Annotated in this window: 44 protein-coding genes and 1 tRNA gene; 5 read left to right on the forward strand and 40 right to left on the reverse strand. The window is 35.9% G+C overall.

All coding sequences use genetic code 11. The annotated features are described in order from the left end of the window. From IJ535_RS07045 to IJ535_RS07065, 5 genes are all read right to left on the reverse strand, one after another. A partial coding sequence (locus tag IJ535_RS07045; RefSeq protein WP_294300564.1) for an acyl-CoA dehydrogenase family protein occupies nucleotides 1–257 on the reverse strand: 257 nt, incomplete at its 3' end. Between the two features lie 192 nt (nucleotides 258–449). Then, nucleotides 450–1322: a 3-hydroxyacyl-CoA dehydrogenase family protein gene (locus IJ535_RS07050; protein ID WP_294294084.1), complete on the reverse strand. Its 873-nt coding sequence runs from the start codon at nucleotides 1320–1322 to the stop codon at nucleotides 450–452. 326 nt (nucleotides 1323–1648) lie between these two features. Further along, complete coding sequence (locus IJ535_RS07055; RefSeq protein WP_294300567.1) at nucleotides 1649–2851, reverse strand: acetyl-CoA C-acetyltransferase; 1203 nt, start codon at nucleotides 2849–2851, stop codon at nucleotides 1649–1651. 481 nt (nucleotides 2852–3332) lie between these two features. Further along, nucleotides 3333–4046, reverse strand: coding sequence for a class B sortase (locus IJ535_RS07060; RefSeq protein ID WP_294300570.1), 714 nt, complete (start codon nucleotides 4044–4046; stop codon nucleotides 3333–3335). Between the two features lie 102 nt (nucleotides 4047–4148). Continuing rightward, nucleotides 4149–6152 (reverse strand): HAD family hydrolase, encoded by a 2004-nt coding sequence (locus tag IJ535_RS07065; protein WP_294300572.1) that lies wholly within the window; start codon nucleotides 6150–6152, stop codon nucleotides 4149–4151. 88 nt (nucleotides 6153–6240) lie between these two features. Between IJ535_RS07065 and IJ535_RS07070 the strand changes: the two genes are divergently transcribed. Then, nucleotides 6241–6564 carry a hypothetical protein gene (locus IJ535_RS07070; protein WP_294300575.1) on the forward strand — a complete coding sequence of 108 codons (324 nt, stop codon included), beginning with the start codon at nucleotides 6241–6243 and terminating at the stop codon, nucleotides 6562–6564. A 55-nt stretch (nucleotides 6565–6619) separates the two neighbouring features. Here IJ535_RS07070 and IJ535_RS07075 read toward each other — a convergent pair whose 3' ends face one another. The 23 genes from IJ535_RS07075 to IJ535_RS07185 all read right to left on the reverse strand — a co-directional run bounded on the left by IJ535_RS07075 (nucleotide 6620) and on the right by IJ535_RS07185 (nucleotide 28643). Continuing rightward, nucleotides 6620–7381, reverse strand: coding sequence for a hypothetical protein (locus IJ535_RS07075; RefSeq protein WP_294300579.1), 762 nt, complete (start codon nucleotides 7379–7381; stop codon nucleotides 6620–6622). A gap of 11 nt (nucleotides 7382–7392) precedes the next feature. Then, nucleotides 7393–8169, reverse strand: coding sequence for an ABC transporter permease (locus tag IJ535_RS07080; protein WP_294300583.1), 777 nt, complete (start codon nucleotides 8167–8169; stop codon nucleotides 7393–7395). 12 nt (nucleotides 8170–8181) lie between these two features. Beyond that, a complete protein-coding gene (locus IJ535_RS07085; RefSeq protein WP_294300585.1) occupies nucleotides 8182–8889 on the reverse strand; it encodes an IspD/TarI family cytidylyltransferase in 708 nt (235 codons plus the stop codon). Next, nucleotides 8886–9617 (reverse strand): phosphocholine cytidylyltransferase family protein, encoded by a 732-nt coding sequence (locus tag IJ535_RS07090; protein WP_294294107.1) that lies wholly within the window; start codon nucleotides 9615–9617, stop codon nucleotides 8886–8888. The genes IJ535_RS07085 and IJ535_RS07090 overlap by 4 nt, the downstream gene beginning before the upstream one ends. Nucleotides 9618–9620: 3 nt before the next feature. Beyond that, nucleotides 9621–10541 carry a phosphotransferase gene (locus IJ535_RS07095; RefSeq protein WP_294300588.1) on the reverse strand — a complete coding sequence of 307 codons (921 nt, stop codon included), beginning with the start codon at nucleotides 10539–10541 and terminating at the stop codon, nucleotides 9621–9623. Nucleotides 10542–10555: 14 nt separating this feature from the next. After that, complete coding sequence (cysC, locus tag IJ535_RS07100; protein ID WP_294294113.1) at nucleotides 10556–11083, reverse strand: adenylyl-sulfate kinase; 528 nt, start codon at nucleotides 11081–11083, stop codon at nucleotides 10556–10558. A 113-nt stretch (nucleotides 11084–11196) separates the two neighbouring features. Continuing rightward, nucleotides 11197–11511, reverse strand: a complete 315-nt coding sequence (locus IJ535_RS07105; protein WP_294294116.1) for a type II toxin-antitoxin system RelE/ParE family toxin — start codon at nucleotides 11509–11511, stop codon at nucleotides 11197–11199. Beyond that, the gene (locus tag IJ535_RS07110; protein WP_294300593.1) at nucleotides 11508–11750 is read right to left on the reverse strand and encodes a hypothetical protein; all 243 of its coding nucleotides are present in this window, start codon (nucleotides 11748–11750) and stop codon (nucleotides 11508–11510) included. Before IJ535_RS07110 ends, IJ535_RS07105 begins: the two co-directional genes overlap by 4 nt. A gap of 149 nt (nucleotides 11751–11899) precedes the next feature. Then, the gene (locus IJ535_RS07115) at nucleotides 11900–13627 is read right to left on the reverse strand and encodes a hypothetical protein (RefSeq protein ID WP_294300596.1); all 1728 of its coding nucleotides are present in this window, start codon (nucleotides 13625–13627) and stop codon (nucleotides 11900–11902) included. A gap of 198 nt (nucleotides 13628–13825) precedes the next feature. Next, nucleotides 13826–14194, reverse strand: coding sequence for a nucleotidyltransferase domain-containing protein (locus IJ535_RS07120; protein WP_294300599.1), 369 nt, complete (start codon nucleotides 14192–14194; stop codon nucleotides 13826–13828). 78 nt (nucleotides 14195–14272) lie between these two features. Then, the gene (locus IJ535_RS07125; RefSeq protein ID WP_294300601.1) at nucleotides 14273–16909 is read right to left on the reverse strand and encodes a glycosyltransferase; all 2637 of its coding nucleotides are present in this window, start codon (nucleotides 16907–16909) and stop codon (nucleotides 14273–14275) included. 9 nt (nucleotides 16910–16918) lie between these two features. After that, a complete protein-coding gene (locus IJ535_RS07130) occupies nucleotides 16919–17935 on the reverse strand; it encodes a glycosyltransferase (RefSeq protein WP_294300604.1) in 1017 nt (338 codons plus the stop codon). 301 nt (nucleotides 17936–18236) lie between these two features. After that, nucleotides 18237–18392 (reverse strand): hypothetical protein, encoded by a 156-nt coding sequence (locus tag IJ535_RS07135; RefSeq protein ID WP_294300606.1) that lies wholly within the window; start codon nucleotides 18390–18392, stop codon nucleotides 18237–18239. 224 nt (nucleotides 18393–18616) lie between these two features. Beyond that, complete coding sequence (locus tag IJ535_RS07140; protein WP_294300609.1) at nucleotides 18617–19579, reverse strand: ATP-binding protein; 963 nt, start codon at nucleotides 19577–19579, stop codon at nucleotides 18617–18619. 8 nt (nucleotides 19580–19587) lie between these two features. Continuing rightward, on the reverse strand, nucleotides 19588–20037 hold the full coding sequence (locus IJ535_RS07145; RefSeq protein ID WP_294300612.1) for a DUF4869 domain-containing protein: 450 nt from the start codon (nucleotides 20035–20037) through the stop codon (nucleotides 19588–19590). A 96-nt stretch (nucleotides 20038–20133) separates the two neighbouring features. After that, entirely contained in the window at nucleotides 20134–20895 is a 762-nt protein-coding gene (locus IJ535_RS07150; protein WP_294300614.1) for an ABC transporter permease, read from the reverse strand. A 4-nt stretch (nucleotides 20896–20899) separates the two neighbouring features. After that, complete coding sequence (locus IJ535_RS14140) at nucleotides 20900–22600, reverse strand: ATP-binding cassette domain-containing protein (RefSeq protein WP_330619531.1); 1701 nt, start codon at nucleotides 22598–22600, stop codon at nucleotides 20900–20902. Then, nucleotides 22575–23921, reverse strand: coding sequence for a hypothetical protein (locus IJ535_RS07160; RefSeq protein WP_294300616.1), 1347 nt, complete (start codon nucleotides 23919–23921; stop codon nucleotides 22575–22577). The genes IJ535_RS14140 and IJ535_RS07160 overlap by 26 nt, the downstream gene beginning before the upstream one ends. After that, a complete protein-coding gene (locus IJ535_RS07165) occupies nucleotides 23815–24738 on the reverse strand; it encodes a glycosyltransferase family 2 protein (protein ID WP_294300619.1) in 924 nt (307 codons plus the stop codon). Before IJ535_RS07165 ends, IJ535_RS07160 begins: the two co-directional genes overlap by 107 nt. Next, nucleotides 24723–25877: a glycosyltransferase family 4 protein gene (locus tag IJ535_RS07170; protein WP_294300621.1), complete on the reverse strand. Its 1155-nt coding sequence runs from the start codon at nucleotides 25875–25877 to the stop codon at nucleotides 24723–24725. The genes IJ535_RS07165 and IJ535_RS07170 overlap by 16 nt, the downstream gene beginning before the upstream one ends. Before the next feature lie 126 nt (nucleotides 25878–26003). Further along, complete coding sequence (locus tag IJ535_RS07175) at nucleotides 26004–26675, reverse strand: hypothetical protein (protein ID WP_294300623.1); 672 nt, start codon at nucleotides 26673–26675, stop codon at nucleotides 26004–26006. Nucleotides 26676–26747: 72 nt separating this feature from the next. Then, the gene (locus IJ535_RS07180; protein WP_294300626.1) at nucleotides 26748–27824 is read right to left on the reverse strand and encodes an LCP family protein; all 1077 of its coding nucleotides are present in this window, start codon (nucleotides 27822–27824) and stop codon (nucleotides 26748–26750) included. A gap of 15 nt (nucleotides 27825–27839) precedes the next feature. After that, a complete protein-coding gene (locus IJ535_RS07185) occupies nucleotides 27840–28643 on the reverse strand; it encodes a class B sortase (protein WP_294300629.1) in 804 nt (267 codons plus the stop codon). A gap of 187 nt (nucleotides 28644–28830) precedes the next feature. Between IJ535_RS07185 and IJ535_RS07190 the strand changes: the two genes are divergently transcribed. After that, nucleotides 28831–29160 carry a helix-turn-helix domain-containing protein gene (locus IJ535_RS07190; RefSeq protein ID WP_294300632.1) on the forward strand — a complete coding sequence of 110 codons (330 nt, stop codon included), beginning with the start codon at nucleotides 28831–28833 and terminating at the stop codon, nucleotides 29158–29160. Between the two features lie 62 nt (nucleotides 29161–29222). On the opposite strand, the gene deoD is transcribed toward IJ535_RS07190, so the two are convergent. From deoD to thyA, 6 genes are all read right to left on the reverse strand, one after another. Beyond that, on the reverse strand, nucleotides 29223–29939 hold the full coding sequence (gene deoD, locus IJ535_RS07195; protein ID WP_294295360.1) for a purine-nucleoside phosphorylase: 717 nt from the start codon (nucleotides 29937–29939) through the stop codon (nucleotides 29223–29225). Nucleotides 29940–30018: 79 nt separating this feature from the next. Then, nucleotides 30019–31242, reverse strand: a complete 1224-nt coding sequence (locus tag IJ535_RS07200; protein WP_294300670.1) for a cell wall hydrolase — start codon at nucleotides 31240–31242, stop codon at nucleotides 30019–30021. Nucleotides 31243–31252: 10 nt separating this feature from the next. Further along, nucleotides 31253–31762, reverse strand: coding sequence for an acetolactate synthase small subunit (gene ilvN, locus IJ535_RS07205; RefSeq protein WP_294295356.1), 510 nt, complete (start codon nucleotides 31760–31762; stop codon nucleotides 31253–31255). A 5-nt stretch (nucleotides 31763–31767) separates the two neighbouring features. Continuing rightward, nucleotides 31768–33459, reverse strand: a complete 1692-nt coding sequence (ilvB, locus tag IJ535_RS07210) for a biosynthetic-type acetolactate synthase large subunit (RefSeq protein ID WP_294300673.1) — start codon at nucleotides 33457–33459, stop codon at nucleotides 31768–31770. 22 nt (nucleotides 33460–33481) lie between these two features. Continuing rightward, a complete protein-coding gene (locus tag IJ535_RS07215) occupies nucleotides 33482–33967 on the reverse strand; it encodes a dihydrofolate reductase (protein WP_294300674.1) in 486 nt (161 codons plus the stop codon). Between the two features lie 24 nt (nucleotides 33968–33991). Then, entirely contained in the window at nucleotides 33992–34843 is an 852-nt protein-coding gene (gene thyA / locus IJ535_RS07220; protein ID WP_294300676.1) for a thymidylate synthase, read from the reverse strand. A 237-nt stretch (nucleotides 34844–35080) separates the two neighbouring features. Between thyA and IJ535_RS07225 the strand changes: the two genes are divergently transcribed. Continuing rightward, a complete protein-coding gene (locus tag IJ535_RS07225) occupies nucleotides 35081–35326 on the forward strand; it encodes a hypothetical protein (RefSeq protein ID WP_294300678.1) in 246 nt (81 codons plus the stop codon). Between the two features lie 139 nt (nucleotides 35327–35465). Beyond that, nucleotides 35466–35624 (forward strand): hypothetical protein, encoded by a 159-nt coding sequence (locus IJ535_RS07230; RefSeq protein WP_294295345.1) that lies wholly within the window; start codon nucleotides 35466–35468, stop codon nucleotides 35622–35624. Nucleotides 35625–35691: 67 nt separating this feature from the next. Here the strand turns inward: IJ535_RS07230 and IJ535_RS07235 are convergent, their stop codons facing one another. Beyond that, nucleotides 35692–37059 carry an MFS transporter gene (locus tag IJ535_RS07235; protein ID WP_294300680.1) on the reverse strand — a complete coding sequence of 456 codons (1368 nt, stop codon included), beginning with the start codon at nucleotides 37057–37059 and terminating at the stop codon, nucleotides 35692–35694. A gap of 183 nt (nucleotides 37060–37242) precedes the next feature. Between IJ535_RS07235 and IJ535_RS07240 the strand changes: the two genes are divergently transcribed. After that, nucleotides 37243–37806: a helix-turn-helix domain-containing protein gene (locus tag IJ535_RS07240; protein WP_294300682.1), complete on the forward strand. Its 564-nt coding sequence runs from the start codon at nucleotides 37243–37245 to the stop codon at nucleotides 37804–37806. 413 nt (nucleotides 37807–38219) lie between these two features. Here the strand turns inward: IJ535_RS07240 and IJ535_RS07245 are convergent, their stop codons facing one another. From IJ535_RS07245 to IJ535_RS07265, 5 genes are all read right to left on the reverse strand, one after another. Further along, on the reverse strand, nucleotides 38220–39161 hold the full coding sequence (locus IJ535_RS07245) for an Abi family protein (protein ID WP_294300684.1): 942 nt from the start codon (nucleotides 39159–39161) through the stop codon (nucleotides 38220–38222). A 495-nt stretch (nucleotides 39162–39656) separates the two neighbouring features. Further along, complete coding sequence (locus tag IJ535_RS07250; RefSeq protein ID WP_294300688.1) at nucleotides 39657–40109, reverse strand: hypothetical protein; 453 nt, start codon at nucleotides 40107–40109, stop codon at nucleotides 39657–39659. A 15-nt stretch (nucleotides 40110–40124) separates the two neighbouring features. Then, nucleotides 40125–40691 (reverse strand): GNAT family N-acetyltransferase, encoded by a 567-nt coding sequence (locus tag IJ535_RS07255; protein ID WP_294300691.1) that lies wholly within the window; start codon nucleotides 40689–40691, stop codon nucleotides 40125–40127. A gap of 110 nt (nucleotides 40692–40801) precedes the next feature. Next, nucleotides 40802–41374 (reverse strand): DUF6434 domain-containing protein, encoded by a 573-nt coding sequence (locus IJ535_RS07260; RefSeq protein ID WP_294300698.1) that lies wholly within the window; start codon nucleotides 41372–41374, stop codon nucleotides 40802–40804. A 1091-nt stretch (nucleotides 41375–42465) separates the two neighbouring features. After that, a tRNA-Gly gene (locus IJ535_RS07265) sits at nucleotides 42466–42538 on the reverse strand. Nucleotides 42539–42596: the final 58 nt, after the last annotated feature.

Genomic DNA, 42596 nt, shown 5'->3' on the forward strand with positions numbered 1-42596 from the left:
ATAACACCTGTTGTACCGCAAACCTTTGAAAGCTCCTCTACGCACATGATGTATGTAAGAACATCACATCCCTGTCCGCCATACTCCTTTGGTACTGGAATACCCATGAAACCGTATTTCATCATCTTCTCTACGTTTTCACGTGGGAACTGTTCTGTCTCGTCAATTTCCTGAGCCACTGGCTTAACTTCATTCTGAGCGAAATCTCTGAATAACTGTCTAGCCATCTCATGCTTTTTATCTAATGTAAAATCCATGATCTGAATCTCCTTAATTTATTGATGTCACATTGCACTCTATGTTTACATGCTCCCGCAGGCCATCTCCCATACTTTCACTCCGGTGCAGTAGCTCCTCGCTCGGTATGGGGCCCTCCTGCTCGCGCTTGCCAAGGTTGAGAACAATGTGACTTATAATTTACATAAAGCCTTATATGGCTTATTTACGATTTACTGAGCATCTACTGCTGTCTTTGTGCGGTCTGCGTTGTATACGTAGAATCCCTTACCAGACTTAACACCAAGGTTACCACCACGAACCATCTTACGAAGAAGTGGGCAAGCACGATACTTGCTGTCACCTGTTTCGTTGTAAAGAACGTCCATGATTGCAAGGCAGATATCAAGACCGATGAAATCGCCAAGCTCAAGTGGTCCCATTGGGTGGTTAGCACCAAGCTTCATAGCAGCATCGATACCAGCGATATCAGAAACACCTTCCATCTTGATGAAAGCAGCTTCGTTAATCATTGGGATAAGGATACGGTTTACTACGAAACCAGCAGCCTCGTTAACCTGTACAGGAGTCTTACCGATTTCCTCAGAAATCTTCTTAATCTTCTCTACAGTCTCAACTGGTGTGTTAACACCTGCGATAACTTCAACAAGCTTCATTCTGTCAGCTGGGTTGAAGAAGTGCATACCGATCATTGGACGTGTAAGTCCGTTACCAATCTCTGTGATTGAAAGAGATGATGTGTTAGAAGCGAAGATGCAGTCAGCCTTTGCAATCTTGTCAAGCTCTGCAAATGTTGTCTTCTTAACTTCCATGTTCTCGAAAGCTGCCTCAACGATGAGGTCGCAATCTGCACAAAGATCTTCCTTAAGACCTGGTGTAATCTTAGCAAGGATAGCATCTACTGTAGCCTGCTCCATCTTGCCTTTCTCAACAAGTCTTGCATAACCCTTAGCAATCTTGTCCTTTCCACCTTCTGCCCACTCCTGCTTAATATCGCAGAGTGCTACTTCATAACCGTCAACCATTGCAAAAGCTTTTGCAATACCCTGGCCCATTGTACCAGCGCCAATTACGCCTACTTTCATTTTTATTCCTCCTGAATAATTTAGTCCGTGACAATTCCTCTATTCTTACATGCTCCCGCAGGCCATCTCCCATACTTTCGCTCCGGTGCGGTAGCTCCTCACTCGGTATGGTGCCCTCCTGCTCGCGCTTGCCTAGACTGAGAAATTGTCACTCACTTAATATTTATAATTTATAGAATAATTAAACTCTAAAACGTAGCCTTATGCTTCGTATTTCTCTGGGTTAAATTGTGGCCAAGGAAAGCCACAATTTAATCTGCTTTCAGCAGACAACTCATTTTGTGCTCCACACAAAATAAGTTGCCATTTACGAAAAGCATGAAGCTTTATGCTTCATACTTTTCTACGATAGTAGCGCAACCCATACCGCCACCGATGCAAAGAGTAGCAAGACCCTTCTTGTACTCTGGGTTGTGAATCATGTCGTAAAGTAATGTTACAAGGATACGAGCACCTGAAGCTCCAACTGGGTGACCAAGAGCGATAGCACCACCGTTTGGATTAAGCTTGTTAAGGTCGAAGCCAAGCTCCTTACCAACTGCTACTGACTGAGCAGCGAATGCTTCGTTTGCTTCGTAAACGTCAAGATCTTCGATTGTAAGACCAGCCTTAGCAAGAGCCTTCTTTGTTGCAGGAACAGGACCAACACCCATGATTTCTGGAGCGCATCCGCCAAGTGCACCAGCTACCCATGTAGCAAGTGGCTTAACACCAAGTTCCTTAGCCTTCTCCTCAGACATAACAACAAGTGCAGCTGCACCATCGTTGATACCTGAAGCATTACCAGCTGTAACAACTCCGTCTGGATAAAGAGCCTTAAGCTTAGCAAGACCTTCCATTGTTGTACCAGGTCTTGGGCCTTCATCTGTATCGAAAATAACTGTTTCTTTCTTCTTCTTGATTTCTACAGGAACGATTTCATCCTTGAATGCACCAGCTTCGATAGCCTTGCAAGCCTTGTTCTGAGAATTAACTGCGAACTCATCAAGCTCTTCTCTTGTAAGCTTCCACTGCTCAGCTACGTTATCAGCTGTCTTAATCATGTGGTAATCATTGTATGCATCCCAAAGAGCATCCTTAACCATTGTATCTACTAAAGCGCCCTGGCTGTTTGATGGCCATGTCATTCTGTAACCATAACGTCCGTTAGGAAGAGCGAATGGTGCAAGAGACATGTTCTCCATACCACCTGCTACAACAACATCAGCATCACCAGCGATGATCATCTGAGCTGCCTGGTTTACACAGTTAAGACCTGAACCGCAAACAACGTTTGTAGTAACTGCTGTTGTCTCATTTGGAAGACCAGCCTTGATAGCTGCCTGACGTGCAACGTTCTGTCCTAAACCTGCCTGGATAACGCAACCCATGTATACATGCTCTACGTCCTCTGGCTTGATTCCAGCTCTCTTAACTGCTTCCTTAATAACGATTGCACCAAGCTCTGGTGCAGGAATTGTGCTGAGTGATCCGCCCATTGTACCAATGGCTGTTCTACATGCACTAGCAATAACTACTTTTTTTCCCATGTTTTCTTTCTCCTTTTTCTAAGAAATACTTTTTGTTTCGACACTGTATTCCCTTTTTGGGGTTTCGTCATATTTAACAAATAAGGAAGTTCAAATCTGTTAATTTTTTAACGAGCCACCTCAAAAAAAAAGACTTTCCAATGCCGCCGATGGCTAAATTCTAACACAACCACATGTATAATTCAATTAAAGATTTTGTCAGCATTTATGTATATCGATAAGTTTTCTGAATTTTTGCATCCAATTTGCTCAATTCACACACTCCGCTCGTTAAAAAATTATCAAAAAACCTTGATTTTTCGTTGGCAAGGAAACCAAATCTATCAAGGACAGTTTCTCAATTGTGTCTTTTTAGGTGACAATTTGCATAAAATTCGCAATTTCGATATACCGTATTTACGCCTTAAACAGAAAAAGTTCTAGAGCCTTCGCCCTAGAACCCTACCGTCGTAAACCTATAACAATAAAAATTGCCACCCTTTTAATAATTATAGGTTGCAAATCCTGTTTGTTTTGCAATCACTAAAAAGCGATATCTACTGTCATTAATACAAGTTGAAAGTGTTACCAGTTTATCTTCTGCTGTCACCTGAACACCAGGCCTTACATGCTCTACACTTGATTTGGCATATCCTGATAAAGACATATTTATGAAGCTCTGCTTTCCAGCATCTGTATATGAAGGAAATGCAGATAAAATCAGCGCATTTGAATACTTAACTGTAGAATATATTTGGTAAGTATATACTCCTTCTGGTGTATAGATGTACATATCCTGATTCTGATTAAAGAAATCAGCATTATCAAAGCTATGCAGACTTCCAAAAGCTGACTTATTTTTCATGTTATGTCCGTATATTACTGTGTTAAAATCAGCAAAAGTTTTTGTATTGATTTTATTAGTATAAATAGCTCCTGGATATCCCTTACTACCATCAACATTTTTCATCAGGTAATAATCATCTTTAGCATTCTGAACTATTGGATAATTCACCTGTGTATTAGGAATATATATCCACGCATAAATATCAGGATTATATTCCTGTAATGCTGCAAAATCCACCTGATTATTGGCGTTGACAAGTGATAAGGTCTTGGTTTTAGCAGACGCTTCGCTACTACCTATTGGGGATATAAAAGTCCCTACAATGAAAAATAGTGCACATATTACACTAATAGCTCTTTTATGTCTCATAACTGCCCTCCTAACAAATATAATAGTTGTAATAACTATTATATATCATAGTTATTGTGGCAGCTATATCTATCAGTTAATTACATAAAAAGTTCATTATTATCACTCAACTCCAATTGTGAGGCTAAAATTTTTGTAGATATCTTTTAAATATTTCTCATTGTTGGAAGCAGCTAAAGCCATAGGAGCATATGCATCTCTTCCGCTGATATTAAACATATATGAATAATCTTTAAATCTCTTTTTGTAATCTGCAACAAAAGTAATGATACCATCCCATATGTCCTTTATGCCTTCTGGATTTGGTTCCGCTTTACCATAATATGGTTCAATATCTCCTGTAGCAGATACTTTAAAGCCTTTAAAAGATGGACTTGGAGATGATGTAAGCAACTCAAAAAACAGATTATATCCTAGATTTGGATTGTGTTTCTTCCATAAATCTCTGTTATCCATAGATGAATACAAATAGGACACCAGACTTTTATCAAGTATAAAAGTCTCACTCATATCAGGCTCAGAATTAAATACAGTATTGGTACCTGCGACGACACCTGTTAGTCTACAATCTATATTCCATTCCTTCTCAAATAGTGTCTTTAAAGCTACAAATCCACTACCTGCCCACCCTATATCTATGACAACTGCATTTGTTGAATCCCCAACAATTCTTCTATAATATTTACCAGCTAATTCAGTTTCCTTAGAATATATAGTAAGTATCTTAGCCCAATTTTTCTCTATAAAATCTTCGAATGTGTTGATATTGTCCGATGTTAAAAGATCATCCTTATCTAATTCAGATATTAGCTCTCCTAGCTCCATCTCTTTTAATATCTGAGAAAACGACTTTTTCTGCCCGATTTTGTGACGAACTAGCTTCCTAATGTAATCGTACTTCATATATTTAGCCGACCATTTAGCTGCCGCAATTCTTGATATTAACACATATTCTGTATTCTCATTTGAATATAGAAAATCATAAGCCTTCTTTAATATTTGCCCATCGCGGGACAAAAACAGAAGTTTATCGACAGAATTTTGCCTACAATACTCATGTATAAAATGGCAGTATCCAACTACAAATAATCCTCCATAAATAAAGCCATATTCTTGGTTCAAATTTAGTTTAGATATACCAGAATATAATCTATTGTTAATCACACCACGGTAAGCCCCACCTATAATTGGAGAAATATCATAAGAGCGATAAAGCAATGAGTTCCTATTAATATTGGAATAAAGATATGCATTAATTCCCGCTCTCCTAGCCTGAGTATAATCGCTATTCTCATTGTCTCCCACATGAATAATCTTAACATTCGGACCATAATTCTTCTTTTGATCCTCAATCATCTTAGCAAACAGCGTCCCCGTATATTTTGACTCTTGATATTCACAGGAAATGTATAAATCTTCATAACCACAGTAATTGCATTTTTCCAATATTTCCTGCATGACTCGAACCGGTAGATACATATCAGACGTAATTACTATGTGCTTACCAACACTCACTAGCCTTTCATATATTTGTTGCATATATCGGTTTGGATAGCATAATGATAGTTCCGTCTCTACCTCTGTTTTATAACCGTACTCTGCATTGATACCAGTCTTGATTTCTACTTCCTGCCATATTTCCTTTAGGTTCACTTCATAAGAACCATAATGCTTATACTTCTTATTTCTTGCTGCCACTTCGCACTCTATACGAATTCTCTTAAAATCAAGATATCCTAATTTTTCTCCAATTATATAGAACAAGTCTGTAGGCTCTGAAAATGGTCTAAATATCAATGTATCAAAAATATCAAATGATATCACATCATATTTCATTAGCTCACCTAACAGCTCTTCAATAGATGGGAGCTTCATCAATTGGGATTCTGGGATGCCTATTGATAACTTTTTACTTTCATATAAACTGCTTGGCTTATAATTTTCCAACCATTTGAACTGCAATATATAATAAGCAAAATTGAGCCAAAGTAAATATAGCCAGGATAATATTTTCCTAACACCCATTGTTCCATCATGGTATGAATGATATCGTTCTTTAATTCCTGGCTTTCTATTTACAAAAAAATTGTAGATGTTTAATTTCATGTTATTAAGCCCCCTGATGTAGTCAATGTTTTTTTCTAAATATACGTAATTATCTGCATTTCATAGCTATCCTATAACCGAAACAGAGTTGACAGAATTTGTCGACGGCATTATATTAATCTTAAAAGAAGCGCTTGATGATGGGCGTCTCACAGAACGCGAATATGAAGACTATATCGAACTTATTGATAAGTCTGCAAAACGCGTATTTAGTCGCTACAAAAATTTCAGAGAGCAGGTGATTTCTATGACAAAATCTTTAATAACTTTACCAAGTGAAAGATATGAGATTTATGAGAAACAATTGGCTGAGAAGGATATGCAGCTTTCCCAAAAAGATGCCATCTTGTCACAGCAAGAAGCTGAAATAGCGGCCCTTAAAAGACAGCTCGCAGAGGTTACAAACAAGTAACTTTCTTGGTTCCACCATTTGGTGGGACCTTTTTAGTTTCAAGAAAACATTGCCTTTATGTAAGGTATATTTTCTTCAATCCTTCTTCAAACATATCCACTGCTCTTTTTCCATTGTACCTATCCATTGATTTCCACCAAGTGTATGGGTACCCTGGATGCGATGTATATATCACCCTAGAATCCTCCACATATCTTCCATTTCCATGCTTATATGCTTCAGTCGCCGATACACTAGTAAACACTATGCACTTAGGATGCAGCGCTTCTATGACTTTGTCCACAATACTAACTGATTTAGCTTCCAATGTATTCCATGACATATAAGCATCATCTATGCTTCCAGTCTTGATTGCAGATTTGCACATGGATTCCCAAATATTCATGGCATTGTAGATTGCAGGCATCTGATAGAAATTCATGAAGGCAAAATATCTGTAGAGCTGTTTATCGTCGGCAGAAATACTCCTGATTTCACGCCCTAGCACTACCTCACTAAAAGACTTAACCACATTGTTAAATATCCCTACAGAATCTGCAGGATTACTTTGCATGTATTTTTCGATTACATCTCTAGTGTTAAATGATAGGCCATAGTCATCGGTTACATCAGGACATGGAGATGTCCACCAGTTGTCACAAAAGTACTTAAGGCTGTATTTATCTACAGCGTCAGGTGCATAAAGCTGGTTGATGTAGTGGCTTTCACCTATCTGCAAGATGCGGTGAGTGTCAAAATCTGCACCTATGAAAGGAGTGTATTCAGGGTGAAGTTGATAAAACTCAATATTTTCTGAATCGAAGGTCAAAACATCCATACAATTAACACCTACATTTTTCCAACAATTCCATTTTTATTCTTAATCATTAGGAATCTTCCTAGGCCAAACAGTAACACCGCCCATACCGTCAGCTTACCCCATGCGGTCCAGTGAGAAGGCAGATTATAAATCAAAGAATTTCTTACCAAATAAATTGACAGGAATATTGGATTATAAGTTAAAACCGAATGTAACCTTTCTGGCAAATGATCTATTGGTATAAACGCACCTGATACAAAGAACATCATAGTCATAAACACAGAATACAAATATGAAATATCAGCAAAATATACATAAGCAATTGCTAATATCTCGCCCATACCATTTACAACAATCACCGTCAACAATAATATTGGTATTAGCTGTACTGCCCTGAATGTAATTTTGATGTGAAAATACATCATAATTGGGATTAGAGCTATAGCCGAATAACACATTTCTTTAAAGGCTTCAAAGACTTTTTGAAAAATAAAAATTTCAATCGGTAATTGAGTCTTTGTAATGAACCCCTTATTATTAACCAAGCTATGCATTGCACCTGTTGTGGCATTTGTATAAAAATGTAGCATTGTGATACCTGTAAACACAAATATTGGGAAGTTATCAATCTTATGTATGATTACATTTTGATAATACACTGATAGAATCAACATATACAAAAATGGATTTATCACATTCCAAATAAAGCCTAGGTTTGTATCATCTATATTTCTTTTTTGCTCTTTAAAGCTTACTTGCCGTATCACAAAAAAATACTGCTTTATTTTTATTATTTCTTCTCCCATATCTGCCTTAATTCACACATTTAAACCATTTACAAAATGTTCAAATAATTCCACATCTTCTTTTGTTGTAATTTTAATATTACTCTGCTCACCATATGTATAAAATACTGTGTCGCCTAATGCATACATCAAACTGGTTGTATGCGGATCCACTATATCTAATAATTCGTTTTTACGCCCTCGATTATAAATATCTACTAAATACTCAAATCTAAAGCCATATGGACAAGCAATTTGTATAAATTCATCTCTATTGCAGTATTCACATGACGAATCGTCTGTTGTTCGTTTACTTATAAGCTGATAGCAAGGAGTAGCGGTTACAGCCATTCCCTTTTTTTCAGTCATGTCAATCACTGAATTCACAATTTTTTGGCTGGTAAACGGTGCTGCTCCGTATTGAATATATACAAAATCATCATCACATATTCCCTCTTGTAATAAATGATTTATACCATTAATAACCGATTTCTGAAAAGTATTCCCGCCTTCTACTACCCACTTAATTTTTGAAAAACCGTATTTTCTAATCATGTTTTTGCAATAAACAAGCCATTTATGATGACAAACTATTTCTATGCAATCAATCCTATTATTTTGCTCAAAAATATCCATTGTATACGCTAATATCGGTTTTCCACCAATTTCAATAAACTGTTTTGGTCTATCAGCACCTACTCTTGAGCCGACACCGCCTGCTAAAATCATAACCACATTCATCTTACGTTTCCACCAATACTATTTTTATGTATATCTTGTGCATGAATCAAATCTTCCACACTATTTACCTCTGCCCACTCGTCATTAGATATATCCCTATAATAAAGCTCAAACCTACGAAACATAATCATCTGTACCATTGCATCTTCCCAATACAAATCATACATATTATTCTGAATCATGGAATCGATTTCTCGCTTTAAGAGTCTGCTTGATACAGGATCCAATTTAATCACGCCACAATATTTAACACTGCTGTTAACCAGCCCTCTTGACATAGTTACGATTTTATCTTCTTTTATCATCGCATTATAAGAATCTTCTTTATTTGCTGTTTTATCTATAAATACATATGGATAATCAGTGTCACTGATTATATATTTCTCCATAATTGAATCAGCAAAAACCATATCTCCGTGTAAAATAGTAACATTTTCTCTTTCTAGGTACTCCCGTGCGAACCATAACGAAGAAATTGAATTTGTAACATCATAAAATGGATTTTGTACAAATATTACATTATCATCTTCTAATTCCTTCTTTACATTGCCAAACATATAACCAACAATAACAACTATTTCCGCATTTTTATCATATTTTCTTATTCCTCTAACTAATCGTTGAATTACTGAAGTATTTTCATCTAATTTATAACTAGTTTTTGGGTAATTAAGTGTAATAGATTGCAAGAATTTTCCTTTTCCAGCCGCTGGAATTATATAAGTCACAAATTATTCCTCCTCATACATTTCTATTGCTATTTTTGAATATTCATATGCATATCGATACCATAGTTCTTTATTCTCACCTACCATTTGTCCTTTTGACTCTTTTAACATTGTCCAATGTAAATAAAACCAGCCTGTTATTGCTATGTATGCGTAAAAATGTTTTTTCTGAATCTCATTAGGTTTATGTCCAAAGTAAGTAAATAAAATACGGTCAACATCATCTTGAGAGTGTTGCCCACCACATATATACGAACCTATATCAAATCCAGGGTCACCATATCCTCCATATTCCCAATCGATAAGATAGATGTTTTCTTTATTTATTAAGAAATTCACATCCCTTGCATCACCATGAATATTGCATTTACGTATACCATCATTTTTAGTTAGATTATCCAATTTGTATATTCTTTCTCTAATTTCATTAAATTTATCAAACCTGCCATATTCTTCCAGAGGAATTTGTTTCTTAATTCCTTCAGCTTTCTTAATAACATCAAAATTGCATCTAACTTTACAGGACACTGAATGTAAATCCCTTAATAGCATAATAGCTCTAACCATATGATTTAAATTGTGGTAATCAAAGTCAAAATGTTCTATATATCTTCCTATGCGCCAGCCATCATCAACATCCATAGCCACAAGTGTAGTGTCAATCCCTGCATTACCGACAACATATTGCATTATGGTCTCTCTACTTCTATCAACAAGTGCGTCTGACCCCAATCCAGGATGTCTATAAATATATTTTCCACCATTATACCTAAATGACATTACTATGTTGGTCATACCAGCTTGAACAGGTAAAAGCTCCTCTATTTCATCATTTTTACACGAAAAAACATGACATATGTTTTCAATTATCACATTACGTTCTTTATCTTTTAGCACCCCACCTGTTGTTATTACATCTGACATAAATGCCCTCCATTCTATATAAACTCATTTTTCTCTAAATAGGCAGTTATAATATCTACCGCCTCTTTTACTGTCATTTTTTCTGTATCAATTGTGATATGACTATTTTGAGGGATTTGGAAAGTATCATCAGCTCCATTTAAGTTTTTGATTTTTCCTCGTTTCGCTTTATCGTAATATCCTTTAACGTCGCGCTTAGCACATTCCTCATAAGAACATTTTACATACACTTCTATATATCCCGAAGGAAACACTTCTTTCACCATCTCGCGTTGTTTTTCATATGCCCCTACTTGTGTAACAATTACAGATATATTGTTACTTAGAAGGTAATCAAAAACAACGCACACAACCTTTTCACATTTTATCCTCTCCTCGTATGTATAACCAAAGATTCCGCCCATTTTATCTCTTATATCATCACCATCAATAAATTGATAGTTCTGTATATTTCGACTATTAAGTTCATTTTCCAAAGCTGAAGCAATAGTAGTTTTTCCGCTTCCACTAGTACCAATAAAATATAATAAAAATTTTTTCATAACACATTATCTCCCAAAATACACAAAGTAATTATCAAATTCATATTTTTCCTTTCACAAAAAACACCCAATGCAAAGCTTTTCATACTTCACATTGGGTGTTAGAAATCCCTTTATATTTTATTTTCATAATCCTCAAGCGTGTGATAAATCTTAACCACTTCAACTATATCATCCTTTATTCTGTAAAGCATAATATAATTGTGCCGCCTGAAATGTATCTTCCTAAGCTTTCGTCTTGCAAGCTCTGGTTCATCACATATCTTTATGCTGCCTGCATTGTTTTCAAGAGCAGCGATAGTCTCATCGTAATCGTCCGCAACAGCAAGTGCTGCTTCCACATTCATTAAATGATTTACTATATATGCTAAATAATCCTTGAACTGTTCCTTTGCCTCAGGTACTACCACTACTCTGTAGCTAATCATATACACAGTTCCTTTCTAATATCAACTAATGCTTCGTGTGCATCTTGATAATTCCCCATGTTTGCCTGTTCTATTCCTCTATCTAATGACTCCAAGAATTCGGCTTTTGTCTCTGGTTTAAATGGATTACTATATATATCATCAGCTAATGTGAGCCCTTGAATAAAACCTATTAGATAAGTAAGCTTAGCTTCAGGAATAAGATCAATCAGCTCCTTTGCTTTTTCACGATTACTCATGCTTTACCTCCTTGCACATAATCTTCACTAAATCAATAGAAAAGCTCATCACAATTCTTAATATAAATATATTATAACACGAAGATTGAAAAATTAAGAGCACAATCCAATGTAAAGTATGAAATTTTCAAGTTGCTATCACAAGGCAGCTAATCTTCCTGTTCTACTACAATATTTTCTGATTGAGCTGCTACTTTCTTCTGATATTCAGTTAGAATAAAATCCTTTATACGCTGACCGTTTTTTCCGTCGAAATGAGTGATATATTTATCAGCTATAGCATTACGTATATCGCACTTAGGATCATCTGCGTCGCGAATCATATTTAGGTAATTTACCATATCATTTGGCTGATAACACTTGTAATATGCCTCTATGATTTCAGGATGATTAATAGTAACCTCATAATCACCTTTGAAAAGTATTGCGATTGGTTTTCGTGTACATAACGCAGATATAGTAGTTCCGCTACCAACTTCCATCATCATTGCATCTGCAACTTGATATGAAACTGAATAATCAGGTCTTTCATCCCATACAATGTTTGGTGTGCTCAAAATATACCTTCTTAGTTGCTCTACATCTTTATCAGTCCATATACCGAAATTCTTCATATCTCTAACAAATACTGGATGCGGCCTAAAAATCAAAGCCATGTCATCGTTATTATCAAAAAATTCAAATACTGCTTTCGCATATATATCAAATGACACGCTAAAACTTTTATCCCATTCGTGATCAAGCAACCATAAAATTATTTTTTTGCCGTAAATCTTAGACCAATCCGCTGGTATGTCTTTGTTAGATGATATTTTTTCATATATACAATCAAATTTAGGATTACCTAAATTTCTAACTAAATTTTCACCAACCTTATTTTTTTGACAAATGTCGTACAATATCTGATCCGTAATCATACAGTCTACTTTTAAGTCTTCTAGTCTCCTCACTGTTCGAAGCAAATGACTTTCTGTATCATACTCATTTAATAAGATAGATACTGGCATAAATGCTAAAACAACTGAATTTAACCTATATAATTGAATCAAATTTTTAGGATATTCAAACATTTGATTAGTTCCTGCAAATATTATAATTTGCGGCCTATCTATCTCTACATTCCAATCGTTTTTATAACAAAAATTAATTTCTTCCCGATTAAGTATTTTTTCTAATTCAAAATCATTATCAAAATAAATTATTACTTTAAAATCTATCCCTCTCATTCCAATAAATGACTCAGCTAGAGTCTTCATACAATTCCAAAAATATCCACCTTTGCCACCCCAATATACAGCCCTTACCTTTATTTTTTTTGGCAGTATTCTAGATAACGCACATTTATCTCGGTAGAGCTTTCCAAATACAGCTATACCATCTCGTTCAAATCTTTCAACTCGATCATCATCATGGAAATCATATCTTATAGAATCAATTAATACTTTATAATCTAAATCATAAACAACAATGTTTACACCTCGAAGATTCAGTGCATAATCTTTATCATTAATTACTATTTTGCACTCATTCCCAGTTTTCCAGCTCTTACTGGATATTAAAAGTTTGGTATTACCGTCTATAGTTAGTGTCGTCTCTATATTTTGCTCTGGAACTTTCGCCCCTATATCCGCTAATACTTTCCCCTTATTTATGATTCCTATATATGTATGCCATAGAGACTTGTCAAAATTTGTAAATCCAAGATTTTTAAGCAATGAAATGGTAGTAGCTGAAATCAAGTTACCTGGCGTATCCTTTACCGCCGCAACTATTAGGTACTTATGCTTCATGTTATTCAGCGTATGAAGGTATTCATCGACACTTTTCATTTTTGAAAAAGGTGCAATATCATAATTGATATTTGTTCTATCACTCATTGTTTAACTATCCTTTCTTTTAATAAAAATAATCCCAATGTAAAGTTCAACCTCATACTTTACATTGGGATTTTCATTTCAAAATATTCAGATTTAACCAAACAATCTCTCGAACCACTCTCGCTCTATCTCGTAGCACTTATTCAATATATCAAATCTGACTTAATCTGGACCTGAGTTAGGATAGGTGGCGAATTCTTATCCTTTGGCATAAATTAATTCTCCATTTTCAATATCGTCAGCTATCTTGCTTGTATATTTTTTATTGGACTGGAAATATATAATATCATAGCTTTGTGAGAAATCATCAAACTGATATAATTTCCTAGTGAATTCTCTATATGTTTTTGAAGATAAGCACTTTGCCTTTGGCTTAGAGCCATAAACAGCTATATCCACATCAGAATCCTTTTTACATTTATTTGTTATACTAGAACCAAACAAAATAATCTTATCAATCGAATCACATGTTGAAGCTGCATCAATGATATTTTCAACACATTCCTGCTTGATATCTGCTACTTTAAAAGATTTACCACGCGCTTGCATTTTAATAACTTTACACATAATGCACCTCCTATGTTCATGGTAACATCTTAAAAATACCATGTAAAGTATGAAATTTTCAATGTTCAAATGGTATAACTACTTTTGTCTCATAATCATTTTTCTAAGACTTCTAGGAATACTTGTTACTGCTCTTCCTATCTTAAATGACTTCGACTTCCAAGTTTCAGCTAACCGCCATCGTGCATCATCTCTTTCACTTCTCAAAATTGAAATTTCTCTTTTTAAATTTTCCATTTCCTCCGAGGTTACATATCTTTCTTCTCCCGAAAAATGACTATATAAAAATTCATTTTCTTCGAGTAAATCCTCATAATCCTTAAGTGACAAGCTTCCCCCTACTTCCTCTGGCAAGCCATAATACTTTGATAATGATGCTATATGCTGATCCATCGTTGTAAGTCCTGTATGATTTTTCCAATATGTATCTAGCAGTGAAGGGGAATCTATTATTCTCTTTAATTTTTCGATGAACTGTGCTTCATTACCATTTTCAAATCTAAAAATTTCCGAATCACAAAGTTCACTTGCTCCCCCAGCATCACTACATAGGATTGGAATTCCGTTAGCTACCATTTCTATCGCTACCTGCGGCAAATTATCTTCCCACAATACTGGTATAATTCCCAAATTTGCATTCCGTAAAATACTAGGTAAATCAGAATGCCGATATCCATGTACTATCTTTATGTCATTAAATGCGTCTAGTTTACTTTCTATAGACTTATCCTTACCATTTGTTGTGGTGGTTAGAATAAGATTTATCCTCTTAGCATAGTCAGTTTCCAACCGCGACAATGCATTTAATAGGAAAGGATATCCCTTTTCTACATAGCCCAAATCTGAACCAAGATAGACTATAGTGAAATAATCTCTAACAGGATTAGATGATTTTCCGATTTGATACCCCGCTATCTTTGTACCAATGTAATCAATACTCAAGATGTTATTATCTATTCCATTCTCAATAGCAATGTCTTTTACCCTCTTTGAAACCGCTAAAACATAATCAAAGTTTTCATTTATAGCCTCCGTTGCCCTGACTGTAAACTCTGTAAAAGTTGTAGCTGGTCTTTTAGTATTAATATCTCCCAATCCTAATGCATCAAGCCACCCATATTCATCATATTTATAGGCATCCTGCACTGGATACTGACCACGTTTTATAATCTCTACTTCTATATTTTTAAATGTATTTCTATCTATACATTTATCACATCTCACTGAATCTTTTTTTGCATCGCAGATACGTTTCTCTTTTCTATCAAAGTAAAATCCAGTCATGCAAAAAGGAATATAATTATGAATTGAATAAATAAATTTTGTCTGACTATATTTTTTCTTTAAATCGAACACATCTAACGACAAGCCTTCAATATTATTAAAATGTACCGCCAGGAAAGGCCCATTCTCCTCCATAAAACTATCTATAACTTTTCGCAATTTATCATTACTAAATGTTATTTCCGGATTCATAAAACACATATCTATTGGTGCTGGTATAGGAGAATTAACAACTTCAAAGCTTCTTAATCTTTCTCCAAAAATATTATCCGTTTGTCTTATAAAGGTATCATTTACCGATACATCATAAGCCCATCCACTACTAAGGAAATAAATCTGAATATCTGGACGTTTTCTCAGTAAAGTTTGAATTAGATTTTTGCAGTAAATAGTTACACCGCCACCAACACTACCAGGATTATCAAATGGAACCCAATTGTATATTAATACTTTCCCTTGAGAAGGAATTAGGTCATATAATGGAGACCGATATTTAAAATAATTCTTTTGATCCCATATATTAAAATCATCAATAATAACATCCTGCTTCAGATTGTTAAGCATTTTTCTCATATAGGGGCGAACGGAATCTTTATATCGTATGTATGACTTTTCCTGGGTTAATCCAATAAGATACATTAATGCTCTTGCATATGCAAATTTCAATGTCTCCTCGTCAGCATGATTACACTTATCTATGGCATCTAAATTATCAATCATCCTTTCCATAGGAAGTTTCAAGTTGTACTCATTTGAAGAAGATGCCGAATTTGTTTTCCTGTAACAATAATAAGGTCGCCTAGTCCATTTAATGCTCTTTGCCAAACATAAAGTTTCAAAAAAGAACGGATTATCGACCCAACCTCCGCCTTCAACCTCTTTAAACTTAATGCCATTACTTAAAATGAAATCTCTTCGATATATACCAGACCAAATTGATGGATGCCCCCAAAGGATCTGAGGATACTCAGATAAATAAAATTTTTCTATAACATCTGGCATTTCTTTTCGCTCACGATTTACAACTTTTGTTACAGTTCCATCGTTTTCATCATAGCAATCCCAAAAGTTTCCCTTTACAACATCAACAGTTCCATCATCAGTCAGTGCATATAAGTCCTCATACATTTTAGGTACAATATAATCATCACTTTCTACAATACCTATATATTCTCCTTTAGCCAATTCAAAGCCTCTATTCATAGTATTTCCGTAGCCTGAATTTTCTTTATGTACAACAGAGAATCTGCCGTCTTTCTTAACAAAAGTATCAATAATCTCACTTGAAGCATCTGTTGAACCGTCATCCATACAAATAACTTCTATATCCCTTAAAGTCTGTTTTCTAATACTTTCCAGACATTGACATAGGTACTTTTCGACATTACATATTGGTACAATAATTGATATTTTAGGTGTATTGTTTATCATTATTTCTCACTATTCCCTTCGAAGTTTTCTTTCTACCAATCTCCAACTAATGGCAGTTCTATATTTACTAATTGGCATCGAGACTAACTTTACATGATTTTTACGTGTATCTAATTTTCTCAGCCACTGGATTCCACGCAAAAAGTCTCTCATTCCTATAATTACCATATATTCATTTAAATAATCTTCTTGAACATGATAAGATGTTATCTGAGTCTTCCAGTTAAACAATAATTTTTTTGGTTCTGAAATATATCCATACATCTCATTCACAAACAATGTATTCCTAGTATCGTAATATAGCATCACAGGGTTCATTTTCTTCTCCCATGTCTCATGCCATACCTGAACACCCTCAATAATAATCGGAACTTCGCCGCAACGTAGTCCGTACTCAACATCATCACAGTGAATGAAAAAGGGCATCACATCATTGTCTTTAACAAAGCTATAGGGATAACAACAGAACCACCAACCGCCATAATCAGCATCAATGTCATAATTGACCTTACCAGGTTGATATGTGCCATCACTGATGTCACGCAGGAATTCAACATGCTGTATATCTCCACCATTCCATTTCTCAGCTGCTGTCCATTGAATTGTAGGATTATCTTTATCAATCATCCTCCCTGCCACTGGACGTTTCTTGTATATTTCTTCTTCTGTCCTCAAGAAATCAAACAGAATATAGAAACAACTATTTTCAAAACTAACATCATCGTCCATAAAAATTACATGTGTGAATTCATTATCGTATTTACGGATTTCTTCAATTCCCCTTTGAAATCCTCCTGACCCACCTGTATTAGGATTGTGAAACAGATGAACAAATGGATTGGAATCCATATTAATTTCAGATGCATTATCCACAATAAAGATATCCAACTTGCCATAATATTCTTCTTCTAAATCATCAAAAAACTTTGACTGTAGTAGTTGAGAAATATTATGCTTTAGTTGGTCTTCACGTTTGTAGGTGCAAATATTTAAAGCCAAATGTACTCTATTTTTTAATTTTGTCACAACTCCCCCTGCCACTCTTCCTTAGGCTTTCCAATTAATTTTTTAAATTAAAAGTTTTGGTAATAAGTAGATAGAATCATCTAAATAGATGTGGTTTTAAGACACATAACCCTCTCTCCGCCATAACCTTATTCCCCAATACAATAATGCTCTTGCATTGATTATATTTTAAGTAATATGGATGGATAAATCAATAGCTATAGCCACCATTTAACAACTATTTTCTCTATTTAAAACAGTCATAGCTCGCACATGTTACAAAACAGCCCTAGGATTAAATATATCCTAGGGCTGTCTTCATTTATTCATCTTCAATATGATATAGTCTTACATAATCTCCAAACTCAGGTAATGTAAGCCAATACAATCCATCGTGATTGTTTGATGTTGCTATGATTCCTTTCCCTACCAATCTTTCTTTGTAGGTATTAAATGTAGTTGATTTCATCTTTTCCATTGACATACTTTTCAAAATACCAATAACCTAATAATTGATAAGCAAATGCGTAACCTTTTGTTTTCTTAGCAAGTCTTATCCCCGTCAACCTTTAGTATCCAACCTTATTTTTAGCAAACCTTTAGTATTACAATAATGCTCTGCATTCAGAGTTATTACTACTTGTTTCTGAATATAAAAGAAGCTCTAGCACAAAAGTCGTGCTAGAGCCTATAGAATCAACTTCAACAATTAACAAATTCCATTAATTTCTTAACCTTAGTTATACACCTATTTGATAAAAAGAATCTATCTAAATGCCGTTTTGAATAATTGTGTCCTGCATCAAGTGAAATGCTACGTAATTGCTCGGTAAAAAATTGTTCCCAGCTATCATATATTTTGCTTTCTGCATAATCATATGTTTCTTCCAATATTCCATTAGGGACATTGAATATGTTGGACTTTAGTAATAAGTACTCAAATGATTCTGGAGCATAAATAATGCAATTATTCTTATATTCAGAAATTGTTCTCATCATCTTCTGCATATCTGCACCAAAAGCCGCCCCATCAACAATCCCCAGCACTGTCTTTCCCTCATTTGCATATCTTTTCATCTGATTATGCATTTTTGTCTTTCCACTACTAGACACACAAGCACATTGAAAGAGTTCATCAAAAAATTCATATCCAGAATTTGTATCCTCTGTGATAACCACATCAGGTGTGACATTAGTAGGCGTATCTAAATTATAAATATTATATATTGATTGATACACTAGATTAGGCTTGATATATTTTTGACTTTCTCTATCTTCACGAATCTCATATATTTCATTAATACTATACGCCAACTGTGGAAGGCTATCTCTATAAACGATTACATAATAATTATCTGAGTGATGTAAGCATTTTGCAAATTCTTCTGTCTTAATAAATGGCATGTTCTCTTCAACAAAAATAATGCTATCTTTAGTATTAATGATAAAATCCTGCCATCTTTCATTCGGGAGCACATAACATTTTCTATCACAATTAAGCACTATTCCCGAGCTATTACCAAGCCTGGAATAATCAGCAATCATATTAATCAGCGTTGTTTTTCCCGTTGCACTGTTACCTTGTATTATAGTAATATTTCTTTTCACCTCAAATTGATAATGAAGTTTGTTGTTGTATATTTCTATAGAATATTTTCCTCTCATATTCTCTCCTAGATTAGATTATTATCAATTATTTCAGCATCTAGTTCAGACCTGTTTCTAACTAGCTTACCTGTATTTTTTACTATAATTTCAAAGTCTCCATCTCCAAAATCCATAAAATACCCAAGCCTGATAGTAACATCCTTAACTTTTCCTATTTCTAAAAGCCATTTGGCACAATTATCGCCACATGCAGAAGCATTGAAAATATGATTCAAATCGTTATTAATCAATATAAGAGTTTTCACTCCACCTGATAATTCCTTTTGGGAAATAGGCCCAAGTACTGGACTCTCTATAAGATGAGGTCCTATAACCTCTGACTTATCAACATCTTTGATCATCTTAATAGAAAGCTTGTCTGTTATCCACTCATCTTCATAAGTATTATTAAAAAAGGTATCTGGGTCAAATATGTAGTTTTGTTCTTCTATTTCACCATATATAATATTGAGCATATTAATCCCCTTGTATTTTTTCTTTTTAAATATAATAACATAGTTTCAATTAATTTTATGCTATTGTTAAAAAAAACCTTCTCACAATGAGAAGGCTTACAGTTTTTTCACTATATCATTTTCCTTATACTTAAAAACCAATAATCCTACCAAAAACATTCCTACTCCCCAAATGACCATAAGCTTCAGTTCCTGCACATCTACACTGCCTTCAAGCACGCAACGTCTTGCTATATTAGGGTAAAAATACAAAGGATTTAACCTGGTAATTTCGTGCAAGCTTTCTGGATATCTTTCTATTGGAATGTACACTGCCACCATGTGCACCAAAAGAACTATGAAGTTTCTCCATAGGAACTTTATATCTTTATAAAATACATAAATTGTAGCTAGTATAAACGAAACGCCAATCGAAAATAGCATTTCAAAAAATACATCCACCACAAATATAATAACTGTCCAATTCAATCTAACCCTAAACACCGCAAGCACAATAAGTAATGCTATACATGAAAATCCAAGATTAACTAACGCTGTGTAATCTCTGGACAATACAAAAATCTCTCTAGGGAGTTTGGTCTTTTGAAATAGATTTTTGTTATCTTCGAATGCCGTCATACTAGTAGTGGTTGCCGTATTGAACATTGACCACAGTGTAAACCCTGTAACATAATACACTGGATACATAGTCCTATTTGTGGAAAATCCGCTAAACACTATGCTCATTACAATCATAAATAACAACGGATTTAGTACAGACCATATGATACCAAGGAATGATCTTGCATATTTTCTAGTAATCTCTCTAGCTGTTAACTGACGGATTACAAATATATATTGTCTTATACCATAGTTCATAATCCTAGCTGGCTTCTCCCTCTTTCATTTTTCTGTAAGCGTCGCAAACCTTTTTAGGTTCATCCACCATCTTAAGTTCACCTTTTTCTATCCACACACACTTGCTACAATTGCTTATAATAGTCTCCATGCTATGACTAACAATAAGCACAGTGCTACCGCTATGAATCAACTCCTTAACCCTAGCAAGGCTTTTCTTTCTAAAAAATTCATCACCTACTGAAAGCACTTCATCCAGAATAAGTATCTCAGCAGCATCACCAGCTGTAGCTATAGCAAAACCCAGTCGGCTTACCATACCACTGGAATAGTTTTTAACCTTTTCATCCATGAAATCCTCAAGTTCAGCAAAAGCAACAATCTCATCGTAATGCTCATCCAAAAACTGCTTACTGTAGCCTATAATAGCACCATTTAAATAAACATTTTCCTTGCCAGTAAGTTCCATGTCAAACCCTGTTCCAAGAGTTAGAAGTTGAACCTTTTTCCTATCTACAGTGACCTTGCCTTCTGTTGGGCGCAAAGCTCCTGAAACTATTTTTAACAATGTAGATTTACCGGAACCATTTGTCCCAATAATTCCTACAATCTCTCCACGATAAACATCAAAGCTTACGTGATATAGAGCAAACAGCTTACGGTAACTTATCTGTCGCTTCAAAAACTGGATTATATAATCCTTAAGCCCAGAGGCCTGAGAGCTTGCTATATGAAATTCCATAGTAACATCATCTACAGAAATCACTGGCTCGTAATTTTCATTATTATCATCTGAATTATATATATCCTCTACCGTTATAACAGAGCCATCGTCTTCCAAATCCATAACATCCAACTTAGAAACTGTATGTTGTGAAGCTATTCCTCTTTTCTTTTTGAGCCTGCTTTTTTCTTTTACTCCAGATTGATTAGATAATTTATCTCCAAAGAATCTTTTTATAAGAGCCACAACAATCTGTGTAAATACGATAATCCCAATAAATACCACACCTATTACAAAATAAGGGTGATACATAATAGACTTTACTTTCTCCTCCTCATATGATTGTGCCGTATCTTCTACAGCCTCAGATATTATTTCTTCCTGCTGCGCATCTTTAACAGGTTGTACCTGCTCTTCCTCGGCAACTAATGGCTCTTCCTGAGTTTGCTCTTCTTGTATAGTCTCAGCCTGTGTTTCTTCTGCAGCTACATCCGCCTCTTCTTCAGTTACCGTTTCTTCCTGTTCTTCTTCATCTGCAGGCGCAGCAACAGTAATAGGCGCAGGATTAGATGCAGAAATATTAAATGCAGCGCCCGAATCGTTGTATATCTCAGCCGAAGCAAAGCTAACTGCCGTATCTCCCGCATTTGTTTTTGGTCTAAAATTAACCATGTATTTAATCTCAGGACCACCACTTTCTCCAACAAAGGCCAGATATCCTCCGGCAGTGTCGGCTCCATCTGCACCACCTAAATATTCCATTTTGCTTGGATCATATTTTATAGTTACAGCATAAGAACCAGTGCCACTTTCTGTATTAATATATACACCCACTGGAAAAGACTCACCCTCATTGGAGCTATATGATGTAGAGCCAAAATGAATGGAAGCATCATCCGCCTTAACTGTAATTTTATTTACCACTAGACCTACAGTCACAACAGATACCAATGCCACCGCAGATATTAAATAGATTTTATACTTTAATAGCTTTTCTAACATACATCCCTCTTTTATATAGACGTTCATTAAATAATGCCCATCTGCATTTAACACTATTCCCTAAAAGTTTAACAATGCTTCCCTCTGGCCATCCGCTTTCATGAAGCTTTTCTTTACTATTGAAAAACTTAATAGTAACTTTTCGTAAGAAGCCCTGCTTTTTTAGCTCATCCATATCCCAATTGGCAGCAACATTTTGCATCTGAAGTTCCAATACATCATCACAGAACTGTAATGAGCCAAACAACTTAGCCTCCATCTTCGTTGGACTTCCCATAAATAAAGACAGGAGCTTTGTTACTATTCCAATACTCAAATCCCCTGCCTTTAAATATCCTTCATATAACATTAATAATTCTTTATTACGTCTAAGCAGCTTTTCATTCGGATTACCAGCACCGCTGCAAATAGGTTTTATAACAGAATTTTTATTTTCATATCCCATCGTCATTCCCTCTGGCGATGAAAATAAGGTTTCAAATAAGCAAATGGAAAATCTAACCTTTCTTGAAATATCTTTATTCGGATGTAAATAGTAGGATTTGAAGCATTTACCATCAGCGTTTTTAGGGATATCATATATACCAAAATAGTATCCATTCACTTTTACAGTTCTTTTTAACATATGACTTAGAATATTTCCCATGCTGACTGCTGTTGTTCCAAGCCATCCACTATCTACTATCGCATATACGATATTTTCTGTGAGTCCAACATACTCAAAATAATCAGTAATACTTTTATAAAAATATTCAGAGTGCTCCTGAACCATTTCAAAAAAAGAAATACCAAAAGCATCTATCCGCGCCTTCAACTCCTGAATTTGCGCATAAGATAAGCATTCTTTTAGTCTATCTTCAAATCTAAGTTCTTTTGCAACCTCTAATATTTCTTCATCAGATAAAGCACAACGCTTCATCAGCTTTTCAAATGTAATATCTATACCACCTACACATATTGAATCTATGCATTTCCTGCCAATAAAATGATATTCTGCATTTCTTAAAACATACCTAGACACATGTATGTACCTTAAATCGATAACTATTCCAAGTTTTGGCATCAATTTCTTAGCCAATTCGTACATAAGCCAACCATCCCTAGCTAAGAAATACAACCTATTTATACCATCAGCTTTTGCCCTCTTTAACACCCAACTAACATATTCAGTCATAACAGGAGCATATACATGCAAGAAGCTTTTATCATAATAATCAGCTTGTTTGCCTAACTGTTCCAGCGAAAGTCTCAAAGCTTCTGAGTGATTCGGACTCGCTTTCAATATTGAGTTGTACTGATGCAGCCTCTCTTCTGGAATCATCCTTACGCTTTATTCCCTCCGAACGCTTAATAAACTCTAATAATACTGGTGGAACCAGACATGCAACTATAGGTCTAAGTACAAACACCCACCCAATTGGAAACAGCTTACCCATCTGTTTATAATTTCTATATCTTGTTTTCGCTTCGTTTATACGATATTTTGTCTTTCTCTTTCTATAAGATTCTTTAGTTTCTCTATATCTAAATAATGTTTCTTGCAGATTGTATCCTTTTAATCCTCTTTGAATTAGGTGCATAAAGATTTCATAGTCTTCGCATCTAAGGGTTTCCTCAGTAGCAAGGTATCCTCTTCCTTCATCAAATATCTCCGCTCTAAACATTACCGATGGGTGTGCATAAGGTGAAAATCTGTAGTAATCCATCATCTGTGGAATTTCTGGATATGGTCGCTCTCCCCAAACACCATTTTCATCAAATAGCTCTGTATTACATCCACACCACGCATACTCAGCATGTTCCTCCAAGAAATCAACTTGCTTTTCAAGTCTTGTTCGCAGAGAAACGTCATCAGCATCCATCCTAGCAATATATTTTCCCTTTGCATGTAATATACATTCATTTAAAGAAAAGGCTAGACCTTTATTTTCTAAACGACGCATTACTACAATTCTCTCGTCTAGTTCTTTCAACCCCTGTACAATTTTTGCTGCTTCATCACATGAGCCATCGTCCCATATAATAAATTCTAAATTGTCGTAAGACTGATTTAGAATGGAAGATACTGCCTCTCTTAAAATCTTCTCATCCCATTGATTGTAAACACCCATAATAACGGAAACTAGCGGTTTATCCATGCCCCATATACCTTCTTCATAGTTTTCTCAACTTCATGCACTGTAAATATCATTCCAGACCGCCTACATATTTTTGACAATCTATCTCTATAGTTCTTGTCAACCATAAGTGTTTCTATAGCGTTTGCGAAATCCTTTACAGAATCCGGTCGACACACAATAGAATTTACAGTATCAATTGCGTACTCCCTTGTTCCCCTGTTATCTGCCACGATAAGAGGAACTCCACAAAGTAGTGCCTCAACTGCAGCAATTCCCAAACCTTCTCTATGTGAAGGGAAGGCAAAGACATCTGCAATACTTAAAATTTCAGGCATATCGGTCCTGAAACCTAACAGTTTAACTTGGGACTTGAAGTTGTATTCAGATATCTGCCTTTCCAACACTGACAAATTAGGTCCTTTACCACATATGAGGTAATATACCTTGCTTATATCAAAGCCTTTCTTATTCTTAAGATAAGCCAAGGCATCAATAACTATTTTTTGATTTTTATTCTTGTTTAATTCTGCAGCTGTTACAATAACGAATGCATCATCAGGAATGCCAAAGCTCCTACGAAGAGCCAGATTTTTCTCTCGCAGGCAAAAACGTTTTTCATCCACTCCCACACTATGAATCTGAGCGACTTTTCCCCCATCCTTTAATTTAAAAGTCTTAGCACGCTCATAGTCTTCGCAATTGATTGTAATAATCTGGTCTGTCCATCTTGCCAAGAATTTTTCTACTGTGTAATATAAAACCCAATTCCTTATTGGCGCTCCATTATAAAAATGGAATCCATGGGCAGTGTATATCACATATGGCTTTCTAGCGCAAAGCTTTGCAGCCACTCTAGCCACAACGCCTCCCATAGGGTTATGGCAATGTACAATATCTATCTCGTAATTATCAATTATATCTATAACCTGCTTAATAGCACCGAAGTTCTTGGTACTGGCAGGACTTTTTTCAATATCAATCTGATGAAATATTATCCCTTGTTTAATTAATTTTTCTTCATCAAATGTATAAATGGGATTTCTAAAGTTAGATGCATAATGTATCTCGCATCCCATCTCCTTCAAAAGCTTCACATCATTGCTTTCAAACTGAGGTAAGAATCCACTGATTGTAGTTAAAAATAGTATTTTCTTCATCTCATCCTCAAATATCAGGGAATGCACTTGGCATCCCCTGTAGTCCTTATCAACCACATGATTTCGGAATTAAAATTAGATCTAATCTTTTAATTCAAGCCCAAAATTTCAAGTGATAATTATTATTTAAGCTAATACCTTCTTTGTACAAACTACTGCACCTGCTGCACCAATCACAATAAACATTAATGCTGCTGGAAGTGTCTCACCTGTCTTTGGTGATGTTGCTGGAGCTGCTACAGAAGCAACGTTTAATTCTACTACTGCAAATGGTGAAAGTGTTGCAGACTCGATTGTAACTGCACCCTTAGTAGCTGCCTTTGGTACAAGAATTTCCCAAGACTTTGACTTCTCTAAATAGTGAAGTACATATACTCTACCTGTACCAATATAGTTGCAAGAAAGTGTAAACTCATAGTTGCCAGCCGCATTCTTTGTAGCACCTGCTGGTGTTACATCAACAACTGTACGAACGATTGCTGAAACAGTTTTCTTAGGATCTGCTGCTGCCTGTGCAATAGTAGGATCACCAAGCTTATCAAGATTGTTAAGAATGATGTTCTGTGTTGCAACAGATGCTGACTTAACTGTTGTTGCTGAAACAGCTGTCTCTTTATATCCTGTAGAAACTGTTGTTGCTGCATCATAAGCTTCTGGAGAAGCTACTGCTTCAACTGCTGTTCCAACTGCTGGTGTCTCAGCTGCAGGAACTGTAGCACTAGGAGCTGCAAATGCAGTGATAGAGCTCAATGTAATAACCATAGCAGCTGTAAGCGCTGTAATTACTGACTTTTTCATGTGTGATTTCCTCCTCTCCTAAATTCATGTGGTTTATATATCAAATTAGAGGTGTGGTCCCCTAAGTGATACCTATTTAACTTCTTCATAAAACAAATTAACTATCATCTCCTCAGCCGCATCCTCATCCATATAGAATTCTTCAAACTGAGTTCCATTCATAGTTTCACCTTCTAAGGTATATATATTGTCCAAATCAAAATCGTAGTCTAAATATTCTGTAGCCATGTAGGTGAATGTGCTTAAATCGATATCAGTAACCATGTACTCTCCCATGGTCTTATACAAATCCAACGCAATACGTATATCCGATAATGACTTTTCTTTAGCTTTATTTATAAAGGCCTTGAGATACTGTTTTTGTCTATCAAGTCTTAACTGATTAGAGTTAAATGCGTTCTCATTTCTCAATCGAACATACCAGTATGCCGTTTTACCCTTTAATGTGACATTTTCTCCTGTATGAAGATTCATGTTATATTCTGGGTATACGATGTCATCCAATACTGTTACATCAACTCCTCCAATAGCATCGTTAAGCTTTGGGACCCCATCCATGCTTATGGCAGCATAAGAATTAATCGGTATATTAAATAACATCCTGGATACTGCTTTTACCTGCCTCTCACAGCTTTCCACTCCACCATCTCCATAACCATGCTGAAGAGAAATCTGTTGTGTTATCACGCCTGTATAGTTCCCCTCATCATCCCAAACATCAACATCTGCCATAGTGTTTCTATTAATTGCAATGAAAGATATTTCCTTTGTATGAGGATTGATTACAGTTAAAAATAATGTATCCGCCTGCCCTCCCTTATTTGCTGTGTCACCAGCTTTCCAGCTCTGTCCTCCAACATCATCTACCGTCTCTGCATCAATTCCCATCACAAGAACTGATATCAAATCCTCATTGAGCTGATACACCTTACCTTTATATAGAATCTGATTTTCTGATAATGCTGTACTACTTTCCCCCACATCAGCATTACGTTCACCTGCTATTGCTTTACTCAATTGGCTTTTTCCAACAAGCCTTAAGACAAAGACAATCCCCACTATTACAATAATTATTGTCAAGATTGTAATAATCGTCCTCAATCCAACTGTCAGCTTCTTCTTTTCTGTAGTAATATTGTTATCAAGCATAATAAAACCTTTATCTTACTCTTCAGGAGGAATTAATACTCCTACAACTAAAAATCTTTGATCAGAATTATGATCTGTCGTGCAGGTCGAAAGAGTAATTATTCTATCCTCTTTAGTTACATCAATGTCGTCTTTGATATTAGCTATTCCATAGCCATTATCTTTTACATTAAAAATATCCTTTATGTATTGTTCATATACATATTCATTGTTGTAGTCATAATTCAGTAATAAATGATTGGAATTATACTCATACGCAGCAAAAACCTTATATACAAACACATCATTCTCTGTCCATATGTATATATACTGTTCTTTTGAAAATGTATCCTCTTCCTCATAATTATGAAGTGAAGAAAACATTGTCTTATCCTTAAGGTTATGACCATACAGCACTGTATTTTTATCACTAAAATCCTTAGCATTATAGTCTTCTGTATATATACAGCCAGGATAACCAGGTGTACCATCAATATTATTGTTCAAATAATACGTATTATCTGTAGGATGCTGAAGGACCGGATAATCTACCGTTGTATCCGTCACTGTAATCCAAGCATATATATCTTCGTTTTCTTTATGAAGCTTGTTCCAATCTAAATTCTTCTCGGGGATTTCGATTCCAAGATTACTATATGGCATTTCTTCTACTTCATCTTTAACAGGCTCGACATCATTAACAACTTCGGTGATTTCTTCAATTTTCTCTGCTGCCGATTTTCTTTTTTGAGCCTCTCTTAATATGAGGACAATACCAATAGCTATAACTACTAGAAATGCAATTAATGCAATGAAATATTTAGTCTTTTTCTTTTTCATAATTCTGTAAATCCCCTGTAAATACATATCCAATTCATATTTTACTTATTCTTTATCTGAAAATCAATAGCTATAGCTACTAATTAATAGTTATTACTACCTATTTCTTTATTGAATATTTCAGAAAATATTTATATGAAGCATTTATATATGACTTTTTTTAAGTTCAACAGACGAGGGGGATATAATGGCAGTTGATTACAAGCTAATTGGAACAAGGATTAAATCTTATAGAAAGGGCAAAAAACTAACCCAAGAAAAATTGGCTGAACTTCTTAATATTTCAGTTGGGTATGTTAGTAAAATGGAAAGAGGAATAGAACATCCAAACCTGGAAATGCTTTCTAATATTGCAGATATATGTAATTGCGATATTGCTAATTTAGTAAGTGAATCTACCATCAGTCAAACGGAATATTTAGATGATGATTTTAGAAAATTATTAGAAGAACTTTATCCTGATCAAAAATCTATGCTTTATTATATGTTAAAATACTATCTTAGTTCTGGAAAATGAAAATGTGCCCTGCAAAATACAGGGCACATTTTTTTATATCTTATACATAAAATCTTTATTAATTACAAAGCAATAGCTGTCTCAAGTGCAAGTTTCATCATTTCTGTAAATGATTTCTGGCGATCCTCTGCTGGGATTTCCTCAGATGTTACGAATGAATCAGAGATTGTAAGCATACAAGTAGCATTCTTTCCAAGCATGTTAGCGTTGTTGAAAAGTGCGAAGCTTTCCATCTCTACGCAATCGCAACCGCAACGCTCCTTAACTGCCTTCCAGCCGCCCATCTCTGGTGCTGTGTAGAACTGGTCTGCAGAATGAACCTTAGCAAGCTTAGCATCGATACCAAGCTCCTTAGCCTTTGCGATAGCAATATCGTTAATCTTCTTGCTTGGATAAAGTGTCTTGTCCTCTACTCCGTTTGTGTACTTAGCAAAAGTAGAATCTGAATAAGCGCTCTCAGAAATAACTACATCTAGAACATTAAGCTTATCTGTGTAGCTTCCTGCTGAACCGATACGAATGATGTTTTCTACATCATAGAATGCGTAAAGCTCGTAAGAATAGATACCGATTGAAGGCATACCCATTCCACTTGCCATTACTGAAACTGGAACTCCCTTGTAGGTACCTGTAAATCCAAGGCAGTTACGAACTGTGTTTACACACTTAACATCCTCCAAGAAATTATCAGCTACGAATTTAGCACGTAGTGGGTCTCCTGGCATAAGTACTGTTTTGGCGAAATCCCCTTTCTTCGCCTCGTTGTGTGGTGTTGCCATAATTTTTCCTCCTTATTAATTCATATTTGTAAGCTCCACTTACTAAAGTGCTGCAAATCCCATTAGAATCTGCCGGCACTCATTTGTAGTTATAGAAATAATGGGCGTTAATTGTTGTGCCCTCTGTTCTATCTAAAAATCCTGATTGCCCAGCTGCCACCTGAGAATCATGTAGGCTCTGAGCGTATGTATATGTACAGAAAAATAGTGCATCTGTATTAGTATTACCAGCTATCGCCTGTGCAGCCGCATATTGGCATGCACTATTAGGCCCCTCAGCTAATATAAGAGCAACACGGCCTGATGTAACAGGAGCAAACTGGCCTGATGCATATACTACCCCTGAAACGGTATTTGGAAACTTTGAGCTGGCTACCCTGTTCATAACAACAGAACCAACCGCAAGTCGCCCTGCATCTCCCTGATTTGCCGCCTCTGCCTGGATAAGTGCAGCCAATATCAGTGTCTCTTCATCAGATGTGCTGTAGCCTCCGGAATATCCACCATGCTCACCAGCTAACTTTTCAGCCAATGCCACCTGGGCATCCTGGTATTGCTTTTGGATTCTCTTTTCGTAATCCTTTGCCTCCTGCAGCTGCTTTTCTATTTGTTCTATAGCAGCCTGGGTGTCGGCAATCTGAGAATTAGTAATATTCAAAGCTGCCGATGTATCTCCTACCAATACTCCCAGCTGAGTCTTCTTGGACTCCAGATTATCCTGGTAGGCGCTTAGTTCCTGGCCTTTTTCTTCGATTGCACTTTTTGTATCTTCTATTTCTTTTTGGGTTGCCTCAAATTTCTCTACGGCCTTTTGGTCGTAAGCAGTAATCTGAGCCATATATTCCAGTCTTTGTAAAAACTCTGAAATCGAACCACTTTCTAAAAAGTTAACCAAGGTATTTGTAGTTCTGTTTTCATACATATATTGAATGCGAAGCTTCATGCTTTCCTTTTGTGCATCTAAAGATGCCTGATTTTGCTCCAGCTGCTCCTTTAGCACCTCAATATCAGCCTCTACCTTAGCTATATCCTCTTCTGTTTCAGATATTTCCCCTGTTACATTAGATATTTGATTGTTTAGATTACTAATCTGCCCTGAAAGGCTATCAGCCTGCCCCTCTAACTGTTGCTTAGTTCCTTCAACCTGCTTTCTTTTGTCGTTTAGCTCGTTTACAGTGCCTTTCGCTTTTTCCGATTCCTGCTTTAGCCTGTCTACTTCAGACTGTGACGCCTGGGCAGCCGACGAACATAAGCAAAGAGCCGCAATTATAAATATTGCAAGGCATCCTTTGAATCTCTTCATTCCCTTCTCCCTATCGGCACGAACTACTGATAGATTCAACAGCAACTGCGCCGCCTCTAGTCACCTCTATTTTCTTAAATCTAGATTTTAAAAGAGCTATAAGCTCGTTATTTTTACGTTCTGTAAGAGTACATTCAAACAAAACTGAATCATTACCTATATCTACTATTTTAACATTTCCGCCCTGATTGAAAACCTCTGCAATCTGAAAAGTTTCTGTCTTGCCTTCGCTGTTAAGTCCAAAAACCTTAGCGTAAAGGATTTCTTTCATATGTATAGGCATAGATGTTAAATCAATAACCTTTATTACCTCAACCATGGCATTTAACTGCTTCTTGATCTGCTCAAAGGTAGCGTCATCAGCCATTACAGAGATTGTCATTCGAGAAACATCTTCCCTTTCTGTAGTGCCAACTGTAAGAGTCTGCAAATTGTATGACTTTGCAGAAAAGAGCCCTGAAACCTTTGCCAAAACACCAACCTGATTTTCAACGTATAATGCAATCCATCTATTTTTCATATCATCTACCTCAGTATCATGTCGCTAAGTGGTGTGCCACTTTTTACCATAGGAAGTACTAAATCGTCTGGTGAAACAATAAATTCTAAGAGGATTGGACCACCCTTGTGCTCCCTTGCTTCCTTGAAAGCTGGCAGAATCTGCGCCTCCTCGGTTACTCTTATGCCCTTACAGCTATAGCTAGCCGCCCATGCCATAAAATCAGGATAATAATTGCCATCCTTGCTGGTAAGGTCTGTAATCTCGTATCGCTTACCATAAAACAGCTGTTGCATCTGACGCACCATGCCAAGATTAGAATTATTAAATAAGCATATAATTATTTGATGCTTCTCAGACATAGCAGTAGCCATCTCCTGCATATTCATCTGGAAACCACCATCACCTGTGATAAGCACAACAGGCTTGTCAGGATTTCCTATGGCTGCACCAAGGGCTGCCGGGAAACCAAATCCCATGGTTCCAAGACCACCTGATGTAATAAACTGCTGCCCCTTATGAAGTTGGATAAACTGAGACGCCCACATCTGATGCTGTCCAACATCTGTTACGATATTTGCATCAGGGAATACTTCATTAATAGCAAGACATACATCCTGAGGACAAACTCCTATCTTAGCCTTAGGCATAGAAAGCGGATGCTCTGCCTCCCACTCTGATATTTTATTAAGCCATTTCTCGCAGTTAATTCTCTCTGCATATTCTGCCAATCTATCCAATGCAATCTTTGCATCTGCAGTAACTGGCACATCTACTGACACATTTCTTGAAATAGATGCCGAAGCTATATCCACGTGGACAATCTTTGCATTAGGGGCAAATTCATCCAATTCGCCAGTGATTCTATCATTGAATCTGGTTCCGATGGAAAATAGCACATCACATTCTGTTACAGCCTTGTTGGCTGCAAATCTTCCATGCATCCCGCAGTTACCAATAAACAGCGGATGGTCCTCAGGCATTACGCCCTTTGCCATAACAGTGGTAGTTACTGGAATGTTCATCTTCTCAGCAAACTCTAAAAGCTTATCTTCTGCACCTGCTATTCTAACACCTCCACCTGCAAGCAAAAGTGGACGCTTAGCGCTTTTCAGCAATCTATATGCTTTCTTAAGCTGACCGATATGCACTGTCTCATTAGGATGATAGCCACGAATATCCACATGTTTAGGATACTCAGGATTACCTGAAATAGTCTGAATATCCTTTGGAATATCAATAAGTACAGGACCAGGCTTACCAGTTGATGCAATCTGAAAGCCCATCTTAATAAGCTTTCCCATATCATCACGATTTCGCACTGTAACGCCGTACTTAGTGATAGAACGGGTCATGCCAACAATATCTACCTCCTGGAAGGCGTCGTTTCCTATAAGATGAAGTGGCACCTGTCCTGTAAAAATCACCATAGGAATACTATCATAATAAGCATCTGCAATGCCTGTAATGGTATTAGTTGCACCAGGACCTGATGTGACAAGCACAACAGCTGTCTTACCTGTAGCTCTGGCATAGCCCTCTGCCTCGTGTACAAGAGCCTGCTCATGACGGCCTAAGACCACATTAATACCCTCGGTCTTGTATAGCTCATCTACAATATCTGTAATCATACCGCCTGGGTATGCAAATATAGTATCTACTCCTTCTTCCTTCAGTGCCTTTACGAACAACTTTCTTCCAGTAATATTAAGTGCCATCTTTAATTCCTCATAAAGCTAACTAACGTGTATATGTTCTAAAATAAAACTCTATATCATAATATGTCTGCTCCTCAGATTCCTCTGCAAGCTTCCAATCGATCATTTCATCTAAATTAGGGAAATAAGTATCTGCATCGTAAGCATAATCTACATAGGTAACGAAAGCTCTGTCACATTCATCAAGCATTAATCTGTAGATGCTTTCACCACCAATAACATAGATATCATCCGAATTGTACTTTTTTAATTCTTCATTTAATTCTTCCTTAGAGTGTACTACCACTGCGCCTTTGGCTTCGTATTTAGCATCTCTTGTAAGTACGATGTTAACCCTGTTAGGAAGTGGCTTGCTATTAGGGAAGCTTTCTAAGGTCTTGCGTCCCATAACCACTACCTTACCTGTGGTGGTCTCTCTAAAAAACTTCATATCATCTGGGATACTCACTAGCAGCTTGTTATCCTTGCCAATGGCCCAGTTTTTATCTACCGCAACAATAAGATTCATTTATTCTTCCTTTCTGTAATCAGCTTAGACAGCGATCGGTATATTACGAATTTGTTCGCCGGCTTCGTAGCCTTCTACGATAAGGTCGTCTGTGGTGAAATCGTAGAAGTTCTTAACCGCTGGGTTAAGGGAAACCTTAGGAGCTGGAAGCTCTGGGCGGCTAAGTAATTCCTTGATGGCATCCACATGTCTATCATAGATGTGGGCATCAGCAATAACGTGAACCAGCTGACCTGGAATCATATCGTTTACCTGTGCAACCATCATTAGAAGGATGGCGTACTGGCATACATTCCAATTATTAGCTGCAAGGATATCCTGAGAACGCTGATTTAGCACCATGTTAAGCACCAGCTTACCAGATTCCTTATCCTTAGTAACATTGTATGTAGCTGAGTAACAGCATGGATCAAGATGTCCTGTAGCAAGATCGTGGAACTGGTAAAGGTTAGTCATAATTCTACGTGAATATGGAGTCTCCTTAAGCTGCTTAAGAACATAATCCATCTGGTCAATCATCTCGCCCTTAAACTCAAACTTTTCGCCTACCACATAGCCATAGGCTGTTCCGATAGAGCCCTCTTCATCAGCCCATTCATCCCAAATATGAGGCTTAAGATCCTTAATATTGTTAGACTTGCGCTGATAAATCCACAGGATTTCATCCATAGCAGATTTAAGAGCGGTCTTTCTAAGGGTAAGAGCTGGGAATTCGTCCCTTAAATCGTATTTATTTACCACGCCAAACTGCTTGATGGTGTAAGCCTTTTCACCTGTATCCTGCCAGATTGGACGCACTATCTCATCCTTGGTATCTGTGCCATTGTCAAGAATATCCTGGCACATCTTCTTGAAAATAATGTCCGCTTTGCTCATAACATTCTCCTCTTGGAATTTACGATTTATGTTTTCTGATGAAAATCAAAAATCTTATACATTTGTCTTATTCTAACACAACATATTGAAGTTTGGATAGCTATTTTAATATTTTTAGTAGAGAATATATCCCTATTTTTCTTGAAAACACCCATGGTTTGCGTTACTATATTTTGTAGTTATTTATTTACCAGACCTCTCCACCTGGAAATATACCGGTCTGGTTCAGGAGAAGAAATGAGTCAACAAAAAGTAGATCAAAAGAAACACGATAAAGCTAATCGTAAATCAATTTTAAGAAAGAAAAAAGTTGAAGAAATCGCTAGCCTAGTATGCGTTACAGTAATCGCCATCGCTATCGTAGGCTGGATTGGATACTCAATTTACAATAAGGCTGAGCAAGCCAAAGCAGCAAACGCAACATATGAGTACAACGAAATTACTACAACTGCCATCCAGGACTATCTTAACACATTAAACTAGTCCGTCTGTGGCGTACAATTGTCGTCAGCTGTTTTAGATTTCACAATTTATCCACAGTTTTATTGCTACGTTGATGTTATAATATCTTTAAGAAAAGCAAATCATATTATTATTTATACTTTTCAAGGAGGTATTTGTAATGTTTGATTGTAGTTTATTCCAAGATCTTAAGGCAGATGGTATAGGAAAAGAATTAATCGAAAGTATCCAGGAGCGCATCGAACAGCGTGAATCTCAGGTTCATGAGCAGGCCGCTTCTTTGGGAGTTTTCTTATCACCAACTACCATGAATAGATAGGAAGGGCAATTTAATAGGGGGTTAAAAAAGAGATATCCGCGCTGGATATCTCTTTTTTTGTTCAATCTTAAATTTCGTCGCTACCCTTAAGCTCTTTTATTCTTCCTAGAATCTGTTTTTCATTAAAAGTAAAGAATATGCATGCACCTATAAAGCATGTAACAAAGGCTATCGCAGCTGTTGCTCTGTAGCTTTGCTTAGTCTGGGCAACTGTAACAGATGTAAACACTACCATTGCTATGGCCTGGCCCATCTTGAAAGCAAATGTTCTTGCCGCAAAGAACATTCCGCTTCTATCTTCTCCTGTCTCTAACCTAGTAAGCTCTGCCACATCTGCAACACAGGCCTGTGGAAGAATTCCAAGGATGGCCATAGGAATAGATGCTGCTACGGCTATAATGAATCCCCAATGTAATCCCTTTCCGCAGAAGGTTGTCACCATAAATACACACGCGTAGGCAAAGAAACCAATGATAATAAGCTGCTTCTTGCCAATCTTCTTAGCCAAAATATTTACAATTGGATACAAGCATACACTGATAAATGTCATTGTAGCAGTTAGGACAAATGTCCATGTATCTGCAATCTCCATAAGCTGTGTCTCATAGAATGCTAAGCCAGTTTGGAACAATGTCAACGCGAAGAAATAAATCACATCGCTGTAAACAAAATGCCTAAATTGCACATTGGAAAATGTTTTCACAAGAGATGCAAATGGCTTGGTATCGCTAGGCTTGCTCTCGATATAATCTCTTTCATTAATATAAAATGCTGGAATCAACATAGCAATACATGCAATAACAGCCATGATTGCAACAGCCATTCTAATGGACGCGACCTGTCCCAAGCTTCCTTCAAGAGCACCTGCAAGGTTTGGAAGCAAGAATGAAATCGACTGACCTACAATAAATGTGAATGAAATATAGGTTGATACATTAATTCTATGCTGCTGCGTATCTCCCAGCTCTGCTATAAGAGCATTATATGGTGTACAAAACATGGTCATAAAAAGATAGAACACCATAAGCAACACAAACAATACTACATCATTCACTTGCACATTAGCTGTCTGAGGCAATACAAATAACCCAATTGTACAAAGCGAAAAAGGTATCGCCATGGCGCGCATAAATGGGATTCGCCTTCCGCCCTTATAACCAGCTCTATCCGACCATCCCGCAATTAAAGGATCTGTAATAGCATCAAAAATACGACCTGCTGCAAGCACAAGGCCAAACAATGTTAACTTAAAAAATATTGGATGTTGTGTGATTCCAGAAGCAAAAAGACCTGTGTTAGGATTCTGATCACTAGGTGTTCCCGTGTAGTAATAGACCATCCAGTTGGATACCACTCCTGAAAGTAAGCTCCAACCAAATTGCCCCAAGGCAAACACCCATAGAAGTTTGTTAGTAATAGGTTTTAGTTGTTTCATTATTTAGTTATTCCCCCTTTGAATTAAATATACCCGCAGTAATATTATAGCGCATCTACCCTATTTTGGGGTAAGAAATATATTGTTCATTTTTAGCATTTACACGCATCTATAGGGATTCTCCTTACAAGAGATTGCAAATTAGGTGTAAATAAGGCATTCTAATCTTAGGAGGATTTTCCTATGGATAAAGAAAAGACCGGAATGCTTATAAAGGAAGCCCGCATCAGCAAAGGCTACACTCAGGCTGAATTAGCAGCTATTATAGGAGTATCAAACAAAGCTGTTTCGCATTGGGAAAACGGAGAAAGTTATCCTGATGTGGGACTATTAGAAAGTTTATCATCATGCCTGGGGATTAGCATCGAGGAGCTTGTTGTTGGTGAACCTGCAGACAATGATGAATTCACTATGAAAGACTTCAAAAGACTGCTGCGTTCCAAGCGCAAGGAATCCATAAAAAAGATTATTCCTCTATTTGCTAATGCCATCATTATGATTATTATTCTAGGAAGATTCTATTTCGCATTTCTTTCATGCAAAGGATATTCTTGGAGTTACGCAAATGACATTGCGCTACTTATAGTTTGTTATTTAATTATGTTTTTCATTAATTATAGGGGGCAAAAATCTCAGATAAGCTTTCAAGGGAAATCGTCAACAGCTGGAACAATATTAGCATTATCTCTGCTATCACTTAGCATTATAATTATGTTTTTTTCGTTGGTATTTGTGACATTATATTAGAGGTAATTCCTGCTGAATGTGTTGGGCCAATCCTTTCTTTTATCCTTGGGGTTATAGCTGTAATTAGTGCTGGTTTATTTGAATACATTTGGTTCATAGCCAAAAACAAATGTAATGAACTGGCATCATTTGTAAATATAGGCACTATTTTTCTATGCATTTCTTATAGAGAATGGCTTGGCAGTCTATTATCTATTGAGGTTTCATTACACTCATTGTGGATAATAACGATTGTTATTGGTGTAATGATGATTACTTCATGGATAATATCTTCGCTTTTACGATTAAAGGAGAAACGTCGAGCGTTCAACGGGAATAGTGTGCGTGTTCGAAAACACTAGTAAATAGGAGGTTTGTGGGACTGTCTTTTTATTTGTCCCCTTTTTGTCCCCCGTATATTTTCCATATTTGTCTTAGTATTTTCTATATTTGGTAATAGTTTCCCAATTACTAGGAAATCCCATTTCTTTTAAAATCATTGTTGCAATTTCTGCTTTTGATTCTCTCTGGTATCTTTTTATTAACTTGCTCAGACTATTTTTAAACTCTTTAAAATCAGAACTATCCAATAAATACTTAAAAGAAATAACAACAGAAAATAAATCTCGTTGCCCATATGTATATTCATTTCCATTTGCATTTAAAGGTATGCTTAATTTTTCATGCAACATCAATTTGGGACAAGCTTCTCTGGTTTTAAAAGTATATAAACGTTCTCCGTGTGCACATGAATTTCTACATATAGTTACTTCTCTTAGAACAGATGCAAGTGTACCTTCATTCAAGAAAGGATACTCTTTTGAAATACAATATTTTATAGATTGTTTTTGAAGTTGATACATCTTGACAGTCTGACCAAATGTAACAGCATTTAGTAACACCCATAAAGGAACGTTATTATGATTAGCTTTTGCATGTTCAATATAATGATAGTTTCCCTTATCTATTATAGATGTAATAACTTTAATTAACGTATTTATATCTTGCCTATTTTTTAATGTATCATAGTCATAATTGTTAACATCTAAATAATCACACTGAGACTCAGAAAAATTCTCTGTGAACGCAGTGGCTAGGTGAACTTTTAATTGTTTTTCTACAATAATAGAATACTGTAAAAACAATCTTCTAAGCGCAGCATCAAATTCGTACAACTGAACTATTTCTTCGAACTTAGTCCCATCCTTATAGTTTTTCGTGGTTTTATTCTTAAAAGCATCTTTATATCCGCAAATTAATGAATAATATCCATACTTCTTTAAAACTGTTAAGGCATATTTCTCATCAGAAATCGTAAGACCTTTCGATTTCAACTTTTCAATTTGTTCATTGTAGTTTAGATAAGGTTTATCCATAAATACTCTCCCAAATATAAAAAAAGGGAAGCTCCGCAGAGACTTCCCTGGGTCACAACTCACACAGAGATATGTGACGCATTCACTGTAATCATAATAGTCGCCACGCAACTATAAGTCAATACCTATCAGACTATATTTGTGGTTAAAATATTAATAAAATAAGCAGTTATCATTACTCTTTATCTGGAATGTTCAAATTATGGGTGAAGATATTCCATTTGTACAGTATTAAAATTTAATACATTAATCTTATATCATAAGGATGAGTTTATGCAAATAGCAGATGATGAATATCAGCATTTAAGAAGAATAAATCTAAGTTTTCCTATTCCTAGTATTACCTTTCACGGCTTGTAGTTTTCTCCCCGCGTTGCTAAACTTTTCGACAAGAGAAATAGTAAGCACAAATAAAAATGCCTCTCCTGTCTGATCCACAGAAGAGGCTGTTGTTCTCATTGAGAACATAACTAGTTATTTTCCTTGATAACTGTTTTAATTGTTCCAATCATATTCCGATGTTAAATTATCTGGATATTTATTAACACTTTGTTCGCGCATAAGCATTGAGCCATCCATTTCACCGCTATTGTAAAAACTGATTATCCATTCATTAGAAGAATAGTCTTTATATTCGTAAATACGGTTATTTTCATCACCATCTACAATTCCAATCCAATTGCCTCTGTCTGCATTATCAACTGCAACAAATGGCACAAATACCTTGTCATCAATAGTAATATATGCATAGTCGTCGTTTGTTCCAGATGTGTAAGTCTGTAAATTATCTGGCTCCTTTTCAGTTCCACATGCCGATAAGACTAGCATTGCCATAATTATAATATTAAAAAAATACTTTTTCATAGTTAATAATCCACTTTTTCTACGAATAGTTAATAGTGATTTACAATAAATATTCTTTGGCTCAACATATTTTATTTCTAACATTTTCTTTCTCCATGTTTATTTGTAAATAGTCCAATAATCTTTATATGCATAATGGTCTAGTGTTCCAACCAACAATCTATCTGATTTTGTAAATCCATATTCAGAAAATGCCTGTGCTCGTTCTACAGCATATAGCGGAACTTTAGAGATTATTTCGTCACATTCAAATAGTTCAAAAGCAGGCGGAACAATTATAGATAGAATTTCTTTAATAGCGGCAGCATTTTCATAATCGCTTCTTAAATCTAAGCGTAGAACTCCTACATGATTAAAATCATCCTCAGCTATTCTATGAAACAACTCTATACTACCAATTGATTTGGAAAAATTCCTGTCAATTATTGCCCATCTTACGAACCATTTCTTTTCATACGAATCATTCCAAAAATCTATGGCGGCTTCCATTTTCTCCAATGTCGGATAGTAAAAGTTATCCCCGTGACAATTATCACTATTAAAAAATGGTAATGCATTTTTATCACTATAAACTTCTAATAAATCACGAGAATCACTCTTCATTACAAAGCGTAAGGTGAAATTATCATTTTCATATTTAGGGCGGTTCTGATAAACACTTGACATACATTAAATCTCCTTATTTTCTTCTGCATTGACCCCATTCACTGCTTGTAGTTTTCTCCTCGCGTTGCTAAACTTTCTCTGCAAGAGAATTTGCACAATACTTATACTTATCATTCAAGAGCTATAAGATCTGCTCTTTCATAGCGATTATGTCCTTGAATTTGCTTTTTATATTTCCAGCACTTGATTGCGTCCTCCAAAGACTTTCCTTGGTTATCCGCGAAAAAATCACGAATATAAATATTATACTCAAATTGACGATCAATCGTTTTTTTTCCCTTTTTCTTTTCTTCAAGAATTTGATAATAAGCTGCAATTGCGTCTCTATAGGTTTTACCAGTATTACTCTTTAGCCATTTTTGAAAAGCCACATTAAAAGAAAACGTAGTTCCTATATGTTCCTTAAAAAATGCTCTGTGTTTCTCTGTGCAGACAAAATTGGGTTCGATTTTTGCATCCAAGTAAATATTGGATGTTGGAACTGTCATTTTCTTTTTTCTTGAAACAGATACAATCTCACCCGTATCAAGGAATTGAGCAATCCGTTCTGTTATCTCAATTTTTCCACCAGATGTAGGTAGCCCATTTTCTCTGCAAAAATTTATCAACTCTTCTTTCAAAAAGTAAAAATTGCGAAATGTTTGGCTATCCAAATTATTATCTAAAATAGGTCTTTCCACTATTTTCCCTCTATGAATCCCAGTTTATTTATTCTTCTAATTAAAACTCAAACTCAATACATCGGTAATTATTGTACTTCATTAACAGATTAATAGCTACATAAAAAAATCATGGGAATTTTCTAAAGCTAGCGATTAAAGTCGCTGTCTTTTTTGTGCGCACTTTAAAAATCAGAGATAACGGAGGAAAACGATAATTGTGGATAATAACGATTGTTATTGGTGTAATGATGATTACTTCATGGATAATATCTTCACTTTTACTATTAAAGGAGGCATCTTGCGTCCATACCACAAGGTTTTAAATGAATAAGTCAGATATATGGTTATCTTGTAGGCATTTTATTTCTGGACGATTAAGATTAATACACAGAATGAGCGAATAGCAGATTTCTTGTTAAGTGAAAAAGGGAAAAGTAACTATTCCACTTAAAAAGAGAGAATCGTGTTAAGTGAATATACGTAAATTTTATATCCACTTAAATCACATTAAATATTTTTAAGTATAGTTCAGTTTATTTTAAAACCTCTTATTTTCACTTAACAAGATTCATAAACTTGTTAAGTGAAAATTTGTTATAAAATAATAAACTTAACAAGTTCAAATATCATAACCAAAATGTTAAGTGATTTTTTTCAATAACCAAATAAACTTAACCCCATTTTACATTCTTAAGTGAAAATATTTATTTTATTAATTCACTTAACTTTTAGTCAATTTCTAATTAAGTGAATTTTAGAAAACAAAAAATTTCACTTAACTGCTGTAGAATAGGTTTGTTTTCAGCACCAAAACAAACGAAGCAGGAACAGAAACCGAGCCGGCAGGCGAGACCTCGAACCTTCGAGACCCGTATGGGCCTACGCGCGAGACGAAATTAAGGAAACATCACGATTTCTCATCGCAAGCTCGATAAATCAAACGGGAAGACGCAGCATTATATGTGCTTCGCACGGCCGCGTCGTGGCAAACAGGTTCCTCCCACTAAAGTGGATCCCTCCTATATGCATTTCGTCCCGCCTCGATTAAAGTGCTCTTTTAATACAAAAAATGAGGCCATCCAAATGGATGACCTCATTTTCTGTATTAAAAGAGCGCGAGACGGGACTCGAACCCGCGACCCCCACCTTGGCAAGGTGGTGCTCCACCAACTGAGCCACTCGCGCTTATTCGTGTATTTTTCGAGCTTCGCGAAGAAAAATCACGAAGTTGAGAAAATGCAAA

Source organism: Pseudobutyrivibrio sp. (assembly GCF_017471675.1).
In the GTDB taxonomy this organism is placed as follows: Bacteria; Bacillota; Clostridia; order Lachnospirales; family Lachnospiraceae; genus Pseudobutyrivibrio.

Excerpts from the sequence above, each read along its gene's own strand:
- IJ535_RS07050 (WP_294294084.1), bottom strand. The coding sequence starts at position 1,322 with ATGAAAGTAGGCGTAATTGGCGCTGGTACAATGGGCCAGGGTATTGCA.
- IJ535_RS07055 (WP_294300567.1), bottom strand. The coding sequence starts at position 2,851 with ATGGGAAAAAAAGTAGTTATTGCTAGTGCATGTAGAACAGCCATTGGT.
- IJ535_RS07060 (WP_294300570.1), bottom strand. The coding sequence starts at position 4,046 with ATGAGACATAAAAGAGCTATTAGTGTAATATGTGCACTATTTTTCATT.
- IJ535_RS07065 (WP_294300572.1), bottom strand. The coding sequence starts at position 6,152 with ATGAAATTAAACATCTACAATTTTTTTGTAAATAGAAAGCCAGGAATT.
- IJ535_RS07075 (WP_294300579.1), bottom strand. The coding sequence starts at position 7,381 with ATGGATGTTTTGACCTTCGATTCAGAAAATATTGAGTTTTATCAACTT.
- IJ535_RS07080 (WP_294300583.1), bottom strand. The coding sequence starts at position 8,169 with ATGGGAGAAGAAATAATAAAAATAAAGCAGTATTTTTTTGTGATACGG.
- IJ535_RS07085 (WP_294300585.1), bottom strand. The coding sequence starts at position 8,889 with ATGAATGTGGTTATGATTTTAGCAGGCGGTGTCGGCTCAAGAGTAGGT.
- IJ535_RS07095 (WP_294300588.1), bottom strand. The coding sequence starts at position 10,541 with ATGTCAGATGTAATAACAACAGGTGGGGTGCTAAAAGATAAAGAACGT.
- cysC (WP_294294113.1), bottom strand. The coding sequence starts at position 11,083 with ATGAAAAAATTTTTATTATATTTTATTGGTACTAGTGGAAGCGGAAAA.
- IJ535_RS07105 (WP_294294116.1), bottom strand. The coding sequence starts at position 11,511 with ATGATTAGCTACAGAGTAGTGGTAGTACCTGAGGCAAAGGAACAGTTC.
- IJ535_RS07110 (WP_294300593.1), bottom strand. The coding sequence starts at position 11,750 with ATGAGTAATCGTGAAAAAGCAAAGGAGCTGATTGATCTTATTCCTGAA.
- IJ535_RS07115 (WP_294300596.1), bottom strand. The coding sequence starts at position 13,627 with ATGAGTGATAGAACAAATATCAATTATGATATTGCACCTTTTTCAAAA.
- IJ535_RS07120 (WP_294300599.1), bottom strand. The coding sequence starts at position 14,194 with ATGTGTAAAGTTATTAAAATGCAAGCGCGTGGTAAATCTTTTAAAGTA.
- IJ535_RS07125 (WP_294300601.1), bottom strand. The coding sequence starts at position 16,909 with ATGATAAACAATACACCTAAAATATCAATTATTGTACCAATATGTAAT.
- IJ535_RS07135 (WP_294300606.1), bottom strand. The coding sequence starts at position 18,392 with ATGGAAAAGATGAAATCAACTACATTTAATACCTACAAAGAAAGATTG.
- IJ535_RS07140 (WP_294300609.1), bottom strand. The coding sequence starts at position 19,579 with ATGAGAGGAAAATATTCTATAGAAATATACAACAACAAACTTCATTAT.
- IJ535_RS07145 (WP_294300612.1), bottom strand. The coding sequence starts at position 20,037 with ATGCTCAATATTATATATGGTGAAATAGAAGAACAAAACTACATATTT.
- IJ535_RS07150 (WP_294300614.1), bottom strand. The coding sequence starts at position 20,895 with ATGAACTATGGTATAAGACAATATATATTTGTAATCCGTCAGTTAACA.
- IJ535_RS14140 (WP_330619531.1), bottom strand. The coding sequence starts at position 22,600 with ATGTTAGAAAAGCTATTAAAGTATAAAATCTATTTAATATCTGCGGTG.
- IJ535_RS07160 (WP_294300616.1), bottom strand. The coding sequence starts at position 23,921 with ATGATTCCAGAAGAGAGGCTGCATCAGTACAACTCAATATTGAAAGCG.
- IJ535_RS07165 (WP_294300619.1), bottom strand. The coding sequence starts at position 24,738 with ATGGATAAACCGCTAGTTTCCGTTATTATGGGTGTTTACAATCAATGG.
- IJ535_RS07170 (WP_294300621.1), bottom strand. The coding sequence starts at position 25,877 with ATGAAGAAAATACTATTTTTAACTACAATCAGTGGATTCTTACCTCAG.
- IJ535_RS07175 (WP_294300623.1), bottom strand. The coding sequence starts at position 26,675 with ATGAAAAAGTCAGTAATTACAGCGCTTACAGCTGCTATGGTTATTACA.
- IJ535_RS07180 (WP_294300626.1), bottom strand. The coding sequence starts at position 27,824 with ATGCTTGATAACAATATTACTACAGAAAAGAAGAAGCTGACAGTTGGA.
- IJ535_RS07185 (WP_294300629.1), bottom strand. The coding sequence starts at position 28,643 with ATGAAAAAGAAAAAGACTAAATATTTCATTGCATTAATTGCATTTCTA.
- IJ535_RS07190 (WP_294300632.1), top strand. The coding sequence starts at position 28,831 with ATGGCAGTTGATTACAAGCTAATTGGAACAAGGATTAAATCTTATAGA.
- deoD (WP_294295360.1), bottom strand. The coding sequence starts at position 29,939 with ATGGCAACACCACACAACGAGGCGAAGAAAGGGGATTTCGCCAAAACA.
- IJ535_RS07200 (WP_294300670.1), bottom strand. The coding sequence starts at position 31,242 with ATGAAGAGATTCAAAGGATGCCTTGCAATATTTATAATTGCGGCTCTT.
- ilvN (WP_294295356.1), bottom strand. The coding sequence starts at position 31,762 with ATGAAAAATAGATGGATTGCATTATACGTTGAAAATCAGGTTGGTGTT.
- ilvB (WP_294300673.1), bottom strand. The coding sequence starts at position 33,459 with ATGGCACTTAATATTACTGGAAGAAAGTTGTTCGTAAAGGCACTGAAG.
- IJ535_RS07215 (WP_294300674.1), bottom strand. The coding sequence starts at position 33,967 with ATGAATCTTATTGTTGCGGTAGATAAAAACTGGGCCATTGGCAAGGAT.
- thyA (WP_294300676.1), bottom strand. The coding sequence starts at position 34,843 with ATGAGCAAAGCGGACATTATTTTCAAGAAGATGTGCCAGGATATTCTT.
- IJ535_RS07225 (WP_294300678.1), top strand. The coding sequence starts at position 35,081 with ATGAGTCAACAAAAAGTAGATCAAAAGAAACACGATAAAGCTAATCGT.
- IJ535_RS07230 (WP_294295345.1), top strand. The coding sequence starts at position 35,466 with ATGTTTGATTGTAGTTTATTCCAAGATCTTAAGGCAGATGGTATAGGA.
- IJ535_RS07235 (WP_294300680.1), bottom strand. The coding sequence starts at position 37,059 with ATGAAACAACTAAAACCTATTACTAACAAACTTCTATGGGTGTTTGCC.
- IJ535_RS07240 (WP_294300682.1), top strand. The coding sequence starts at position 37,243 with ATGGATAAAGAAAAGACCGGAATGCTTATAAAGGAAGCCCGCATCAGC.
- IJ535_RS07245 (WP_294300684.1), bottom strand. The coding sequence starts at position 39,161 with ATGGATAAACCTTATCTAAACTACAATGAACAAATTGAAAAGTTGAAA.
- IJ535_RS07250 (WP_294300688.1), bottom strand. The coding sequence starts at position 40,109 with ATGTTAGAAATAAAATATGTTGAGCCAAAGAATATTTATTGTAAATCA.
- IJ535_RS07255 (WP_294300691.1), bottom strand. The coding sequence starts at position 40,691 with ATGTCAAGTGTTTATCAGAACCGCCCTAAATATGAAAATGATAATTTC.